The organism is Marinobacter daqiaonensis, from assembly GCF_900115285.1.
Lineage (GTDB): Bacteria > Pseudomonadota > Gammaproteobacteria > Pseudomonadales > Oleiphilaceae > Marinobacter > Marinobacter daqiaonensis.
The window spans coordinates 115344-171468 of sequence record NZ_FOYW01000002.1 but is presented as its reverse complement, the minus strand read 5'-3'; the positions used below and the strand labels follow the sequence as shown (position 1 = coordinate 171468).

Sequence of the window (56125 nt, the reverse complement as noted above, 5' to 3'; positions counted from 1 at the left end):
GTCAAGGACGCGAGCTCGGACCACCTGTCCCGGGAGGAGCTCCGGACCCTGGTAAACGAGTCCGGCGCGCTGATCCCTTCCAAGCACAAGGACATGCTTGTCAGCATTCTCGACCTCGAAAAGGTGACCGTGAATGACATCATCGTTCCCCGCAACGAGATCGTCGGCGTCGACCTGGAAGATGACATGGAAACCATCCTGCGCCAGTTGCGAACCAGCCAGCATACCCGCCTGCCGATCTACAAGGGGGACATCAACAACATTCAGGGCGTACTCCATCTTCGCAACATCTCCCGCCTGCTGATGCAGGACGACATCAACAAGGCCATGTTGATGCAGCTTTCCCGGGAACCCTATTTCATTCCCGAAAGCACGCCCCTGAACACACAACTGATCAACTTCCAGAAGGCCAAGCGCCGTTTCGGCATTGTGGTGGACGAGTATGGCGATGTGCTTGGTATCGCCACCCTGGAAGATATCCTTGAAGAGATTGTCGGCGACTTCACCACCGATTATTCGGAAACCAGTCCCGACATCATCCCCCAGGATGACGGCACCTTTATCATCGATGGCACCGCCGCCGTCCGCACCATCAACAAGAACCTGGGCTGGAGGCTGCCGACAGACGGCCCAAAGACCCTCAACGGGCTGATCACGGAAACCCTGGAAACCATCCCCGAGACCAACGTCTGCCTGGTCATTGCGGGCCACCGGACCGAGGTCCTGCAGATCAAGGACAACGTCGTCAAGGCGGCTATCGTGCATGCCATCCCCCGGAAAAAGTCTTTCATCCGCAAGAGATAATCTTGTCAACCCCCACTTATGCGATTCAGCTCTAAACAGTTTCTTTTAGAAAGATCATGATTTAACCAATTTCTTGACCGGACCGACTCCTCTCACCAAGACTGTGAGGGTGCGACATAAGTACGCATCCAATAAAAATAAAAGGAGAAGGTCCATGAGCCTTTCACACACAGTTGGCCTGTTTACCCACCCCGATGAGGAGTGGGAGTCCATTCGCAACGAGTCCGAATCGGTAACGAAACTGTATTTCGGACATATTCTCCTGCTGGCACTGATTCCGGCGGTCGCCGGTTTCTACGGGACCACCCAGGTAGGCTGGCAGATTGGTGGCGATGGCCAGGTAATACGGCTGACCACCAGCAGTGCGCTTCAGCTAAGCGTCCTGTTCTATGCGGCCATGCTGGCCGGCATCTTCATCATCGGTAAATTCATTGATTTCTTCGCCGCCACTTACGACGTAAAGGATACTACGCCCCGGGGGGTCACCCTGGCTGCCTACACTGCAACGCCGATCTTTCTGCTTGGGGTGATTGCGGTGTACCCGAACATATGGGTGAATATGCTGGTGGGTCTTGTGGCAATCGCCTACGCGGTCTATCTGCTCTACGAAGGACTGCCGATCCTTATGAAAATCCCCGAAGAGCGCGGCTTCATGTTCGCCTCGTCGGTACTGACCGTGGGCCTTGTCATGTTCGTGGCCTTGCTTGCCATCACCGTGGTGATCTGGAGCATGGGCGTCGGGCCGGTTTATGTTGGCTAGTTGCAGCCCGGTAGAAGAGCACCCGCAGGCCGGCCCGATCAGGGCCGGCCTGCCTGTTAGAGGGCCCCTGAAAACGAACCGGACCCGCCGTGGCCTGGCATGGCCATGCGTTAACAATAATTAATCGTGTAACCTCGCTCCGTTTTGCGATAGATTACCCAGATAACGATCCAGTCAAGAATAAGCTCGGTAACGTATCCGGTTGAGGCGTATCAGGAGTCGGCCATGAACAGACAGTCCGGCATACATTACCTGCATGAATCTGCAGGGTCGCCGGTTTCCGTTCCTCCGGAAGTATCCCGGATCCGGGACACCGTGGTTGCCGGTCTCAGCGACTTGCTCCAGGGCGCATTCGATGCCGTGGACGATTCGCTCTTCGAGCTGGCCAATAACGCCCGCAGCAACAACGAGCAGAACCGTTATTTCGAGGCCATGCGGGAAATCCGCATCAAACGCAAAGGCGTCGAGAAACGGTTTCAGAGCAGTGTCTCCTCCCTCTTCGACCGGCCGCCACTGGCTGATCCGGACCAGCAATCCCAGGATCAGCAGGCCAGCCAGGCCAGGCCCTCTGCCGACAGCCTGTCCCTGGTCCACGACGATGAGCTTGAGGAGCAGGTGGCACTTAACGCCATGATCTCCAAGGCCCGGGCCTATTTCCAGGGCCCACTGCTGCAGCTTCAGACCCGCTTCACCACAATTTACCCGAACTCCAGCGAAGAGCGTCCGGTCAATCCAATGTTGCCGGACTACATCTGCCGGGCATTCGCCGAGGCCGCTGGCACCTTCGAGATTCAGATTCGCGAACGCCTGATCGTGCTCAAGCAGTTCGACCGCTACGTGGTCTCGAACCTTGGCATGCTCATGGACGAGGCCAACCGGATTCTGGTTCAGGCAGGCATCGTTCCCAATTTCCATTACCAGGGCAAGGTAACGCCGGACCAGAAGATCGACCGGCAAGGCACCCCGGCGGCTGACCAAAACAAGGCCCATGACAGGGCCGCGGAAGCCCCGGGCAACTATCAGGTACGTGAGGACGATGCCCTGTTCCAGCAGATCCGCAATCTGCTGGCGGAACAGCGGGGGCACCGAAGCTACAGCGCCAGCCACTATACCGGCCAGGGCAGTAATACAACCGAGATCCATATCGTTGGCGGGGCCGAACTTCTCCAGATGCTGTCACAGGTATCTGCCAACACCGCTCAACGATCCGCGCCCCAGGGCAACCTGAGTGCAGGTGAGCCGGTTACCGTGGACCTGCGGGATCTGGTGGAGCACATTCTTGAAAGTCAGCGGCAAGAAGACGGCAAGCAACCGGCGCTCCAGGAAATGGACGAGGATCTTATCAACCTCGTGTCCATGCTTTTTGAGTTCATCCTGGACGATTACAACCTTTCCGCTCCTATCCAGGTGCTGATCAGCCGCCTTCAGATTCCGATTCTGAAAGTGGTTATAAAGGACAAGTCGTTCTTCAGTCGAGCCAATCACCCTGCCCGCAAGCTGCTGAACTCCCTCGCCCGGGCAGGTATCGGCTGGAGCAGCGCAGACGAGAAGTCCCGGGACAAGCTTTACGAACAGATTCACAACATTGTTGCGCGCATACTGGATGAGTTTGACGGCGATGTCCGCCTGTTCGAGGAACTGGGGGAGGAATTCGATCAGTTCCTGGCCAGGGAAAATCGCAAGGCGTCCCTGGTGGAGCAGCGTACCCGTGAGTCGGAGCGGGGGCGGATCAAGTCCCAGAAGGCCCAGGAAACCGTGGACCAGCTGCTCAAGGAGAAGCTCTCGCGGCGCCCGGTTCCGCCTGCCGTTCACGACATCCTGATCAATGGCTGGAGCCGGGTCATGTTCCTGGCCTATCTTCGCAACGACGTTGAGCATCGCTGGGAACAGTCGGCGCGGGTCGTCGATGACCTTATCTGGTGCCTGCACCCCCACCTGGATGATGAGGAGAGGGATCAGTGGGTCCGGGTTGTACCCCGTTTGCTTAAGGCCCTGCGAGCCGGACTTGAGGAGGTCTCCTACAACTCGTCCCGGCTCGACGAGATGATGGCTCAGCTCAAGCACGAACTGACAGAAGCCTTCCGCAACCTGGCGCTGATCGAAGCCCGGGAACCCGGTGACGTCGAGCCTGAAGAACCTGAAGCCGAAGCAGCGCTGGATACCGAGGAACCGCTGGACGCGGGCATCGCCGAGTTTCTGCCTGCTGTCGACGCTATCGCGGTCGGTCAGTGGGTGGAGTTCCACCTGGTCAACGGCTCAAGCTTCCGGTGCAAGCTGTCCGCCGTCATTGACGAGGCAGACAGTTTTGTCTTCGTCAACCGGATGGGACTCAAGGTCATCGAGAAGACCCGTGTGGATCTGGCTCATGAGATGGGACGCGGCCGGCTGACGGTTCTGGAGCAGGGAGCCCTCATTGACCGGGCGCTGGACGCAGTGGTGGGTAGTCTTCGCAAGCAGGCCTGACAACGGACTACTGCCCGTCGCCCAATCAAAAAAGCGCCCGTAGGCGCTTTTTTAATACGCATTGGACATTCAGGCTTCCTGCCGGTTGGCAGCACCCTTGACCATCTCGGCCAGTTCGCCGCTTTCCGAAAGCTCAAGCACGATGTCACAACCACCCACCAACTCACCGTTGATGTACAACTGGGGATAGGTCGGCCAGTTGGAGTACGTCTTCAGTGCCTCACGCAATTCCTGGTTATCCAGGATGTTCACGAAGGCAAACCGCTCACCACAGCCCATCAGCGCCTGGACAGTGCGGGAGGAAAAGCCGCACTGGGGCGCCTGGGGCGTGCCCTTCATATAGATGATGACCGGGTTTTCTTCCAGCTGGCTTTTGATCTGATCGTTGATATCCACAATGTCACCTCGCGCAAACAGATTGAAACTGACCGCCATTGTACACGCAAGGAACAATTCCGACCAATACACTCGGGTATAAAACCCGGATGGCGGGACCAGCGGCACGATTGTCATGCCGCGGGATACCCGATAGACTTAATCCTTTTCGCCCTCCCCGGGCGCCCATTTTGGCCATGCAGCCGGTGCGAGAACCGCATTCCGGGCGGTTTCCTATTTGCTGACAGCCACTGGATGACGATGAGCGAAGCCATGGCAGTAAGACACTTTCTGACCCTGAACGACCTGACCATCGAAGAACTGACGGCACTTCTGGACCATGCGAGCTTCCTCCGCAAGGACTGGCGCGCCGGCAACCTGCGCAACAGTCTGGAAAATCGCGTGCTGTCCATGATTTTCGAGAAGTCGTCCACCCGCACCCGGGTATCCTTCGAGGCTGGTATGGCTCAGCTGGGGGGCAGCGCCATGTTCCTTTCCCCCCGCGATACCCAGTTGGGTCGCGGCGAGCCCATCGAAGACTCCGCGCGGGTCATATCCAGCATGGTGGACGCGGTCATGATCCGCACCTTTGCCCATGATACCGTCGAACGATTCGCCAGCGTGTCCCGGGTACCCGTGATCAATGCACTGACCGACGACTTCCACCCCTGCCAGTTGCTGGCGGACATGCAGACCTATCGGGAGCACCGGGGCGACATTGCCGGCGCGACCGTGGCGTGGGTAGGCGACGGCAACAACATGTGCAACTCCTACATCAATGCGGCGCGGATGTTCGGATTCCGTCTCCACGTCGCCTGCCCGGAGGGCTATGCCCCGGACGCCACCCTGCTGGCGGAAAACCAGGATTGTGTAGAAGTCTTCTCTGAGCCTGAAGAGGCCGTCAGGAACGCCCAGCTTCTGGTAACCGACGTCTGGGCATCCATGGGACAGGAAGATGAGGAGGCCGCCCGCCGTAAGGTCTTCGCGCCCTATCAGGTCAGCCCCCGACTGATGGAACTTGCCGCACCTGATGCCCTGTTCATGCATTGTCTGCCGGCCCACCGGGGAGAGGAAGTTTCCGAGGACATGCTGGAGCACCCGGGTTCCGTGGTCTGGAGCGAGGCTGAAAACCGCCTTCACGCCCAGAAGGCCCTCCTTGAATTCCTGATTCTGGGCAGGCTGGAGCACTGACGGGCCCGGCCATCCGAGGCCGCCCCCGCGAGAACCGGACTGGAGTGGTCAATCCCGGCTTAGGCCTATTGGCGGCGCGGCCATACCAGGCTGAAGCGGGCACCACCCAGGTTAGCGCTGCGGCCAACGAAGGACTGGCCGCCATGCCAGTAGAGAATCCGTCGAACGATTGAGAGACCCAGACCATAACCGCCAGAGTGACGGGTGCGGCTGTCGTCGAGTCGGGCAAACGCACTGAAGACTTTCTCCCAGTCCTGCTCCGGTACGCCCGGCCCGTCATCTTCCACATCAATCCGGCAGTTGTCTTCGTCCAGCAGGCAACGCACCTCAACCCGCTCCCGGGCATAGCGGCAGGCGTTGCCTACCAGGTTCTGGATCGCCCGGTGCAGGTATCTCGGCTCGATGTCACTTTCACTGAAATGCTCGGACTCCTCCGGGATCACGGCGTTGATTTCGACGTCCGGATGGGTCACCTGCTGCTCCTCAACCACCTGGCGGACAATGTCGGTCACACTTCCGGGACGCAGACTGAATACCGGGCCGCCCTGCTCAAGTCGGGCATAGGTGAGGATTTCATCGATCAGCTCGTCCAGTTCCTGAATGTCATTGTCGATGCCATCAAGCTGCCGCTGCAGCGCCGCCTTGTCCCTGGCGGTCTCGATCATCTGCACGCCGAAACGGATCCGGGCCACGGGCGTTCTGAGCTCATGGGAAACCGCGTGTATCATTTCCCGCTGCACTTCAACCAGGCGTTGGATCTGCTCCGCCATGCCGTTAAAGGATTCAGCCAGACGGGAGACAAGGTTGCCCCGGCCCGGCTCGACCCGGGCATCGAGATCACCCCGGGCAATCCGCACCGCCATGGACTCCACCGTCCTCAGGTTGCGGTCAAGGTCACGGGCCAGCAGCTGCACCGCGACCAACAGTACCAGCACAGCCAGGCCGGCCAGGAGGAGCAGCACCGGCCAGGAAAGCGCCCGAAAGCCCGGCGGCATGTCCAGCCGCATTAATGTGCCGTCCTCCAGGCGCAGCAACACCCGCTGTTGCTGCTGCCCCCCATAGAGCGCCAGATTCCGTTCCCAGGCCCGCTCCAGGACCTCCGCTGAGGGTAACTGACCGTTCTCAGAGATGGGCTTCAGGCCAACACCCAGGGCCTCGGCCAGTAACGCCGATGCTTCCGCGCGGTGCTCGGCAGGGCTCTGGTTCAGGTGCCAGAGCGCTGTCAGGGCGGTTGCTTCCGACAGGTCCTGGTAAAGGTTCCGAAATCGAAGGGAAACCACACGGCCGGTGTCCGTTGCCGCCATGGCCTGTTGACCCAGGCTGTCGTGGATGACCAGCGTCTGGCCATAGTGCAGCCTTTCTCGCTGGATCGCATTCAGCCCCAGATCGGACGGGAAGTTTGAGGAGAAGTCATACAGCTGGGGGAGCCAGTGGTAACGTTGTCCGGGAGAGGGGCTGCGGGCGATCCAGTTTAACAGCGGCGTGCTGAGCCGCTCCTGCCAGGCCTCGTGCCGGACCGAGTTGAGGCCCCAGCCGATGCCCCCCCACAACAATGCAATGAGTACAGCGATGCTGCCGAGGCGGACGAACAACTTGACGGAAAAGGTCACGGGCATGGATACGCCTGGCTCTGGCGGTGCAGCCGGATGACCGCACCACCCGGGTCTTCATTCAGGCTTCCTTGACGAACAGGTAGCCTTTGCTGCGAACGGTCTTGATTCGCCGTGGATGTACCGGATCGTCGCCGATCTTCGGCCGGATCCTGGATACCCTGACATCAATGGAACGATCCTGGCCATCGTATTCGATTCCACGCAGGGCCGTGAAGATCTCTTCGCGGCTCAGTACCCGGCCGGCACTTCTGGCCAAGAGCCAGAGCAGATCGAACTCGGCACTGGTAAGGTCTATGCTTTCGTCGTTCAGCCAGGCCTCACGCATGGAACGGTCCACCACGAGATCATTGAACTGCAGGCGCACCGGTTCTTCGTCGGACTTGCCGCCCCGGCCGGTCTCTTCACCGGCGGCTGAACCGCCGGCCCTGCGCAGAAGTGCCCGGATCCTGGCAAGCAGCACTCTGGGCTTGACGGGCTTACCAACATAATCGTCAGCCCCCATTTCGAGACCGAGGACCTGGTCCAGATCCTCGCTGCGGGCAGTCAGCATGATGATAGGCCCCTGATAGAAGGGCCGGACCCGCCGGCAGATGGAAAGTCCGTCTTCCCCCGGCAGCATCAGGTCGAGGACCACCAGATCCGGGTTTTCATTACGTATACGCTCCACCGCGTTACCGCCGTGGCTCTCATGACTAACCACCAGACCATTACTCTCCAGGTATTCCCGGGTCAGGTCTGCCAAACGTTCGTCATCCTCCACGATGAGGATACGCCAACCTTCGTTTGTCTGTTCCACGCCGTCCATCTCTTCTTGTGTTGTTATCCGTTACGGGCGCCATTGACTTGATGCCACCCTGCGCACCTGAACATATCGCTCCCGGCCGGCACCGCCGGTTTTCACCGGTATCCTGCAAACTCAGGAGCTTACCCCGTTTCTCTAGGCTCAATTATACATACTGGCTGAACAATTACATTGGCACAACACAATGCTACTCACTGTCACAAAAGATAGCAGTTTATGGAAGTGTCGCCACAGCGCCTGGTGTCCCGTCTGGTTAATTCCCGGATTCCCTGCCTGGCGCTGGCAACCTGGCCAACTGAGTACCGGATTGATCGCGTCATCGGCTGCGCCAGTATCGGAATGTCGGACGGCGGCCTCCGTGCCTGGCGTATTGCCCACCACCTCCAGGACCGGTATCTTTGCGCTGACAGCGACCGGGTCTGGCCGCGCCGTTCCCTGCCCCATCTGACCCAGCCGGTCCCGGACCGGCCGGTAGAGATCCCGGCGCTGATTCGCGCCTACATGCGATTGGGGGCAAGGGTCTGCGGCGAACCCTGCTGGGATCCGGAGTGTCGTTGCGCCGAGTTACTGGTGCAGCTGGAAGGCACCACCTCCGCTGGTCTCACCGTCCTGCCCTTCTTCCCGAGGCTGATCGGGGCGGCGGGTTCGGCCGGCGTACCGATTGTTCCGGTCAGTCTCGCCTATCTGAGAGGTAGTGACCCGTGCCACATCTCACCGTTCATTGGTGACGATGAGTTTCACCATCACCTGTTTCGCCTGCTGGCCGCGCCGGCGCCGGAAGTCCGTGTCACCTGGCACGAAGCGGTGACACCCGGGCCAGGGGAAAGCGCCCGCGAGCTGAGCAACCGCGTGCGCGACGTCATCGTCGAGGGTCTTCGCCGGAGCCATCAGAGCGCCGGGGTGAGCGGTTGTCCGGCGGCCACCTCGTCGTCGGTCGCCTCCCGGGCATCAATGATTTCAAGATCGAAATAGAGGGTGAAGCCGGCCAGCGGATGATTCGCGTCCACCCGCACCAGGTTGCCATCCATCCCTACCACCTTGACCACCTGAGCCTCATCGCCGGTATTGGTCTGGAAGGTCATGCCGACCTGGAGGTTTTCCACGCCTTCAAAGGCCGAGCGGGGCACCTTGCGCACCAGCTCCGGCTGATGTTCGCCATAGGCGAGGGCCGCCGGTATCGTCACTTCCAGGCAATCTCCCGGTGAGCGACCGCTGACGGCTTTCTGGATGCCCTCGATGACGCCCGTCGAGCCCTCCAGGAAGTGCAGGGGTTCCCCGCCTTCCGAGGTGTCCACCACCTCGCCCTGGGGGTTTTTCAGCCGGTAGTGAACGGTGTAGATCATGGGTCTTCGCATCAGTCACTCTTCTCATTGGAATCATCGAGGACGCCGGCGTCCGCCAGCGCCACGGCCAGCAGACGTCTGTCGAGCATGGCACCGAAACCACCGCCGGAGGTCAGCCCCATACGCTCCATGTAAGGGTCGAGCTCCGGCCCTTTCGTGTCTGCTCTGACTGCCCTGGCAAAGGTGCGCAGCTTACCACGAGTGGACGCCGTCGCCGACTTCAGGCCCTGAAGTGCCCTGCCCAGAACCAGTTCCTCGTCGGTAAAATCGCAACCGAAGGGAAAAGCAGGGAAGGCGTCACCTCCGCCGATGGATTCAAGGGCGCGCCGGAGCTGGTCCGGCGTGTTCTCCTGCCAGGAGGAAGGTAAAGAGAAATCCTTTCTGACTTTCCCGGCCTTCTGGGCCTGTTTCAGGAGCGACGGCTGAAAACGGGCGTCGGCAATGTGAATCATGGCCAGATAGACTTCTTCGTCCGGCTTGCCCCTGAGGTCGGCAATGCCATATTCGGTGATCACAATATCCCGAAGGTGTCGCGGAATGGTGCAGTGGCCATAGCTGAATACGATGTTGGATACGGTCTCGCCATGCTTCTCCCGGGTACTGCGCAGCGTGATAATCGACCGGGCATTGGCCAGGGCGTGGGCCATGGCGACAAAGTTGTATTGGCCACCGACTCCGCTGATTACCCGGCCATCCTCCAGACCGTCGGAGATTGCGGCACCGGACAGCGTGTGCATCATCGCTGAGTTGATGAAACGGGCATCCTGTCGCTGGGCTGCCTTGAGACGCTGGCTGCCGAAACGGTGGTCGTACAGGTCATTGATGAAATTCACGCTGGTCATGGAAATCCGGCTGCGTTCCTGCTCACTGAGCCCCCGCAGCTTCTGATAGAAGTCCCTTGGCCCCAGGAAAAACCCGCCGTGCATGACCACACCGGCGGCTGATACTGCCTCACCCCGGTTGGACCGTTCCTGATCCTCCAGATCGTCGTAGACCTTGCGCTTCAGGATGCCGGCTTCCATCAGGTACAGGAATCCGTCAACCATCATCTCGCTGCAGCCGTAAAGCCCCTCCCGGAACGGCCCCCGGTCGCCCTCCGTGGTCACGAACGGGAAACGGGTCGCAACCCGCAGTTTGTCGTAAAGGGCCTGCCACTGGTCGTTGTGCTGGTGCCTGAGGATTGTGCTGTGAACCACCGCAGCTCCGAGTGAGCCAATACCCACCTGAAGCGTGCCACCATCCCGCAGCAGGGTGCTGGCGTAGAACCCGATCATATGATCCGCCGGGCTGATCGAGGACTGGGGCACCGGAAACAGGGGGTAGTCGGTTTGTGGCTGCTCGAGCAGCAGGTCGAAGGCCGGGGCCCCTATGGCCGCATCGTGCCCGAACCAGGGCAGCGAGCCGTTCAGCTCACCCACCACCGCCACCTTGCGGCCTGCCTCCTGCTGTCGCCGGAGTTCAGGCAACAGGTCGAGGGTCAGGTCCGGGTTGCAGCTGAGGCTGAGATCTCCGCCGGCTTCGGCGGGCGGCGCCACCATCTGGAAAACCACGTTGATGCCCTGGGCGAGCAGGTCACGGACAGCGTGGGTGTAATTGGTGCAGACGTAATGGCGTTGCTGCTCCTCATTTCCTATGAAATCACCCGCCTTGAAGAAGAATTCCGAAACCCGCACATTTGCCGGCAGACGTTGGTCGAGCACATCCCGGGCGTAGGCCAGCTCCGGCACATCGCCGTAAAGCCGCCGAACGAAGGGTTCGAGAAAACGCTTTTCCAGGGAAGAGCTGCCTTTCGGAGCCAGCAGAGAGATGGCGGTAACGATGTGGAGATCAATGGAGGGATCCTGCCTGGCTCGCTCATAGAGCGCATTTGCCAGCCTGACCGGTTTACCGAGCCCCAGGGGCAGACCCAGCACGATCTTTTTCCCAACCTTCTGGATGACCGCTTCAACGCAGGCTTCGGGCGTGTCTTTTCTCAAGCTGTCCGGTGCGTATGACATGATTGTCCTTGCCCTCCCTCGGAATGATTCACCAGCGTGATCATCCCATGGCAGTCGGGGCCTGACAAATGCGGACGCCGATTGAAGGCGGATGAGTTTTCAGGTTGGGGGGAGGAATCAGAACTTCCACTGCAGATTGAGCGCTGCGCCATCGTTGATCAGGGCAATGGAGTGCTCGGCATGAACCGACTCCGAGGCGTAGTGCCGGCCTGAACGACCTGGCTCGCCGGACAGCCGCCAACTCAGAAACATCGATCCCAGGTCCATCAGGGCATCCTGACCGTCATAGACAAAATCACCGGACATCCGGTCCTGAATTTCAGCGGAACTGCCCTGATAGATCTGATTGGGGAGGGCCTCCCGTTCGCCGGCCTCTGCACGGACGACGAAGGCCAACGTATTCAGGACAAGCAGTGCGATAAAGAGGCGAATGATCATGGGGTTCCAGCCAGTAAGTGAGCGCGGCGAATGGTAATAACCTTCATGACTCAAGTCTAATGGTTTACTGACGTAACTCTGTGATTTTCAGCACAGTGAACCGGGGGATTTGGCAGTGTTTTGTGACGCTTTGTAACAGGAGGTGTCGCGTCCCCGTTCAGGCTTTCTTCCGGCGGGGGATGGGGCAGCAGCAGTGGCAAAGAGTCTCCGCTTCTGTGAAGCGGAGACCGGCGGCAACCTCAGGGGCAGGGGTAGGTGAATTCCTGATGGAGCTCTTCCAGAGCCCGGCGCAATTCATCGCTGAGGATGATCTCATGGGAGTCAATGTTCTCCTTCAGCTGGTCCATGGTTGTCGCGCCAATGATGTTGCTGGTGACGAAGCTGCGACTGTTGACCCAGGCCAGGGCAAGCTGGGCAGGGGTCAGCCCGTGCTCACGGGCGAGATCGCAATAGGCGGCGGTCGCTCGCTCTGCCCGCTCACCCAGATACCGGACGAACCGCTCGAACAGCGTTATCCGGGCATTATCCGGACGCCGGCCGCCCAGGTACTTGCCCGTCAGCATGCCGAAGGCAAGGGGCGAATAGGCCAGCAGCCCCACATCCTCCCGATGGGCGACCTCCGCCAGTGCCAGTTCAAAGGTGCGGTTCAGGAGGTTGTAGGGATTCTGGATACTGACCGGACGGGCCCAGCCTTTCTGCTCGGCCAGTTGAACGTACTTCATGGTGCCCCAGGCGGTCTCGTTGGAAAGTCCCACATGACGGATCTTGCCCTCTTTGACCAGTTCGTCCAGGGCGCCCAGGGTTTCCTCGATAGGGGTGAACTCCTCGGGCTCCTTGTGGCGGTAGGCGAGCTTTCCAAAGAAGTTGGCGTTCCGGTCCGGCCAGTGCACCTGATAGAGATCAATGTAATCTGTCTGCAGGCGTTTCAGGCTGCTCTCGCAGGCGGCACGAATATGGTCGCGGGAGAGCCGCGGCCCGTTGCGCAGATAGGTCAGCCCATTACCCGGCCCGGCCACCTTCGAGGCGATCACCAGATCATCGCGCCGACCGCGCCTTGCCAGCCAGTTGCCCAGGTACTGTTCGGTCAGGCCCTGGGTTTCCGCTCTGGGCGGCACCGGATACATTTCGGCGGTATCAATGAAGTTGATGCCTTGGCCCACCGCATAATCCAGTTGCTCGAAGGCTTCCTGTTCGGTGTTCTGCTCCCCCCAGGTCATTGTTCCCAGGCATATCATGCTGACGTCCAGACCCGAGCGGCCCAATTTTCGCTTTTCCATTCTTCCTCCGGTCAATGTGCAGGTTACAGCGGTTGTTCCGAACGCAGGCCTGAAGCCCCGCCAGGGGCGCCCCGCGGATTCAACGCAATGTCATGGTGCTGACGCTTCGCTGTCATGTTTTCTTTCCATAGTGGGTATAACGCAATGCCCCAACCGCCGGCACTGTTGTTGAAAGTCAAAGAGGTTACCCGCAACCGCCTGAATCATCCAGCAGGGTTCCCCAATGAGTACAGCCAGTGGTAAGCGCCAGCAAGGTCGTCATATCGCCATTGTTTCCGAAACCTTTGCACCGGAAATCAACGGTGTTGCCAACACCCTGACGCACCTGTGCCAGGGCCTGATGGCGGCTGGCCACCGGGTCCAGGTCGTGCGGCCGCGGCAGAGGGACGAAGGGAACCAGGCCTGCTCCGGTTCCTCCCTTTGTCAGGAGGTTTTCACGGTGGGGGGCATCCCCCTCCCGGGATACAGGGCTCTGCAGTTCGGTGTCAGCCGCAGTGCCCCTCTGCGCAGGCTCTGGCAGCAAAGCCGGCCAGACACGGTCTATGTAGCCACGCCGGGGCCCCTGGGAATAGCCGCAGTCAACGCCGCCCGGAAACTGGGGATCACGGTCTGTTCCGGATTTCACACCAACTTCCACCGTTATTGCCGCCACTACCACGCAGGATTCCTCGAACCGGCACTACGCCTTTACAGCCGCTGGTTCCACAATCGTACGGACCTCACCCTGGCGCCCACCCGGCAGATGGGCGCCAGGCTACAGGGCATGGGCATCCACCCGGTCGCTCCCTGGAGCCGCGGCGTGGACTGCCAGCGATTCAGCCCTCAGCGACGGGACGAGCTGCTCCGGGAACGCTGGGGACTGAAGCCCCAGGACCGGGCAGTGCTCTACGTGGGTCGGCTTGCCCCTGAAAAGAATCTGCAGCTGGCGGTTTCCTGCTTCGAGCGCATCCAGGCCCTGCATCCCCGCGCCCGATTCATTCTGGTGGGTGAGGGACCGCTGAGAGCAAAGCTGGAACAGCGGCATCCGGAATTCATTTTCTGCGGTGTACAGAAAGGGGACGCTCTGGCCAGGCACTACGCCTCCGGGGACCTGTTCCTGTTTCCCAGCAAGACCGACACCTTTGGCAATGTCGTCACTGAAGCCATGGCAAGTGGCCTTGCGGTTGTTGCCTTTGATGACGCCGCCGCAAGCGAGCATATCCGACACCAGGAGAACGGCATGATGGCAGCGCTGGTGGACGATGACGCCTTTGTGGAGCACGCCCTGACCCTGGCCCAGCAAAATACCCTGCTGGGCAATATCCGCAGCCAGGCCCGCCTGGACGCCCTGGACCTGGACTGGACCAGCCAGGTGGAACAGTTCGAACAGCTTACCCTCAATTCCGACAGGAGAGCCCGCTATCATGCCATCACCCCGGGCATCACGCTTCTTTGAGCAGGTAGACCAGGCGGAGTTTGCCTTCTGCCGCTCCATTAACCGCAGCCTCCGGTTTCGCCCGGTGCTGATGTGGTTCCAGGTGATAAGCCGGCTGGGCGATGGCTGGCTCTGGTACGGACTGATTCTGGCACTGCCGCTGCTCTATCCCCGGGAAGGCCTCGCCGTGGCCCTGCTGATGACCGCCGCCGGGTTAAGCTGCACGCTGACCTACAAGCTGCTCAAGCGCTTTCTGGTGCGGGAGCGGCCATTCATCTCCTTTCCCACCATCCATTGTGGCACACAGCCGCTGGACCGCTACAGTTTCCCCTCGGGCCACACCCTCCATGCGGTCTGTTTTACCACGGTTCTTGCCATGTCCCTCCCGGCAATCGCGCTCCTGGTGCTGCCATTCACCCTGATGGTGGCGGCGTCTCGGGTGGTGCTCGGTCTGCACTACCCGAGTGATGTGTTCGCGGGCGCGGTCATTGGCTTTGTGATCGGGTTACTCACCATGACCGGGGGTGCGGAACCGCTGCTGGCGATGTTCGCAGAACCTGGCTGAGGCGCTCTACTCGAAAAGCCTAAGCTGGGTGACCGGCGCGGTATCGTCCCGGAACCGCACCCCGACCCCCAGCAGACGGACCGGCCGCTCTTCGTCCGTTACCAGTTCGTCCAGCAATGGCAGAAATTCATCCATTACCGGCAATGCTCCCGAGCCCGGCTCCCGGACCCGCTCCAGGGTGTGGGTGGAAAAATCGCTGTAACGGATCTTGATAACCAGCTTGTGCAGGGGTTTGCTGCCGCTCTTGCGCTCGAGGCGCCGGTGCAGGTCATCCACCAGCCCCTGCATCACCTGCAGGCATGCGTCCTTGCCAGGCAGGTCCCGGGCAAAGGTGCGCTCCACACTCACCGACTTGGCGATGCGGGTCACCACCACCTCACGCTCATCGTGGCCATGGGCCATTTCCCACAGCCGCAGGCCCTGCTTGCCAAAGACCCTGGCCAGTTCAGGCTGTCCGACACCCTGCAGATCCTGGCAGGTGCGGATTCCCATATCGTGAAGCTTGCCGGCTGTCACCCTGCCCACGCCAAACAGTTTCTCCACCGGCAACGCCGCAACAAACCCGGCAATCTGCTCCGGCGTGATCACGAACAGGCCGTCCGGCTTGTTCCAGTCGCTGGCGATCTTGGCCAGAAACTTGTTTGGCGCCACTCCGGCCGAGACCGTGATACCGATTCGCTCATGAACCTGCTCGCGGATGTGGCGGGCGATCAGGGTGGCACTTCCCTGAAAGGCCTCCACTTCACTCACATCGAGAAAAGCCTCGTCCAGGGACAGGGGTTCGACCAGTTCGGTTATCTCGCGGAAAATGGCCATCACCTGGCGGGACACATCACGATATTTCGCCATGTCGAGGGGCACCATTACCAGGTCGGGGCACAGCCGGCGGGCCTCTCCGCCCGGCATGGCGGACCGGACGCCGAAAGCCCGCGCCCGGTAGTTACAGGTGGTGACCACGCCGCGACCGCCCTGCCCGCCCACGGCAATGGGGACCTCCCGCAGGGACGGGTCGTCACGCATTTCCACGGCGGCGTAAAAACAGTCGCAGTCGATGTGGATGATCTTGCGCTGCGTCATGTCTTGCATCTGTATAAACGTACAGCCTTGTATCTTATGGTATCTTGCCGAGAATGTCAGACATTCAGGGAACAGGAACTCACTAACATGAACGATCAACTCTCGGGTCAGACCCGGACCGAAATCGAGGCGGCCGCCTTTCGCCGCCTGGTCAATCATCTGCGGGAGCACCCGGAGGTGCAGAACCTGGACCTGATGAACCTGGCCGGGTTCTGCCGCAACTGCCTGTCAAAGTGGGTCCGGACCGAGGCCGCCGAGCGTGGTATCGAACTGTCGGATCCCGAAGCCCGTGAGCACATTTACGGCATGGCCTATGATGACTGGAAGGCAAAGTACCAGAAAGGTCCCAAGCAGCCCCACACGGGAGAACATGACGGATGAATCTGAACGAAGCCCTGAGGATCCATCTGGCTTCCCTGGATGCGGGTCACTCCGATTTTGAGGACACGCTCACTTTGCTGGAGCGCTACTTCGACTATCTTCCCGCCGGTTTCCATAATGGCCCGCTCTACAACAGGCCGGGCGAGAACGAAGGCTCCTGCAGGATTTTCGCCCTGGGCCAGTTCGGCAATCTCGGTGAAGCCCAGACCCTGTCCCTGTTCGGCCGCCACTACAGGTCCGTGCTGGACGATCCGGCCGGCAGCAACCATGGCAACATCCGCCAGTTCATGACCACCGGCTGGTCCGGTATCCGCTTCGAGGGACCGGTCCTGAGACCGGCCGTCGACAAGAACCCCTCAACCCAGGAAATCCAGGAATGACCGATGCCCCGCAGGCCGCAGAAAGGCCGGCATTTCAGCTCAAGAGTACCACTGTTTCCCTGACCGCCCTCGAGCTGGCCTACTTCGATACCGACTCCTTTGAAGCCACCCTGCGGGACAAGATCCGTCAGGCTCCCGGTTTTTTCCGCGATATCCCCATTATCGTCAGCCTGGACCACTTCGAGGGACCGACCGGCGAGCTGGACTTTTTCAAGCTGCTGGGCATCTGCCGCCGGCATAATATTCACGTGGTCGGGGTACGGGGCGGTAACGACGATCAGCGCCGACTGGCTCGCAACGCGGCTCTGGCGGTGCTGCCGGGAAGCGGTCGCGGTGACCGTGAAGCCACAGCTCCGGAGCAGGCACCCGAAGCGGAGCCGGCACTGGAGCCGGTGGGGGCCCGTCCGGTCTCTGCCAACCCCGCGGCGGCACGGGTTGTCACTCAGCCGGTGCGCTCCGGCCAGCAGGTTTATGCCCCTGAAGGGGATTTAATCGTTCTGGCTTCAGTGCAGGCTGGCGCAGAGGTGCTGGCGGCAGGTAACATTCACGTCTACGGTCCGCTTCGCGGCAGGGCCCTGGCCGGTGTCAACGGGCTGGAGGAAGCACGGGTATTCTGCCAGTCTCTGGAGGCGGAGCTTGTATCCATTGCCGGCCATTATAAAATTTCGGAAGATCTGCAGGCGACCGGCTGGAAAGCCCCGGTGCAGATCCAGCTCAGGGACGACCTGCTGGTGGTGACACCGCTGGACCGTGCCTGAAACCCCCGCAAATCCAACATCAGCAGACAGGATCGCAACCTTGGCTAGAATCATTGTAGTCACATCAGGCAAGGGCGGGGTGGGCAAAACCACCACCAGCGCCTCTATCAGCACGGGCCTCGCCCGTCGCGGCCACAAGACGGTGGTTATCGATTTCGACGTGGGCCTGCGCAATCTCGATCTGATCATGAACTGTGAACGGCGGGTGGTGTACGATTTCGTCAACGTCATCCAGGGCGAGGCGTCACTCAACCAGGCACTGATCCGGGACAAGCGGGTCGAGACCCTTTACATCCTACCCGCCTCCCAGACCCGGGAGAAAGAGGCCCTGACCAAGGAGGGCGTGGAAAAGGTCATCAACCAGCTGTCCGAGACCTTTGACTACATCGTCTGCGACTCCCCCGCCGGCATCGAGCATGGCGCCCTGATGGCCCTTTACTACGCCGACGAGGCCATCGTGGTCACAAACCCGGAGGTGTCATCCGTTCGGGACTCCGACCGTATCCTGGGCATCCTGCAGAGCAAGTCCCGACGCGCGGAGATGAACCAGGACCCGGTCAGGGAGCATCTGCTGCTTACCCGCTACAACCCGAGCCGCGTTGAAAAAGGCGAGATGCTGTCGGTGGCGGACGTGGAGGAGATCCTGGCGATCCCCCTTCTGGGTGTGATTCCCGAGTCCCAGGTGGTACTCAATGCCTCGAACCAGGGCACGCCAGTGATTCTTGAAGAACAAACCGACGCCGGTCAGGCTTACGACGACGCCGTGGCACGGCTTCTGGGCGAGGAGCGGGAGCACCGCTTCATGGATTCCCAGAAGAAAGGCTTCTTCGCTCGGATGTTCAAGGGGTAAACAGGATGAGCTTCCTCGACTACTTCCGGTCCCGCAAGACCGGATCTGCCAGCGTTGCCAAAGAGCGGCTGCAGATCATTGTGGCCCACGAAAGGGGCAAGCGGGACCAGCCGGATTACCTGCCTCAGTTACAGCAGGAACTGCTTGCAGTAATTCGCAAATACGTCCAGATTGATGACGACATGGTTCAGGTGGAAGTGGACCGAAATGAAGACTGTTCGGTGCTGGAGTTGAACGTCACCCTGCCTGAACGCCGATAAACCGCAATCAGGCCCGGTCAGTCACTTACCGGGCCGACGGACGCCGGCGCCCCGCCGGCGCCTCTCATGGAATGGGGGCTCAACATGAACGTTCTGGCCCGTGACATCATGACCCCGAGCGTAAAGGCCGTATCGGCGTCCTGGACCATGGATCACCTCGCCCGTTTTCTTACCGAGAATGAGATCACCGGCAGCCCGGTGGTTGATGACAACAACGACATCGTCGGCATCGTCACCCTCAAGGACATCGCCGAATTCCGCTGGTCCTCTGACCGGAAACCCAAAGCCTGGGCAAGACTGGGGCCCGAGGAACAACGGGAGGCGAGACGATTGCGCCTGGCCTTCCTTGAGGAAATGACCCGTTTACCGGTTGAAGTTCGCGATATCATGACGCCGCAGGTTTTCTCGGTTGACGAATCCACACCGGTGAGAGACATTGCGGATATCATGATGGGAGAGCATCTGCACCGGATCTTCGTTAAAAACGATCAGAAAATAACCGGCATCATAACCACTTACGACATGCTCAAACTGATCTCCGACAAATCCCTGACCCGTCGTTGCGCCGCCAGCGACTGACCTCAGGGGTTTGAACGCCTGCCAGAGAGGTATTGCGCCCTATGCCCAGAGCACCGCAAGCTCGCCGAAAAATGTATGTTCTTGACACCAACGTCCTGATTCACGATCCCAACGCCCTCCTCAATTTCGAAGAACACGATGTCATCATTCCGATGACGGTCCTTGAAGAGCTCGACAGCCTCAAGTCCGGAAAACAGGCGGTGGCGGCGGACTGCCGTCAGGCGATTCGCAATATCGACAAGGTGCTGGGCGATGCCAGCCCCAAGATCATCGAAAAAGGCGTCCCGATCGTGCGGGCCAAGAAGGCGGAGCCGCTGGGCACACTATCCATCCTGATGAGTACCGGTCATGCCGGCGCTGACTCACTGCCGGAACACCTGAACGACAACAAGATAATCAACACCCTGGCGGAGCTGCAGTCGAGATACAAGTCACGGGATATCATCCTGGTGACCAAGGACATCAACATGAGGTTGAAGGCCCGGGGCTTCGGGGTCGAGGCCCAGGACTATCACAATGACCAGTTGCTGGACGACATCGACCTTCTGCCCAAGGGCTACCACGAGTTCCCCAACTCCTTCTGGGACAAGATCCAGAAGGTGGAAACCGTGCAGCGGGAAGCCATCACCGAGCATATCCTCAAGCGGGAAGGCGAGCTGACCAGGCTCCACATCAATGAGTTTGTGCTGGACCAGCAGGGCTTTATAGGCAAGGTGGTCGACATTGACGAGGATCGCCTGGTACTACAGGACCTGCACCGGCAGGACCTTCTGGACGAGGAAGTGTGGGGACTGGTTCCCCGGGACATATACCAGGCCATCGCACTGCACCTGCTGCTGGACCCCGAGGTTCACTTGGTCAACCTGACCGGCTCCGCCGGTTCCGGCAAGACCATTCTGGCGCTGGCCGCCTGTATCGAGATGACGGTGGCCAGCAAGATGTACAAGCGCATCATCGCCACCCGCTCCACTCAGGGGCTGGATGAGGACATCGGTTTCCTGCCCGGCACCGAGGCTGAGAAAATGGAGCCCTGGCTCGGCGCCATCGTGGATAACCTCGAGGCACTCCACGAAGACGATGAGAACATGACCGCGAGCGTGGACTACATCCTCAGCAAGGTGCCACTGCACTTCAAATCCATGAATTACATCCGCGGACGCAGTTTCCAGCACAGTCTGATCATCATCGACGAGAGCCAGAACCTGACCCCCCACCAGATCAAGACCATCATCACCCGTGCGGGCAACGGCTCCAAGGTGATCTGCCTGGGTAACCTGGCCCAGATCGACACCCCTTATCTCAGCGGCCTAAGCTCCGGCCTGACCTACATGACGGAGCGTTTCAAGGGCTTCCGTCATGGCGGCCATATCCACCTTCAGGGTGTGCCCAGATCCGTCCTCGCGGAGTACGCCGAAGCCAATCTCTGATGGAGCCCGGCTTCAGCGGACTTCAAAACCGCTGAAGCCTCCCGTAGCGGGCCTGGACTCGCTTCGCACCGTGGCAACCTCCGCCGCGGGAGACCCCTGCCAGCACCAGTCCTCGAACTGCTCGAGCTCGTCTTCGGAGCCCTCGGCAACGATTTCCACCCGCCCGTCCGGAAGGTTACGGGCGTAGCCCTGGAGGTTCAGCTCATTCGCTTTCTCCTGGGTGCAGGCCCGGAACGACACACCCTGAACATGGCCTTCCACCAACAAATACCGTTGCTGACTCATCACATCACCTCTCCAGATATTCCACTTTGCCACGGGCAAGCCTGACCTGCCCCTGGCGCTCCATTTCCTTCAACAGACGGCTGATCACCTCACGGGCGGTGCCCAGCTCTACGGCCAGCGCCTGGTGGGTGACAGCAGCCGGCCGACCCACCGCATGGGCGCGCAACCAGCCCGTCAGGCGCTGATCCATCCTTCCGAAGGCGACCTCCTCGACCAGAAGCATCAGATCATCAAGACGTCGACCGTAGGACGCCATTACCCGCTGCCGGAACTCCCCCGATTGCGCCATCAGTTGATCAAAGACCACGCTGGGCAGTAACAGGGCCTCAGTCGGTTCTTCCACATGAGCCTCTGCCCGATAACCGCGGCCCGCCATCAGACATCCTATTGACAGTGTACATAGATCATCGGCCCCCATGCGATAAAGTACGATACCGTGCCCGGACGCACCCAGCATCTGCACCCGCACCGAGCCTGACAGAACCATTGGCAGGCCGCGACAGCCATCCCCCGCCCGGAACACCATGTCGCCCGGATTCAAACGCACCCTTTGGGCCGAAGCCATCGCCTCTTCGCGAAGGTGGGCCGGAAGACACTGGATCAGAGCATGCTCATCCGCCACGAAACGCCCTCACTCTGAAAATGAATATTCATATAACCAATGTGACTTTATCACTGAGCCTCTGCTGTCGTCAGGGTAAATTGGTCTGTGACCATAGCCACTGAACAGAAGGAGACACAGACATGACCAAGAACATGGGAACCGCCGACCGCGCCATCCGTGCCGTTATCGGCCTCATCCTGCTGAGCCTAGTATTCATGGGGCCGCAAACACCTTGGGGCTGGATTGGCCTGATACCGCTGGTGACAGCCGCCATCGGCCTGTGCCCGCTGTATTCCCTGATCGGCATCAGGACCTGCCCCGCCGGCCGGAAATAGTCACCGGTCCGGACCACTGCCACCGTGGCGTCGGGCAACATCCGGCGTCGCGGCTTGCCCAACCGACCTCCAGCCGCGATGCTCTGCCTATATCTCTCGACGAACAGGCATCATTGACGTTATTCCCTTATTCGCCTACTTTTCGATAGTCTACTAACAACATCGCGGTGCCCCTCCCATGACCCAAGATACCCGTCCGCCGCTGCCGCTGATGGTTGCCACCGGCATGATGTGCACCATTACCCTCGTGGTGTTTGCCAGGCTGGCCTATGGCCTTGTGCTTCCGGGCATGCGTGACGGAATGGGCCTCAGTTATGCCCAGGCGGCCAACCTGGGCACGGTGACCGCCCTGGGCTATCTGACCCTGCTGATGGTGGCCGGGGTTTTTGCCTCTCGCTACGGGGGAAAGCAGGCCATCTTCCTGGGGCTCTGCTTCGCCGCCTTTGGATTCACCGGGCTGGCGCTGTCCGACAACTACTGGCTCAGTATGATGATGATGGCCATGCTGGGGTTCGGCACCGCATTCGGTTACACGCCGCTGATCTCGCTGCTGGGCAGCTGGTACCCTGAAAAGCGGGGAGCGGTGATCGGGTTCGCCAATGGTGGCGTGGGGCTGGGCCTGTTTATCGCAGGCGCACTGGTCCCCTGGCTCACTACCCGCTTCCCCGAGGAGGGATGGCGGCTGGTGTGGGGTGTCTTCGCCATCGCCGCCCTTACCGTGGCGCTGGTGGTGGCGGCATTCCTGAGAAATCCGCCCCGGGGTGGGGGCAGTGGAAGTCCCTCAGAGCCGGTCCCGGCGGCCCGCTCCGGTGTCTATCGCAATGCCCACGTCATTAACGTGGGACTGATCTACGGAGTGGTCGGAACGACCTACATCGTCCAGACCATCTTCATGTTCAGCTATGCCCTGGAGTCCGGCGTACCCACCCTGACCGCCGGACGCCTGGCGGCCGGCATGGGCCTGCTGGGAATGATTGCCGGACCGTTCTGGGGCTGGATATCCGACCGCCTGGGACGCTCAAATGCCCTGGTGCTCTGCATGACCTTCTGTTCCGGCGCCATGGCCCTGCCGGTGATCTCCCCTACTCTGCCGGCATTCGCGGCACACTACATCATCATGGGTCTTTGCGTCTCGGGACTGTTTACCTCGGTACTGGCCGCCTCCACCGAAACCGTACACCCCCGCCTGGCGCCCATCGCGGTAAGTTATGTCACTCTTTTCTTTGCCATCGGACAGCTGATCGGCCCGGCCGCGGCGGGGCTGGTCATCGAATGGACAGGAGGCTTCCAGGTGGTATTTGCCATCACCTCCTCCATCATGGCGTTTGGTGTTCTGCTGTGCTGGTACAGCCGTAAAAGCCAACAACGGATGCTGGCCGGCTCCGGACGGGGTGGGTCGCGAAATACTACGCTGGCGCCTGCGGCAAAAGCCCCGGGAGAGTGAGGGGGAACCGGTGCCCGGGTTTGCGTCCGCCGGCGAGAGAAACCCCGGACCGGTTGAAATACCAGTCTGAGGCTTCATCGTAGTAGATGATTATCCTGTTAATTTTTGGACGGAGGGCTCCAGATGGCCGACGCCAGTAAGGGTTCAGAGCATAACCCGGACCAGAAATCCCCGGAACCGGAAAAAGACCGCAAAGAACCGACTGACCCCATGGGCCAGCTGGGCGAACGCGGAAACCGGCCATCGCCCCGGATGCCACCCTTCCTGAACTACCTGGTCATCGCCCTGATCATTTTCTATGGTATTCAGCTGTTCTCCGGCCCGGGAATGGAGGAACTGGATTTCACCGAATTCAAGCAAAGGGTCGAGGCCGGCGAAGTTGCCAGTGTCACCATCGAAGGCCACACCATCACCGGAACATTTGCCTCAAAAGAAGCGGGTGATGCGGGAGAACTGGCTGAACAGCCCCGGGACCGGTTTCAGACCCAGGTGCCTGAAGTAGGAGATCCCCAGGTGGTGGAGCTCCTTGAACAGAACAACGTCACCATCGAGGCGGAGCCGTCCGAACCCCAGTGGTGGTCACGCCTCTTGGTGGGTCTTCTCCCCTGGCTGCTGATCGCGGCGCTGATCTTCTACTTCTGGAGACGAATGCAGGGGCAGATGGGAGGTGGCCAGCAGGGCGGCCTGTTCAGTTTTGGCAAGTCCAGGGCCCGTCGTTACAGTCGTGACGATCCACAGAAGAGCTTCGACGACGTGGCCGGATCGGAAGGCGCCAAACGCGATCTGACGGAAATTGTCGAATACCTGAAGGACCCCACCTACTACCAGAAACTGGGTGCGAAACTGCCCCGGGGCGTATTGATGGTCGGTCCTCCGGGTACCGGAAAGACCCTGATGGCCAGAGCCGTGGCTGGCGAGGCCGATGTGCCTTTCTTCTCCATTTCCGGGTCCGAGTTTATCGAGATGTTTGTGGGCGTGGGGGCGTCCCGGGTCCGCAACATGTTCGAGGAAGCCCGCAAGGAATCACCCTCCATCATCTTCATCGATGAGCTGGACGCCATCGGTCGCGCCCGCGGCGCCGGTGTCGGCGGTGGCCACGACGAACGGGAACAGACCCTGAATCAGATACTGTCGGAGATGGACGGCTTCTCTCCCCACGAGACCGTGGTGGTGATCGCCGCCACCAACCGCCCGGACGTGCTGGACCCGGCTCTCCTCCGCCCGGGTCGGTTCGACCGTAAGGTAACCCTGGACCGTCCTCACCGGGAGGCCCGCAAAGAGATACTGAAAATTCACACCAAACCCCTGCCCCTGGACGAGGATGTCTCGCTGGATGCCATCGCACGCCGGACCGTCGGCTTCTCCGGTGCGGATCTCGAGAACCTGGCCAATGAGGCCGCTCTGTTCGCCGGGCGGGACGGAAGCAATACGGTTGCCATGGGGCACTTTGATAAGGCCAGGGACAAGCTGCTGATGGGGGCAGAACGTGAACAGACCATCAACGACAAGGAAAAAGAGCTCATTGCCTACCACGAGTCGGGCCATGCGCTGACCGCCCTGCTGTTCGCCAACGCCGACCCGCTGGAAAAGGTCACCATCATACCCCGCGGCCAGGCGCTCGGGGCCACCGAACAGGCGCCGGACGAAGACCGCCTGAACATGACCGCCAGCTATGCCCGCGACCGTATCGCGGTCATGCTCGGGGGCCGCGTCTCGGAGCAGGTGATATTCGGGGAGGTCAGCAGCGGTGCACAGCAGGATATCGAGCAGGCAACCAAACTCGCCCGCCGCATGGTTTCACAGTGGGGCATGAGCGATGCCATCGGCCCTGTTTCGGTAAGCGCCAGCCAGGAGGAAGTGTTCTTGGGCCAGGACATCTCCAAGGAGCGGGAATTCAGTGATGCCACCGCCGAGAAAATCGACGAGGAAGTGCGCAAGCTGATCACGCAGATTGAATCGGACGTGAAGCAGAAACTGGAAGAAAACCGCAAGCGCCTGGAAACCCTGGCTGAACACCTTCTGGAAGAGGAAACCCTGGAAGCGGATCGGATCAGCGAGCTGCTCGACCTGCCGGCCGGGTCAGAACACAACGACGGTCGGGAAGAAACGGATCGCAAGCAACGGGGCGGGGATCCCGGCAAGTCCGATCAGGAAGATCAGTCGTCCGGTGAGGAAGGCATGAATGAGGACCAGGACGACACAAGTGAGAAAGTGGAAAAGGGGTAGAGTCCCTGACTGAGGCAAGCCCATCCAGGAGCCCCTGAATACTGCTACCTGAGGGTATTCAGGGGCCGGGATTGACCGCCTGATCAGCCTGAGTCCTCGTTCTCCCATGCATCGTTCAGCAGGGAACGGACTTCATCGTCGCTGGTCTGGCCAAAGCTCTGGTACCACTGGCCAATGGAGGAAAAATTCTCCGGCGTGGAGAGGCAGATGACTTCATCGGCTTCCCGGGAAAACCTGTCGATGGTTTCCTTCGGCCCTACGGGCACGCCCACCACCACGCGTTTTGCACCTTGCTTCCTGCAGGCCTGCATGGCCGCGCGCATGGTGGCGCCGGTGGCAATGCCATCATCCACCAGGACCACGGTCCGCCCTTCGATTTCCGGCAAGGGCCGGTCCCCGCGATAGGTGGTCTCGCGCCGCTCCAGTTCCGCCTGCTCTTTGTCCGCCACCCGTTCGATCTGATCGTCCGAGACCGGGATACGTCGAAGGGCGTCATCATTCATGATCCGCACACCACCGCTGGCTATCGCACCCATGGCGAATTCCTCATGACCAGGAAAACCCAGCTTGCGAACCACCATCAGATCCAGCGGTGCTTTCAGGTGCCTCGCGACCGGCGCGGCCACCGGAACCCCGCCCCTGGGCAACGCCAGTACCAGCACATCACCGTCGTCACGATATCGACCGAAAGCCTTTGCCAGGTGTTCTCCTGCAGTCGTGCGGTCCTTGATCGGCAGTTCCATGGTCACCTCCTGAATATTTTATGGCTTCATTGGTGTACCTGCGGCTTCCTCCGGACATATCAATGGGGATCAATCAGTTTCCCTGTCGCCGGCGGCGGAGCGGGCGTGATACCTTACCCTGACCGGTTCCGACAGTTTCTCAGGATGTTTTGGCGTGACACTGGCGAAACACTCGTAGATGCGCTCCAGATCCGCTTCCAGATCTTCCGTGGGCTCCAGGATAAGTGGAAACCGGAGCTCCTTGTGGCGATAGTCAATCACGGTGACCACAATGGGCACGCCTGTCCGAAGGGCAATGTGATGAAAGCCGGTTTTCCATCTGGCGGCGCCGCTACGGGTTCCCTCCGGAGTGACCGCCAGAATCAGACGGTCACTTTCCATCATCTCGCGGGCGGCCTGGCCCACCACGCCTCCGGGTTTGCTGCGATCCACCGGCACACCACCGAGCCGCCTCAACAGCCAGCCCAGCGGTCCCCTGAAAAGATTGTGCTTGATCAGAAAACGGGCTTCCACACCCAGTGCGACGGCCGCGGTGAGACCGATCACCCCGTCCCAGTTCGAGGTATGGGGACCACCCACCACCACGGACTTGTCCACATCCGGAAACGGCGGGACCCGCCAGCCAGCCAGGTTGATTAGCGCCATGGCAATTCGCTGGGCGAGGGTCCGGGTCTGCGGTTTCGCTTTGTTCTGTCTGCCCAAGATACGGCCTCCTCAGTGGCAAGGTGGCCATTGTAATGGAACCGGGGCCTCACTCAAGCTGGTGTCCAGAGTTACCGCGACCAGTTTGACCCCTCCTTACCACTACCATAGTCTGGTAAGACAGCACGCGCGAGAAGGACTCCGTGATGACCCAAGAGCATCCCCAGACCGCCCGCATCGGTTTTCTCTACCCGGGGCATGCCGCCGAGGACGACTATCGCCGCCTGGGCCGCCATGTGCTGCCACCGGCCGATGTGCACCTGATTCATACCGATTTCCTCGAGGATGCCCACACGGTGCCCGCCCTCGCGGAAATGGGCAGTGAGCCCCGCCTTGCGGCTGGCGCCCGGGAACTGGCAGATCACGGAGTGGAGTCGGTCCTCTGGGCTTCGACCAGTGCCAGTTTCGTACTTGGCCTGGAGGGCATTCGACGGCAGATTGATGCCCTGGAAAAAGCGCTTTGCGTTCCCGCCTCAACCACTGCCATGGCATTTGCCAGGGCCGTTACCCTGATCAACGCCCGCCGGGTCGCCATCGCGGCAACCTATCCCGAGGATGTGGCCAGCCTTTTCAGGGTCTTTCTCGAGCACTTTGACATAGAAGTGGTTCACATGACCGGTCAGGGAATCACCACCGCGGCAGAGGCGGGGACTCTGGGGCGTGACGACGTGCTTGGCATGGCCCGGGACAATAATCATCCCGACGCCGAAGCCCTGCTGATCCCCGATACCGCACTGCACTCCGCAGCCTGGCTGATGGAGCTGGAGCACACGGTGGGCAAACCGGTCCTGACCGCCAACCAGGTGAGTTTCTGGGAGGCTCTCCGGCTGTGTGGAAAACTCCGCCCGCAAAAGGGACTCGGCACCCTGTTTGAACTCACGCCCTGGATCTGACACCAGTGTCCCGTCTCTTACCACCGCCCCTGCAGGGTCGCGATAATCCGGCGCTCACCGCCGCGGTTACGGTGTTCACACAGGTAAATACCCTGCCAGGTGCCCAGGGCCAGATGGCCGCCACTGACCGGAATGGTCAGGCTGGGTCCGATCAGAATGCTCTTGATGTGGGCCGGCATGTCGTCCGGCCCCTCCAGTGTGTGTTCAAAGTGAGGCGCATTTTCCGGCACCATCACGTTCAGGTGACGCTCGACATCGCCCCGCACGTCCGGATCCGCATTCTCGTTGATGGCAAGCGATGCTGAGGTATGCTGGATGAACAGGTGCAACAGCCCCACCTGGCAGTTGCGCAGGTCAGGGCCGCTGGACAATACCTCGTTGGTAATCAGGTGAACACCTCGTGGGTATTGCGGTAACTCCACTGTGGTCTGGTCCCAGATCATGCCTGGTTTCCCCCTGATGGTTTTCGAGTGTGAAGCGGAATTCGCAACCGCTATTCTCGGTGCCTGCCCCGCCATCCATACTTCGGGTACTCGTTCCCTTTTCCTACCTGGGGTCATTGTCCCAGGGATGCACCGGGAGCACCGCCTCGGTGACTTCCGGGTCCAGCGAGGAACGGAAGTAATCCATGGCTTTTTCCGCCTCGCCCAGTTCGTCAAAACGGGCAACGTGGTAAATGGCCTCGCCCTCGTTTACCAGGGGCAGATTGTTCACGCAGATCACGATACCGGAAATCGGCGAAGTCACGCTGACTTCGGTTTCACCGAAAGGATCCGCCACCATCGCCAGGCGCTGGCCCTTGCGCACTTTCTGGCCAAGCCGGGCCACCGGCCGCATGATGCCGTCGATATCAGCCCGTACCCAGGTGGACGTGGCTGCCGTCTCGGAACGCTTGCGAGGACTTTTCGGACCTTTCTTCGCCGGGATCATGTCGAGGGAACGCATCACCCGGACAACGCCTTTTACCCCGCTGGCGATAACCACTTCGTCAAATCTCAGGGCCTCACCTCCCTCGAAGGTAATAACCGGAATATCCAGGGAGTCGGCGTATTCCCGCAGGCTGCCCTCCCTCAGGCTGGCATTGAGAATGATCGGCGCGCCGAAGGCTTCCGCCATGCGCGCCGTCTCAGGGTTCTTGAGCTCGGCCCGGATCTGGGGCAGATTGAAACGGTGTACGGCGCCGGTATGCAGGTCGATGATGTGGGTGACCTTCTCCATGATCTGGGTCCGCAGAAGATAGGCGATACGGCCACCCAGCGAACCACTCTCGGAGCCGGGGAAACACCGGTTCAGATCGCGCCGGTCAGGCAGGTAGCGGGTGCGCTGGACAAAGCCAAAAATATTGACGATGGGAACCGCCACCAGGGTGCCCCGCAAATGCCGCAGTGCCGAATTCTTCAGCACACGACGGACGATTTCCACACCGTTGATTTCATCCCCGTGGATGGCTCCGCAGACCATCATGACAGGTCCATCACGACGGCCGTGCACCACTTCGACCGGAATGTTCAGGGGCGTATGGGTATACAGCTTCGCCACCGGCACCTCAATGGTCTGCCGGGTGCCTGCCTTGATTTCAGTATCCGCGATAACGAAGGGAGCACGAGCCACTAACCTCTTCCTTTTGTCTTGGTTTTCCAGGGTTGCTGATTGCGTTCGGTCCAGCTGATGATCATTCCCGCCACGTTCTTGCCGGTAGCATTTTCGATACCTTCCAGACCGGGAGACGAGTTGACTTCCATGACCAGCGGCCCACGGCTGGAGCGCAGCAGATCAACGCCGGCCACATTGAGCCCCATGGACTTGGCCGCCGTAATGGCGGTGCGGCGCTCTTCCGGAGTAATCCGGATCAGTGATGCGGTACCGCCACGGTGCAGGTTGGAACGAAACTCTCCTTCCGCGCCCTGGCGCTTCATGGCGGCAATCACCTTGTCGCCAATAACGAAGCAGCGGATGTCGGCGCCACCGGCTTCCTTGATGAACTCCTGCACCAGAATGTCCGCCTTGAGGCCCATAAAGGCTTCAATGACGCTTTCCGCCGCCTTGCGGGTCTCCGCAAGCACCACGCCGATGCCCTGGGTGCCCTGCAACAACTTGATCACCACCGGAGCGCCGCCCACCATCTTCAGCAGCTCCGGCACGTTGTCCGGCTTGTTGGCAAAACCGGTTACAGGCATGCCAACCCCCTTACGGGCCAGCAGCTGCAGCGAGCGTAACTTATCCCGGGAGCGGGTAATGGCCACGGATTCGTTCACCGGGAATACACCCATCATTTCGAACTGACGCAGTACCGCCGTGCCGTAAAAAGTCACCGAGGCGCCGATCCGGGGGATCACTACATCGAAGTCTTCCAGGATTTCTTCGTGGTAGTGGATCTGGGGCTTGGCGGACGTGATGTTCATGGAACAGTGCAGCGCGTCAACCACCCGCACCTCATGGCCCCGGTTGATACCCTCTTCCACCAGGCGACGAGTCGAATACAGGTGCCTGTTACGGGAGAGAATCGCTATCTTCATTCTTCAGTCCTTAGTGCCGGATCTCCGGCCAGGTAGGAGGCTTCAGGTAATACGGTGCAACGTCCGGCCATGGCCGTGCGTCCAAGTAGCATGCGAAACCGCATGGTGTCGCGATTCGTCAGTGTCATCTCGATGGGCCAGATCTGGTCGCCCACCATCACCCGGGTCTCAATCACCAGTCGCAATTCCTTGTGGCCACCGGAATCCGTTACCGAGCGTTCGTCGATCACAGCGGCATCGCATTCCGCCACTTCCTGAAGGTCGTTCTGTTTCGGATGTACCCAGAACTTCACTCTCCTTTGTCCGTCCACGGTATAGGGCTCGGTTCGGAAGGTGTGCAGACAGGAAGTGCGGGCGCCGGTATCCACTTTAGCCTTGAGCAGAGGGATGTCCAGATCCGGCAGTGCGAGCCATTCTCTCCAGCCGAGAGCGACTCGTTCCGCCACACCTTCACCAGGCGCCTGTTTGGTTGGAACGTTTCCGGGCATGCTTTGGCTCCTTGTCGGACGATTCGGGCTGCGCCAACGCGTAAAAACAGGGCGCATTAGAGGGGGCAATGCCAATGCGCTCAATACGCATAATTGCCAACGAAGATTCTTATTGCCGATATACACTTACTATAATCCAGGCTGGCAGCACCAGCGAATATAAGCAGCGACGCTAACAAACCCATTTAGAATTAACACTTGTCCCGGGGCCTTTTCATGACCCAACTGGTATGGTTTCGCAATGATCTGCGTACCGCCGATAATCCTGCACTCGCCGCCGCCTGCAAACAGAAGGAGCCGGTCCAGGCCGTTTTCCTGATAACACCGGACCAGTGGTCGGAACACGACTGGTCACCGGCAAAGGTGCAGCTCATCCTGGACCATCTGGATGACCTTGGACAACAGCTGGCGGACCTTGGCATTGTGCTGCACATTCTTCAATGCGGCGACTTTACCGCCAGTGAGGACAAAATTGCTTCCCATTGTCAGGACCATGGCATCGCTCATGTGCACTTCAATGAAGAATACGGCGTCAACGAGCGCCGTCGCGACCGGCGTATCCGCGAACAGCTTGGCCGGGCCGACATCCGGGTCAGCAAGTACCGGGACCAGACCGTCGCGCCGGTCGGCACCATACTCACCGGCAGGAACGAACCCTATTCCGTGTTTACGCCATTCGCCCGCAACTGGCGGCAATGGATCGACGAAACATCCCCAACCCTCTTCCCGGTTCCGGAGCCGAACGGCGAAGCGTTCGCCTGGAAAAAACACGGTCTGAGTGCCACGGATCTCGGTTTCGACACACCGCCCCCGCTGCTGGTGCCACCCAGTGAGCAGGCGGCCCATGACCAACTGGAGCGCTTCCTTGATGAGCGGTGCGGTGACTACAGCAGCCTGCGGGACTTTCCCGCGGTGGACGGCACCAGCCAGCTGTCCCCTTACCTTGCCATTGGCGTGCTGTCGGGCCGCCAGTGTCTGATCGCGGCCAGACAGGCTCAGGGCCAGGGTGGCAATCAGGAGGGGTTCAGCACCTGGGTCACCGAAATCGCCTGGCGGGACTTCTATATCAATATCCTTTACCACTACCCCAGGGTATCCATGCACAGGGCGTTCAAGGAGGACACCGAGGCGTTGGACTGGAACCCGCCCGGAGAGCATTTCGAGGCCTGGAAGGAGGGCCGTACCGGCATTCCCATTGTCGATGCAGCCATGCGCCAGCTGCGGGAAACGGGCTGGATGCACAACCGCCTGCGAATGGTCACCGCCATGTTCCTCAGCAAGAACCTGTTCATTGACTGGCGCCACGGCGAGGCCTGGTTCATGGGCAACCTGGTGGACGGCTTCCTTGCCTCGAATAACGGGGGCTGGCAGTGGAGCGCTTCCACCGGCACCGACTCGGCACCCTACTTCCGGGTCTTCAACCCGGCGACCCAGAGTGAGCGGTTCGACCCAAAGGGAGAGTTCATCCGCCGCTGGGTGCCAGAGCTGGAGAAGCTGGACAACAAGCGGATTCACAACCCTGGAGCAGGTGGCGAGATTCCCAAGGGCTACCCTCGGCCCATCGTGGATCTCAAGGAGAGCCGGAAGGAGGCTATTGCAAGGTTTCAAGCCCTGAAAAAGTGAGAATAAATCTCAAAGCGAATAGCACCCAAGATCGAAGCACGTAAGGTGAGGCCCTTTTCCGGGACCTTCAAAAACAGGGACGTTTTTGAAGAGCCTCCATGGATGGATTTACGGCGTGTCCCGGAAAAGGGCATCGCCTTGCGGGCCCAGGCACGGATTTACAGTCCTCCAGGACTGATGCCCAGAGGGATTGGCACCTGAAGCGATACCTTTTTCCAGGACACGCCCCGCAAGTACGTCCATGTAGGGCTCGACGAGCGCCATCCCTGGCGCTCGACGGTCCTGGAAAAAGGTCTCACTCCATGCGCTTTCTAACATTGGTGCTATTCGCAGGAAGAAAAAACCTCTGTTCCAGAACGCCCTTGAGGAGAACTGACAACGCATAATCTAACCGCATACCTGACAATCCGGATCCCGCGCCAGCTTCATTTCCCGCCACTCCATCTGCCAGGCATCCAGAATCAGCAGGCGACCCACCAGGGGCCGGCCCTTGCCGGAAATTACCTTGATGGCCTCCATGGCCTGAGTAGTGCCTATCATGCCCACCAACGGGCCGATCACGCCAGCCTCCGAACAGGTCAGGTCTTCATTGCCCTGCTCCGGGTAAAGACAGTGGTAACAGGGACTGGCCTCGTTCCGGGAATCGAACACCGACACCTGCCCTTCCCCACGAATGGCAGCACCGGACACCAGCGGTATTCTCGCGCTGACGCAGGCCCGGTTGAGGGCGAAGCGGGTATTGAAGTTGTCGGTGCAGTCCAGGACCAGGTCCACGTCGGAAACCGCCTCCGCCAGCGCCTCGCCTTCCAGTCTTTGCTCTCTGAAGGTGACCGAGATGTCCGGGTTAATCGCGCGAACACGATCCGTCAGGGCCTCGGCCTTGGAATGACCAAGTGCATTATGGTCAAACGCAATCTGGCGCTGAAGGTTTGCCAGCTCCACCTCATCATTGTCCGCCAGAACCAGCCCGCCAACACCAGCCGCGCCCAGGTACAGGGCCACGGGGCAGCCCAGGCCGCCACAACCAACCACCAGCACCCGGGCCTTCTTGAGAGCCAGCTGGCCTTCAACATCAAACCGGGGAAGGAGCAGCTGGCGGCTGTATCGCAGAAGTTCATTGTCGTTAAGCATTTCAAAACCCTTGGTTAGCCACGGAATCCACGGAAGTACACGGAAAATAGAAAGAAATCTGTATCAAGGACACTCACGAACCGGCACGGACGAAATGATTTAATCCTTTAAGAAATCTTCTGTCTTTGTCCGTGCTGTCCGTGACCAGTTCTTTTTTCGTTTTCTTTTTTCCGTGTACTTCCGTGGTTTCCGTGGCAAAAAAATCAGTGCCACCGGCCAAGCGTCAGGCGCTCGTTACCACCATAATCCTTCCGGGTCTCGACATTAGAGTACCCCTCGGACCGGAACAGCAAACGCACCGCCTCGCCCTGATTGTAACCGTGTTCCAGCAGCAGCCAGCCTCCGGGGGTCAGCCAGTGCTGACTTTCCTGAATGAGGTGGCGGAGGGCGTCAAGGCCATCCGGGCCGGATACCAGCGCGGAATCCGGTTCGTGGCGGACATCCCCTTCCTCGAGGTGATGGTCGTTTTCTTCTATATAGGGAGGGTTGGAAACAATCAGATCAAACCGCTGGCGCTCCAGGCTCTCGAACCAGTTGCTCCGGATCACGGTCAGGAGTAATTCACAGCGCTGGGCATTACGGCGGGCCAGGGCGACGGCCTCAAGAATGAGGTCGGTCGCCTGGACCTGCCATCCGGGGCGTTCGCTGAGCAGAGCCAGGGCAATGGCGCCCGTGCCCGTGCCCAGATCGATAACCCTGGCCCGCTCCGGCATGGGTAGCGAGAGTGCGGTTTCCACCAGGCATTCGGTATCCGGTCGGGGAATCAGGGTGTCGGGGGTGACCTCCAGGGACAGCGTCCAGAAATCCTGGTGGCCGAGAATATGGGCCACTGGCTCTCCACTGCCGCGTCGCTCCACCAGTTGCCGGTACCGGGTCACTTGGGCGGGTTCCAGCACGGCCTCGGGAAAGGCCCGGAACCGGGTGCGGGACCAGCCAGTGACCTCCGTCAGGAGTATCTCGGCATCCAGCCGCGGGGATTCACCGCCAATGCGTGCACCGGCTTCCGCCAGCGCTTGCTCACAGGTAAGTGGCTGCTCACTCATCCGATAGGCTGGCCAGCAGGTCGGCCTGGTGTTCCTGTTGGAGCGGAACGATCACGGCGTCCAGATCCCCGGTAATCACCTCATCCAGCTTGTACAGTGTCAGGTTGATGCGATGGTCGGTCACCCGCCCCTGGGGGAAATTGTAGGTGCGGATACGCTCGGATCTATCGCCACTTCCCACCAGGCTCTTGCGGGCTGCCGCCTGGGACTGGGCCTGCTTCTCCGCCTCCATGTTCTTCAGTCGCGACTGCAGGAAACTCATGGCCTTGGCCCGGTTCTTGTGCTGGGAACGCTCTTCCTGGCATTCCACCACAATGCCGCTGGGGATGTGAGTGATACGGATGGCGGAGTCCGTCTTGTTGACGTGCTGACCTCCGGCACCGGAAGCGCGGAAGGTATCCACCCGCAAGTCAGCCTTGCTGATCTCGATGGCTTCGGCCTCATCCGCCTCAGGCATCACGGCCACGGTACAGGCAGAGGTATGGATGCGGCCCTGGGACTCGGTTTCCGGGACCCGCTGGACCCGGTGGGCGCCGGATTCGAACTTGAGGGCGCCGTAGACATTCTCACCGCTCAGGCGGCTGATAACCTCCTTGAAACCACCGTGTTCACCCTCGCTCGCACTGATCACCTCCACCTGCCAGCGGCGTGTCTCGGCGTAGCGGGTGTACATGCGAAAAAGATCGCCAGCAAACAGGGCGGCCTCGTCACCACCGGTGCCGGCCCGGATTTCCAGGAACACGTTCTTGCTGTCATCAGGGTCCTTTGGCAGCATCAGGCGCTGCAATTCCTCGTCAAGCTCCTCCTGCTTCCGGCGGGCAATCTCCAGCTCCTCTTCCGCCATCTCCCGCATGTCGGCATCCCCTTCCCGGGCCAACTGCCGCGCGGTTTCCATATCGTCCAGGGTCTGGCGCCAGGCCTGGAAACAACGAACGATGGGCTCGATCTCGGCAAACTCCTTGGACAGCTCGCGAAATTTTTTCTGGTCCGCAATCACGCCCTGGTCACTCAGCAATGCGCTGACTTCCTCGAAGCGGTCAACCAGCTGCTCGAGGCGGGCCTGAATGGATGCTTTCATAGTTTTTCCAGTGTGATGGGTGTGTCCTGGGGGTCGAGGGCTTCGAGCTGATGCAGCTCCCGCAGCCACTGCGCCACTTCCGGACGGCCCTCGGCGGAGGCCTTGCGAACCTGTACCGAGGGTTCATGCAGTAATTTGTTGGTCAGGCCCCGGGCGAGGCTGCGCAACACGGTTTCCGGATCATTACCGCTGTTCAGAGCCCGCATTGCCCTCGCCACTTCCACATCCCGCAGGGTTTCTGCCCGCTGGCGGAACTGCTTGAGGGTGGACACCGCGTCCAGGGCGCGGATCTGGCCCAGAAAGTCCTGGGTGCCCGCAATGATCAGGTTTTCCGCTTCACGTGCGGCCCCCTCCCGGGAGCGGAGGTTCTCTTCGATGACATGCCGCAGGTCATCCACGGTATACAGGTAGACGTCGTCCAGTTTCGACACTTCCGGCTCGATATCCCGGGGGACGGCAATGTCCACCATGAAGTAGGGACGATGTTTGCGTTTCTTCAGGGCCCGCTCCACGGCGCCCTTGCCCAGTATGGGCAGCGGGCTGGCCGTGGAGGAGATAACGATGTCCACATCCGCCAGATAGTCGGGAATCTCCGAAAGGACGATGCCCCGGCCACCGTGGGTTTCCGCCAGGGCCTGGGCACGTTCGACGGTGCGATTGGCCACCACGAAATCCTTCACTCCCGCATCGGCCAGATGCCGGGCCACCAGTTCTATGGTCTTGCCGGCGCCGATCAGCAGGGCCCGGTTACGGGAAAGATCCGAAAAAATATGGTGGGCCATGTTGACCGCGGCGTAGGCTACCGATACCGGGTTCTCCCCAATGGCGGTTTCAGTACGGACCCGCTTGGCCACAGAGAAAGTATGTTCGAACAGCCGCGACAGAAACGAACCGCTGGAGCCATGTTCCCGCGCCAGAGAGTAGGCATCCTTGAGCTGACCGAATATCTGGGGCTCACCCAGCACCATGGAGTCGAGCCCGGCCGCTACCCGCATCATGTGTCGTACCGCTTCACTGTCCCGGTAGACGTAGATGGAGTTCTCCAGGTCCGCTGGCGCCACCTGATGAAAACCCGCCAGCCAGCGCAGAACCGCGGGGGCACAGTCATCGTCCCCGGCAAGGTACAGCTCGGTACGATTACAGGTGGAGAGGATCGCAGCCTCACTGGTGCCCGTCGCCATCCGCAGCTCACGAAAGGCGTCAGGCATCCGCTCCGGCGTGAAAGCGACCCGCTCGCGGATCTCCAGCGGCGCCGTGCGGTGGTTAATACCCAGTGTGATCAATGCCATAGTTTACGAGTTGACTCCGGCGCCCGATACCGCGAACAGGATTTGACGAATATTTAATCCGCTATTTTAGCGGCGCAGCCCGGCAACTACCACCCGCCACATCAGGTATTCCCTCAGGAATTACCGAGTATTCATTCACATGGCGCATCGACGGGGGGCGGGATCACTTGGGCAGCGCCCACGGCTTATGCCATCATAGAGCCACCATCGGCACAGGCATCGTGTCCTTGCCCTCTACGTCAGGAAGTCCAATGCCAAGAAAAGCCCTGTTTCTCGCCATCGGCCTGCTCGCATTCACTGGCTGCGCCAGCCTCAGCCAGAACGAGGTGGAAACCACCAGGCCCGCCAGTGATGAGCCCTCCGTCGACAAGGTCACTCCGGTCGCCAGCGAACCACCGCCAACGGAATCCTTCCGGCCCGAAGAGCTTTACCTGCTTCTGGTCGGCGAGATCGCGGCCCAGCGTGGCCAGTATGACGTTACTCTTGGCAACTATGTCGAAGCGGCGAAACAGACACGGGATCCCGGTGTGATTCGCCGCGCCCTGTTGATAGCCGAATCCCTGAACAGCGAGAGCGCACTGCGCACCCTGACCCAGACCTGGATTGATGTCGCGCCGGACAGTCAGGCGGCTCACCGTGCATCAGCAATCCAGTCCCTGCGGGACGGCCGGCTGGAAGATACCCTCCGCCACCTGGAAGAAATCGTTCGCCTGGGCGGTGATGCCGACTTCGACAGCCTGGCCGCCATGGGCTCGCGCCTTCCCATGGAGCAGCAACAGGAACTGTTACGTCTGTTCGAGGAGCTGCAGGCGCGTTATCCGGACAATCCGGAAATCCGCTACAGCCACGCCCTCCTCCAGCACATAACCGGCCAGCCCCAGAAGGCCCTTGATACCCTCGAACCCTTGCTGGATCAGGAGCGGGACTTCCAGCCCGCGCTGGTGCTGTACGGGGAGCTGCTGCACGAAACCGGCCGCACTGACAAGGCATTACGCCACCTGCAGACCAGCTCCCGGCGCTACCCGGAGAACCAGCAACTGGGCATCCTCTATGCCCGCATGCTGGTGAGCGAGAACGAGTTCCGGGCAGCCCAGGACGAGTTTTCCCGCCTGGTGGAGCGCTTCCCCAATAACCACGGCCTCCGGCTTTCCTGGGCACTGGTGGCCCTGGAAAATGACGAACTGGAACTCGCCAGGACCCAGCTCCGTCAGCTCGCCGAACAGGGTCAGCACAGTAACCAGGCCCTCTACTACCTTGGTCAGATCGCTGAACAGGAGGGAGATACCGACCGGGCCATCACCCTGTATGAACAGGTCACCGGGGGCAGCCACTACTTCACGGCGCTGTCCCGTGCGGCGCAATTACGGGCCGACACAGGCGACTCGATGTCGGCTGTCGAGCACCTTCGCGCCATTCGCCAGGAGAGCCCGGAAGACGCCGCAAGCCTGTGGCTGATCGAGGTCAATCTGCTGCAGGAGGAGGGTCTTTACGATCTCGCCCTGGAGTCTGCCAACCAGGCCCTGGCGGAACATCCCGGCAATCAGAGTCTGCTGTACGCCCGCGCCATGATTCACGAACGGCTGGGCAGCATTGACCAGGCCGAAGCCGACCTTCGAGCCATGATCGAGAAGCAGCCAGAAGATCCGACGGCCCTTAATGCCCTGGGGTATATCCTCACCGTGAACACCGACCGGCTGGAGGAAGCCCGGCAATACATAGAGGAAGCCCTGGCCATGGACCCGGACAGCCCGGCCATCCTCGACAGCATGGGCTGGGTCCTCTACAGGCAGGGCGACGCAGAAGGAGCCCTGGATTACCTGCGCCGTGCCTATGAGATTTACCCGGACCCGGAAATCGCCGCTCACTACGGTGAGGTACTCTGGTCCCTCGGCCAGGAATCCCAGGCCCGGGTGGTCTGGAGGCGGGCCCTGGATGACGATCCGGACCACGAACTGCTGCTGGAAACCCTCGACCGGCTGGGTGTCGACGACCTGTGAGACACTTTTCCCGAGGCCTGAAGCATTCCACTGCGACCCTGATCGTGGCGCTGCTGATGAGCGCCTGCGCCAGCATCCAGCAGGAGCCGCTCCCGGAGGGCCTGACCGAGCAGCCCCCCGCTGACTGGGCAGAGCGACAGGCACGTCTGCAGGCATTCGATCAGTGGCGACTCACGGGCAAACTGGCCGTCCGGCAGCCCGGTGAAAACGCCTCTGCCGTCATCAACCGCTGGACCCAGTCCAACGAGCACTACGAGCTGGCCCTGTCCTCTGCGTTTCTGGGCATGGGCAGCACCCGCCTGGAAGGCTCTCCGGGATACATCCGTCTGGAAACACCGGATGGCGAAAGCTATGCATCGAGCGACCCCCAGGGCCTGATCTACGCCGCCACGGGCTGGGAGCTGCCCATCGACGCCCTGATGTGGTGGATAAAAGGCCTACCGGCACCGGAAGGCGACTTTCGCCTCGCCTTCGACCAGGCCGGCAAGCTTGCACAGGTCCGTCAGCTCGGCTGGACCATCCGCTATGAACGCTGGCGCGACTTCGTCGATGAGCGACCGGAACTACCGGCACGCCTGACCGCCCGTAAGGGCGAAAAACTGGTACGCCTTATTGTCACCTCATGGACCAGGACCGACGATCAGACACCATGACTGCCGCCACTTTTACCCTGCCCTCACCTGCGAAACTCAATCTCTTTCTTCACATAACCGGCCGGCGATCCGATGGCTACCACGAACTCCAGACCCTGTTTCAGTTTCTGGACTACGGCGATTCACTGACATTTCAGGGCCGCCAGGACGACCGGATCGTACTGACGCCCGCTCTTGCGGACGTCCCTGAGGACCAGAACCTGGCTGTACGGGCGGCCGAGCTACTCAGACGCACCGCCGGCATCCACCGCGGCGTCAGCCTGACGCTGGACAAGCGCCTGCCCATGGGAGGCGGTCTTGGGGGTGGAAGCTCCAACGCGGCCACGACCCTGCTGGGTCTGAACCATCTCTGGAAGACGGGCCTGGACGTGAACGAACTTGCGGAGCTGGGCCTCGCCCTGGGTGCAGATGTTCCCGTGTTTGTGCGCGGGCACGCGGCTTTTGGTGAGGGTGTGGGAGAGAAACTGACCCCCGCGAATCCTCCGGAGGACTGGTTTGTTGTACTAAAACCGGAGGTTGAGATCAGCACCGCTGAAATTTTTTCTCAGCCAGGGTTGACAAGAAACACCCCCCGAATCACAATAGCGCCCGCTTTTGAGGGAGACGCCTCAGGGTACCGAAACGATTGTGAGGATGTAGTTAAGCAACTGTATCCAGAGGTAAAAACCAGCCTGGACTGGCTGAGCACATTCGGACCCGCAAGATTAACCGGAACCGGGGCTTGCATCTTTGGACGTTTCCCCACAGAAGCGGAAGCCCGACGCGTTTGGGCAAGTAAACCCTCCGGCATCAACGGGTTCGTAGCTAAAGGGGTGAACCTTTCACCTCTGAACAAAAAGCTGACAGAGCTGGAATGATGCCGAAAGAGCAGCACGATAATGGGGTGTCGCCAAGTGGTAAGGCAACGGGTTTTGATCCCGTCATGCGCAGGTTCGAATCCTGCCACCCCAGCCACCTTTCTTCCTCTTCCTCTGAATCCAAAGCCGATATAGAGAAGGATACCGTCGTGTCCAAGTTGATGATTTTTGCTGGCAATGCCAACCCGGATCTCGCCAAGTCCATTGCCCAGAAACTTCATATCCCAATGGGACAGGCAACCGTAGGCCGCTTCAGTGACGGTGAGACAACCGTCGAGATCAACGAGAACGTTCGCGGTCACGACGTCTTTATTATCCAGCCCACCTGCTACCCCACCAACGATAACCTGATGGAACTGATTGTGATGGCCGATGCCCTGCGCCGGGCTTCCGCCACGCGAATCACCGCCGTAATCCCCTACTACGGATACGCGCGCCAGGATCGCCGGGTACGCTCCACACGGGTGGCCATCAGTGCCAAGGTGGTGGCTGACATGATTTCCTCTATCGGCGTCGACCGGGTACTGACAGTCGATCTTCATGCCGACCAGATTCAGGGATTCTTCGATATCCCGGTGGACAACATCTACGCCACACCGGTGATGCTGGAAGACATCGAGAAGCAGCGCTTCGAGAATTTCGTTGTCGTGTCCCCCGATGTCGGCGGCGTGGTTCGCGCCCGGGCGGTCGCCAAGCGCCTGGACGACGCGGACCTGGCCATCATCGACAAGCGTCGCCCCAAGGCCAATGTTTCCCAGGTCATGCACATCATCGGCGATGTCAAAGACAAGACCTGTATCCTGGTGGACGACATCGTGGATACAGCCGGCACCCTCTGCAAGGCGGCGAACGCCCTTAAAGAGCACGGCGCCGCCCGCGTGGTCGCCTACATCACCCACCCGGTACTCTCTGGCCCGGCCATTGACAACATCAATGCGTCACAACTGGATGAACTGGTGGTGTGCGACACCATTCCGCTGGGTGACAAGGCCAGGAATTGTGATAGAATCCGCCCCCTCGGAATGGCCAGCCTGTTGGCCGAATCGATTCGTCGCGTCAGCAACGAAGAGTCCATCAGCGCCATGTTCGAGAACGTCTGAGCAGCGTTTATCCGCTCAGACCCGAACGCATTCTGACGTATCCGGAACTGGAGCCCTGTCTCAACGGGGCTCCAGTTCTGCTTTAAGCGCCGGCACCAAGCCGGCATTCTGAACCATCATCGCCGCCAGCCTGGTCGCGGGCCCGGCAGATGATCAACGAGGTACATATCATGTCTCAGGAATTTGTCATTGAAGCATTTCCTCGTGGCGATCAGGGGAAGGGTGCGAGCCGCCGCCTGCGTCGCGAGGAGCGTAAGATTCCGGCCATCATCTATGGTGGCAACAAGGAAGCAACGCCCATCTCGATCTGGCACAACGAGCTCAAGAAGGCACTGGAGAACGAAGCATTCTTCTCCCACATCCTGACCATTGAGCTCGACGGCAAGAAAGAAAGCGTGATCCTGAAGGATCTGCAGCGTCACCCGTACAAGCTGCTCCTGACCCACGCCGACTTCCTTCGTGTCGACAAGGACCACGAGATCCACGTCAACGTCCCGCTGCACTTCCTCAACGAGGACAAGGCACCGGTGGTCAAGCTGCAGGGTGGCGTCATCTCCCACCAGCTGACCGAAGTGGAAGTCATCTGTCTGCCCCAGGACCTGCCCGAGTTCATCGAAATCGATGTCATGGACCTCCAGCTGGACGACGTACTGCACCTGAGCGACCTGAAGTTGCCGAAAGGCGTTCGCTCCGCTGCCCTGCAGCATGGTGAAGATCACGACCAGGCAGTTGTTTCCGTGCACCTGCCCCGTGGCGCCAAGGCTGACGAAGAAGAAGGCGGTGAGGAAGAAGGCGAAGAGAAGGAGTAATTTCCCTCCAGGGAGCTGGCAGTTATGGCACAGGATATCGTCATGGTGGTGGGTCTCGGGAATCCCGGACCCGACTACGAGAATACCCGTCATAACGCCGGCGCCCTCTTCGTCGAGGCGCTGGCCCGCGATGCGGGCCAGTCGCTCCGCCCCGAAAGGAAGTACCACGGCCTCTACGCCCGCATCCAGTGGCAGGGTCTTGACCTGCATCTGCTTAACCCCACCACCTTCATGAATCGCAGCGGTCTTGCCATAAAGGCGCTCGCGGATTTCTTCAAAATCACACCCCAGCAGATCCTCATTGCCCACGACGAACTGGACCTCCCCTCCGGTACCGCCAAGCTCAAGAAAGGCGGCGGACATGGTGGCCATAATGGCCTCCGGGACACCATTGCCCATCTTGGCACCAATGACTTCCAGCGCCTGCGCATCGGCATCGGCCACCCCGGCGACAGCCGCCAGGTCACCGGCTATGTCCTGGGCAGACTGGGCAAACGGGAGACCGAGGAACTCAACGCTGTTACCGATGAAATCCTGCGCGTCCTGCCGGATGCGGCCACCGGCAAGCTGTCAGCTGCGATGAACCGGCTGCACAGTTTCAAGCCCACGGCCTGAGCCCCGGACAGCCGCGCGGTGAGCGCGACAAGCCCTTATTCGCACGGCCAGCCATACACCGGTATAATTCGCCCAAATTTTTCCAGGGAACCCTGATCCGGTCCTTCCATTGTGATCCGGATCCGTTCGGCGGCTCCCCCATACCAACAGAGGCATTCCATGGGATTTAACTGCGGCATTGTCGGCCTACCCAACGTCGGCAAATCCACCCTGTTCAACGCACTCACCAAAGCGGAAATCGGCGCCGAGAACTTCCCGTTCTGTACCATCGAACCCAACGCCGGGGTCGTGCCCATGCCCGACCCGCGCCTGAACAAGCTGGCCGAGATTGTAAAGCCCCAGAAGGTGATCCCCACCACCATGGAATTCGTGGATATCGCGGGCCTGGTGGAAGGCGCCTCCAAGGGTGAAGGGCTTGGCAACCAGTTCCTGGCCAACATCCGTCAGACAGAAGCCATCGCCCACGTGGTCCGGTGTTTTGAAGACGAAAACGTCATTCACGTGGCCAACAAGATCGATCCGGCCTCCGACATCGAGATCATCAATACCGAGCTGGCACTGGCGGACCTGGACACCGTGGAAAAGGCCATCAAAAGGGTGCAGAGGGTTGCCAAGGGCGGCGACAAGCATGCCAAGGCACAGCTGGAGATGTTTGAACAGCTGCTGCCGGTGCTGAACGAAGGCAAGCCGGTGCGCAGTATGAATCTCGATAATGACCAGATGGCCCTGGTCCGTGAGCTCTGCCTGCTGACGGTCAAGCCCACCATGTTCATCGCCAACGTCAGTGAGGATGGCTTCGAGAACAACCCGCACCTGGACAAGGTGAAGGAAATCGCAGCCCAGGAAAATGCCGTCGTGGTACCGATCTGCAACAAGATTGAGGCCGAAATTGCGGAACTGGAAGACGACGAGAAATCCATGTTCCTGGACGAGATGGGCATGGAAGAGCCGGGGTTGGACCGGGTCATCCGAGCCGGCTACCGCCTGCTGGGCCTGCAGACCTACTTCACCGCCGGTGAAAAAGAGGTTCGTGCCTGGACCGTCCGTATTGGCGCCACCGCACCCCAGGCCGCCGGTGTGATCCACACTGATTTCGAACGGGGCTTTATCCGTGCCGAGGTGGTCAGTTACGAAGACTTCGTCAGGTACAACGGCGAACAGGGTGCCAAGGACGCCGGTAAATGGCGGCTGGAAGGCAAGGACTACATCGTTCAGGACGGTGACGTCATCCACTTCCGGTTCAACGTGTAATTTTTAACAGAAATTGGACCGCAAGCCTTGACAGAAAGAGCCTGAATACTGAAAATACGCGCCTCGTTTGGGATGCAAACCCGACCGAAATGGCAAGGTAGCTCAGTTGGTTAGAGCACAGCACTCATAATGCTGGGGTCGGCGGTTCGACTCCGCCCCTTGCTACCAGTATTCAAAAAGCCCGGCTCGCAAGAGTCGGGCTTTTTTAATACCCGAAAGCCGGAGCTGAATTAATAACTCTGACTCGATCGGGCTTTCAGTCAGTCGCCCCAGAAGTTCCACCAGGCCCGGGACTTTTCCTGTTTCTGGGCCTGGCCCTGTTCGCTTCCCTTGGAGGCCGGATCCGCCTTCCGGTTTTCGTTCATGCGGTTCGAATTCTCTTCCTGGGAGCTGGCACGCTCGGCCTGCTCCTGCTCGCGGGCACGCTCAGCCTCTTCCTCTCGCTGCTCACGACCACGTTCAGCCTCCTCTTCCCCACGTTCCCGGGCCCGCTCCTGCTCCTCTTCCCTGCGCTCCCTTGCCCGCTCCTGCTCTTCATCGGCGCGCTCCCGTGCGTCTTCGGGAGAACCACGCATCTGATCGCCTTTCTCGCGGCCTTTTTCCTTGGCCTCGTCGGACCTGCCCTTGCCCTGGTTGATCTTTCGCTCGGTCTGTTGGGGGTTATTGTCGGCCCCGTACCCGGATTGGGCACTTGCCAGGTCTGGCGCCAGGGTTCCGGTAAGCAAAATGCCCGAGCTGATTACAGCGGAACGAAGTAATGTCGTTTTCATTGAGGGCTTCCTTGTTCAGTTGAGTGAACTTTTCATCAAATCATAGAGTTCTTGTTAACAGCACAACGCCCGAAACTGTTCGACGGTTCCCTGGCCTGTGGCATACTCGTCATGCTGAAACCCGATAACGAAAAATCCACCAGCAAGGAACCCAGCGATGAAACCGGAAACCCTAGCCCTGCACGCCGGCTTTAGTGGCGACCCAACCACCCATGCGGCGACCACCCCCATCTACCAGACCACCTCCTACACCTTTGACGATACCCAGCATGGGGCGGACCTGTTTGACCTTAAAGTCCAGGGCAACATCTATACCCGCATCATGAACCCCACCAATGCGGTACTGGAAGAGCGCATGGCACAACTGGAAGGGGGCGTTGGCGCGCTGGCGGTGGCTTCCGGCATGGCTGCGATCACCTATGCCCTGCAGACCATCTGCACAGTGGGCAACAACATCGTCAGTACAAGCCAGTTGTACGGGGGCACCTATAACCTGTTTGCCCATTCGCTGCCAAATCAGGGTATCGAGTGCCGGATGGTGGCCCACGATGATTACGACAACGTGGTCGCGGCTATCGACGAGAACACCCGCGCCCTGTTCTGCGAGTCCATTGGCAACCCCGCAGGCAATGTGGTGGACATCCAGACCTGGGCAAAAATCGCACATGACCATGGCATTCCGCTGATCGTGGACAATACCGTGGCCACCCCGTTCCTGTGCCGTCCGTTCGAACATGGCGCGGATATCGTGGTGCACTCGCTGACCAAGTACATTGGCGGCCATGGCACCACCGTGGCGGGCGTTGTGGTGGATTCCGGCAAGTTTGACTGGAAGGCCAGTGCCGACAAGTTCCCCATGCTCAACAAGCCGGATCCCTCCTACCACGGCGTTGTGTACACCGAGGCCCTGGGCGAGGCCGCCTTCATCGGCCGCTGCCGGGTGGTACCGCTGCGGAATACCGGCAGTGCCCTGTCCCCGTTCAACGCCTTCCTGATCATGCAGGGGCTGGAAACCCTGGCCCTGCGGATGGAGCGCCACTGCGAAAATGCTGAAAAGGTCGCCACCTACCTGGAAGCCCACCCCAACGTGGAGTGGGTGAACTATGCCGCCCTCCCAGGGAGCCCCTACAAGGCCACCTGTGACAAGATCTGTGGCGGCAAGGCTTCCGGCATCCTGAGCTTTGGTATCAAGGGTGGACGTGACGCCGGTGCGAAGTTCATCGATGCACTGCAGTTGATCTACCGTCTGGTGAACATCGGTGACGCCAAGTCCCTGGCCTGCCACCCCGCCACCACCACCCACCGCCAACTGAATCCGGAAGAACTCAGAAGCGCCGGTGTGAGCGAGGATCTGGTCCGCCTGTCGATCGGTATCGAGCATGTGGATGACATCATTGCCGACATTGACCAGGCCCTGAAGGCTGCGGGCCAGTAGCCAACCGATAAAAAAGGGGGAAGCATGGCTTCCCCCTTTTTTATCCCTACTTTCCAGGCTTATGGGAATCAGCTCTCCCGGGCTTCCTTCCAGGTCTTGAGCAGCTCATCATAGGGGATGGTCTCCCCCTGGGGTTTCTCGTTGTCCAGCTTCGGCTTCGGCGCCCCCGGCTGATCAAGCCAGTATTGGGCATCCCTTGGCTCATTCAGTCTCGGCCCACAGGTTTCCATGACCTTCGCCCGCTCCAGGCGCATCATGATGTTGTCCTGGGCTTCGGCGAGTCCGTCCAGGGCTTTCTGGGGGGTCGCTTCGCCACTGGCGGCCTGGGAGATGTACTGCCACCAGAGCTGGGCCAGTTTCGGGTAGTCCGGTACGTTGGTACCGGTTGGAGTCCACTGAACCCGGGCAGGGCTGCGGTAGAACTCCACCAGACCACCCAGCCGCGGGGCCGCTTCAGTCATGGCATCGGAGTTGATGTCGGACTCACGAATCGGCGTCAGGCCAACGAGGGTCTTCTGCAGCGACACTGTCTTGGCGACAGTAAACTGGGCGTAAAGCCAGGCGGCCAGGCGACGCTCTTCAGGCGTTGAGTCGAAGAACGTCCACGAGCCCACGTCCTGGTACCCAAGCTTCATACCTTCCTCCCAGTAGGGGCCGTGGGGCGAAGGCGCCATCCGCCACTTCGGGGTGCCGTCCTCATTTACCACGGGCAGACCCTCCTCCACCATGCTGGCGGTGAAAGCGGTATACCAGAAGATCTGCTGGGCGATATTGCCCTGGGCGGGCACCGGACCGGCTTCGGAGAAGGTCATGCCCTGGGCCTCGGGGGGCGCATATTTTTTCATCCAGTCCAGATATTTCGTGGTGGCATAGACCGCGGCCGGCCCGTTCACCGCACCGCCACGGGTTACGCTGGAGCCCACGGGATGGCATTCATCCACCCGGATGCCCCACTCATCCACCGGCAGGCCGTTGGGCAGGCCCTTGTCTCCCGCTCCGGCCATGGAGAACCAGGCATCGGTGAAGCGCCAGCCCAGGGACGGATCCTTCTTGCCATAATCCATATGGCCATAGACCCGCTCACCATCGATTTCCTTCACATGCTCTGTGAAGAACTCGGCAATATCCTCGTAAGCGGACCAGTTGACGGGAACGCCCAGATCATAGCCGTAAATGTCACGGAACTGCTTCTTCAGGTCATCCCGCTCGAACCAGTCAGCCCGGAACCAGTAAAGGTTGGCGAACTGCTGGGTGGGCAGCTGGTAGAGCTTGCCGTCCGGTGCGGTGGTGAAGTCCAGGCCGATAAAGTCATCCAGATCAAGAGTCGGCAGGGTCAGGTCCTTTGCCTCGTTCTCCATCATGTCGGAGATGGGCACCACCTTGCCATAGCGCCAGTGCGTGCCGATCAGATCGGAGTCATTGATATAGCCGTCATAGATGTTCCGGCCCGACTGCATCTGGGTCTGGAGCTTCTCGATGACATCCCCTTCCTGAATCAGGGTGTGGGTCAGGTTAATGCCGGTGATCTCCCTGAAAGCCTTGGCCAGTTCACTGGCCTCGTATTCGTGGGTGGCGATGGTCTCTGACACCACATTGATGTCCATACCCCGGAACTTTTCCGCAGCCTCAGCGAACCACAGCATTTCCTCAAGGCGCTGCTGCTCGTCCAGGGTGGAAGTGGAGAAGTGCTTGGCCCATTTACGGGCTGCATCCTCATACTGATCGGCGCTGGCCAGGCCACTGAAGCCGGCTCCCGCCAGAGTTACGGCGACTCCCAGAAGCAGAGCTCTGGGGTATTTCTTGTTGTTGAACATATCCAACCTCGTTTGCTCGTGTAAGAGTCGAGTCTTGGGAAGCGCCTTCAGACACGTCCCAACTGCAGACCGACCGGGTCCATTGCTCGCGGCGACATGACAGTTCGCCCTCTCCTGCTCTTACATTCGGGGCACAGGGGCCCCTGAATCCGTTTGGGTCGTGATCGCTATAGGCAGTCCTCCCTGTTCTTTCCCTGTCATCAATTGCCGGCGCCCGGGAACTATCCCCAGCGCAGCAGAATCAGCAGCCATAACACCGACACTGCCAGAGCGATCCACAGCGAGACCTCACTCACCGCCAGGAAGGCCAGATGAATGTAGGCCGCCGACAGCAGACCGATGAACAGCCGGTCCCCCCGGGTCGTGGCGATGGGCAGAAAACCCTTCCGCTCGGTGCAGGGAGAGACAATCTCCCATACGGTCATTGCCATCAGTATCGCGACGATGCTCGCGAAGAAGATCGCAACGGGAGGTGTCCAGTTCATCCAGTCCAGCATGGCCGCCTCCTACACCCGACCAAGGGCAAAGCCCCGGGCGACATGATTTCGAACGAACCACACCACCAGCACCCCGGGCAGAATGGTGAGTACACCTGCCGCCGCCAGCACGCCCCAGTCGATACCACTGGCACCGATGGTTCGGGTCATGATGGCGGCAATGGGCTGGGCGTCCACCGAGGTAAGCGTGCGGGCCAGCAGCAACTCGACCCAGGAAAACATGAATATGAAGAAAGCGGTCACCCCGATGCCGGAACCGATCATTGGCATGAAGATCTTGACGAAGAAACGGGGGAAGGAGTAACCATCGATGTAAGCCATTTCGTCGTATTCCCTGGGGACGCCGGACATGAACCCCTCCAGGATCCAGACCGCCAGCGGCACATTGAACAGGCAGTGGGCCAGAGCGACCGCAATGTGGGTATCGAACAGGCCAATGGAGGAATAGAGCTGGAAGAACGGCAACAGGAAGACCGCTGGTGGCGCCATTCGGTTGCTCAGCAGCCAGAAGAACAGGTGCTTGTCACCCAGGAAGCGGTAGCGACTGAAGGCATAGGCCGCCGGTAGAGCCACTGTCAGGGTGATGGCCATGTTCATCAGCACGTAGATCATCGAGTTGATGTAACCGGAATACCAGCTGGGGTCTGTGAAGATCACAACGTAGTTGTCGAGTGTAAACTCCCGTGGCCAGAGCGTAAGGCCGCTGAGAATCTCACGATTGGTCTTGAACGACATGTTCACGAGCCAGTAGATCGGCGTCAGCAACAGCACAATGAAAATGGTGATGCCAATGCCCCGGGATCGGGATTCCTTTCTCATAAATCTCTCCTCAGCGATCCCTGTCCATATGGGTGATGGCGGTGAAGAACAGCCAGGACACCAGCAGCACGATCAGGAAGTACACCAGTGAGAACGCCGCCGCACGCCCAAGATCGAACTGACCCACCGCCAGGGTGGTCAGAGTCTGGCTCAGGAAAGTGGTGGAGCTGCCCGGACCACCCCCGGTGAGCACGAAAGGTTCGGTGTAGATCATGAAGCTGTCCATGAAGCGGAGCAGAACCGCGATGACCAGCACGTTGCGCAGACGGGGCAACTGGATGTAGCGGAAAACTGCCCAGCGGGACGCGCGATCAATCTCGGCGGCCTGATAGAAGGCATCGGGAATCGCCCGCAGGCCGGAATAGCACAGCAGCGCAACCAGGGGCGTCCAGTGCCACACATCCATCAGCAGCACCGTGAGCCAGGCATCCATCGGGTTACCGGTGTAGTTGTAGTCCAGTCCAAGCTCGTTGAGTCCCCAGCCGAACAGGCCGATGTCGCCGCGGGCAAAAATCTGCCAGATGGTGCCAACAACGTTCCAGGGAATCAGCAACGGTATTGCCAGCAGAATCAGGCACAGCGAAGCCTTCACACCGGAACGGGGCATCATCAGGGCCACGCCGATGCCAAGGGGAATCTCGATGGCGAGGACAGCGGCCGAAAAGCCGAACTGCCGCAGTAGCGATTCCTGCAGCCGCTCATCCCGCAGCACGTCCCGGAACCACTCGGTGCCCACGAAATAGGCATTGCCGGGCCCGAAAATGTCCTGAACCGAATAGTTCACCACGGTCATCAGCGGCACCAGCGCGGAAAGTGCCACCAGCAGTAGGACCGGCAGCACCAGCCACCAGGCACGGTTGTCGGGAACCTTTCTCATGCTGATCCCTCCTGAATCAGGTAGTCATCCACATAGACCTTCAGCCAGCCGGCCGGAAAACGCAGGTGAACCATGTCCCCGGCCGACACCCTGGCATCCTCGCTCAGGCGGGCCTTGAGGATCTGGCCGTCCAGGTTCACGGAAAGAATCTGATAGGTCCCCAGGTCTTCCACATCCATTGCCCGGGCCGGATAGGTATCACTGTCCGCCTCCGCAAGCTGGAGGAATTCCGGGCGGATGCCCACCTTGATGTTGGTGGATCCGGCCTCCCCCAGCCGTTCGTTGAGCGTCGGACTGAGAGGAAAGGTGGTATCACCGAAACGGACGCCACCATCGCAGCGCTCCACCGCAATGAGATTCATGCCGGGACTGCCGATGAAAAAGCCCACAAAGGTGTGGTTGGGATTCTCGAACAGTTCGGTCGGGGTGCCGAACTGCACAATCCGACCCTCGTACATCACCGCGATCTTGTCCGCGAAGGTGGAGGCTTCCAGCTGGTCGTGGGTGACGTAAATCATGGTGATATCGAACTGCTCGTGGATTTCCTTGAGCTTGCGACGCAGCTTCCATTTCAGCTGCGGGTCAATCACCGTGAGCGGCTCGTCAAACAGGATAGCGGAGACGTCCTCCCGCACCAGGCCGCGCCCCATGGAAACCTTCTGTTTCTCGTCGGCGGTCAGGTTGCGGGCCTTGCGATTGAGCAAATTCTCAAGCTCCAGTACACCCGCGATTTCCTCTACCCTGGCCTGAATGCGCGCCTTGCCGACCCGGCTGTTTCTCAGCGGGAAGGCCAGGTTATCGAACACGGTCATGGAGTCGTACACGACCGGGAACTGAAACACCTGGGCGATGTTGCGGTCCCGTGGCGACAGTTCATTCACCCGTTCGCCATCGAACAGCACATCCCCTTCCGAAGGCTGGAGCAGACCGGAGATGATGTTCAGCATGGTGCTCTTGCCACACCCCGACGGCCCCAGCAGGGCATAGGCGCCACCCTTATGCCAGACGTGATCCAGCTGTCGAATGGCGTAGTCGTCGGCCCCCTTGGGCTGACGCTCGTAGCTGTGAGCGAGGCTTCGGAGGCGTATCTCAGCCATTAAGCCCCCCTGTGTCCGCTGGCGTATGGACCAGTTGCTGGTCGGTACCGAACACAAACAACCGGTTCATCGGAAGATAGACCCGTATCTTCTCGCCGGGCCGATGCTGGTGAACTCCGGGCTCTTCCAGAACCAGATCAAACTGGCCGGTCCCCACATGCAGGAAAGTGGCGGATCCGCTGATCTCACCCAGTTCCACCGTCACCGGGATTTCCAGATCGTCCTCCCCGGCGGGCCGCAGGCTGGCATGGCTGGGGCGAATGCCGAAGATATAGTCACCCGGGGAAAGCCCTTTCAGCTCCCGGGTCAGGGCATGGTCAGCCACCTGGTCAAAGCTCAGCCCGGTCTCGGAGACACGTCCGGGCAACAGGTTCATGGGGGGCTCGCTGAAAAGCTCGGCCGCCAGGGTATCCACTGGCCGACGATAGACCTCTGATACCGGACCGGTCTGCACCACCCGGCCCTCGTGGAGAAGCGTTGTGGTGCCTCCCAGCGCTAGGGCCTCGTTCGCCTCGCTGGTGGCGTAGATGGCGATGCACTGGCGCTCACGAAACAGGTGGCGCAGCTCAGAGCGCAACTCTTCCCGCAGTTTGTAGTCCAGGTTTACCAGGGGTTCGTCGAACAGGATCAGAGTAGCGTCCTTTACCAGGGCCCTGGCCATGGCGGTGCGCTGCTGCTGACCTCCCGACAATTCCAGGGGATAACGGCCCAGCAGTCCCTCAATTCGGAGCATTGCCGCCGTCTCCCGCACCCGACGCTCGATCTCCCCTTCCTTCAGGCGGGCCAGTCGAAGGGGTGAGGCGATGTTTTCATAGACCGAAAGATTGGGATAATTGATGAACTGCTGGTAGATCATCGAAATATTGCGTTTCCTGACGCTCTGGCCAGTCACATCGTCACCGTTGTACAGCAGGCGACCGGTGTCGGGCCTGTCCAGGCCGGCCATGAGTCGCATCAGGGACGTCTTGCCCGCCAGGGTTCTTCCGAGCAACACATTGAACGAGCCGGCCTCAAAGGTAAGGTTCGCATCACGGATGTAATCCACCCCGTCCACGGCACGGGAGATATTCTCCAGCTGCAGTGACATCCAGTTTCCTTCTTGTTCTTATGGCGGTAGGGGCGACCTCGCCCCAGGTCCTTTTACACTTGTCCACTTGCACTTATACAGCCTTCCGGGTCAGGGATCCGGGCTTGCCCGACACTGCCTCCGAACCCGACGCATGTTTGCGAAGGCTCTATTGTTTCTAGTACAGGCCTGTCATGTTCGCAAACAATCACAAAAGTTTTTTTGGCTCGATAACGAAAATATATCGAACAACCTTAGATAATCTCCTTGGTTTTCAATGTTTCAGCTATACTCTCGCCCAACCCGTCCGTTTTCGATCACGAACAAACCGGAGCAGCCGATGCCGCAACGCCGCAGGCAGGACCAGATCATGGACCTGATTCAGGAACAGGGTTTTGTCACCACCGAACAACTGGTTGAACAGTTCCGGGTGACGCCCCAGACCATACGCCGTGACCTGAACGAACTGGCCGGCCGGAATCGTGTGCGGCGTCACCATGGCGGTGCCGGCATCGATTCCAGTACCGTAAACACCGCCTACCAGGCCCGCAAAATCATGGAACTGGAGGCCAAGGAGCGCATCGCAAAAGCCCTCGTGGAGCGCATCCCTGACAATGCGTCACTGTTCATCAATATTGGCACCACCACCGAGACCATCGCCCGGGCGTTGCTGGAGCGCAGCGGCCTCAAGGTGGTGACCAATAATCTCCATGTGGCATCCATCCTCTCCGCGAGAGAGGATTTCACCATCATTATCGCCGGGGGCGAGGTCCGCAATCGTGATGGCGGGATCGTGGGCGAGGCCACCCGCGACTTCATCAACCAGTTCCGCATGGACTTCGGCATCATCGGAATCAGCGGCATCGACAACGACGGCTCATTGCTGGATTTCGACTATCGGGAAGTACGGGTCGCCCAGGCCATTATCGGCAATTCGGACCAGGTAATGCTGGCGGCGGACCATACCAAATTCGGCCGCAATGCCATGGTACGACTGGGCAACATCACCCAGGCCAATCACGTGTTCACGGACCAGGCTCCGCCGGAGGAGATCCGCCAGTTACTGACGGACAACAACGTGGCCCTGCATGTGGTCTGACAACCGGGCCAGAAACATGGCTTTCGTTTTTTTTCCTTTTTTCCTTTACGAATAGACCGACTTTTCTCATACTGCTGATCACCGACCCCGTTCCGGAAGGGTGAATGCCTCACCCCCGCTTTCCAGAGGAGACAGCAGCCATGACCCGCCAGAAGGATTTCGACGTCGTTGTGATCGGTGGCGGCGTCAACGGCACCGGCATAGCCATGGACGCCGCGGGTCGTGGCCTCAGCGTGCTGCTGTGCGAAATGAACGATCTGGCCTCGGCCACTTCCAGCAGCAGCAGCAAGCTGATTCATGGTGGCCTTCGCTACCTGGAACATTATGAATTCCGACTGGTACGGGAAGCCCTGGCAGAACGCGAGGCGCTGCTGGCCAACGCTCCGCACATCATGTGGCCCATGCGATTCCGGCTGCCCCACCAGCCCCACTTGCGCCCGGCCTGGATGATCCGCACCGGCCTGTTCCTCTATGACCACCTCGCCAAGCGGGAACGGTTGCCCGGCTCCCGGGCCATCCAGTTCACCAGCGATGATCCGCTGAAGCCCGGAATCACCCGCGGTTTCGAATATTCCGATGGCTGGGTGGACGATGCCCGTCTGGTGGTGCTCACTGCCCGCAAGGCCCGCGATCTGGGGGCGGAGGTGTACCCCCGGACCCGCTGTACTTACGCCGAGAGGGTGCAGGAGCACTGGCAGATCACCCTGCAGGACACCCGGACCGGTCAAACCCGCCAGGTTCGCTGCAACACCCTGGTCAATGCCACGGGACCGTGGGTGAGCAGCCTGTTCGACACCACGCTTACCCTGCAGGCGCCCCACAGCATCCGCATGGTAAAAGGCAGCCACATTGTGGTCCCCCGGCTGAATCGCGACACGGAGGCCTATATCCTTCAGAACGAGGATGAGCGCATCGTCTTCGTTATCCCCTACGAAGACCACTTTTCCCTGGTCGGCACAACCGATGTGGATTACAAGGGCAATCCCTCCGAGGCCAGGATCTCGGACGAGGAAACCCACTACCTGCTCGACATCGTTAACGACTACTTCAAGCGCCAGTTGTCAGCGGAGGACGTTGTCTGGTCCTATTCCGGTGTGCGGCCGTTGATGGAGGACGAGGAGGAAAGCGCCCAGAAAGCCTCCCGCGACTACGCCTTCGAGGTGGACGCACCCAGGGGCCAGGCGCCTCTTCTGTCCGTGTTCGGTGGCAAGCTCACCACCTACCGGAAGCTGGCGGAGGTCGCCACCAACAAGCTCTGCCAGTTCTTCCCGGAAGCGGGCAAGCCCTGGACCCGCACCGCAGTTTTGCCCGGGGGCGACTTCGACAGCCAGACTGTCCTCCAGTCAGAGCTGATGGCCCGTTATCCCTGGCTGCCGGACCTGCTTTCGTCACGACTGGTCCGTTGTTACGGCACCGACAGTTTTCACCTGCTGGGAGGCAGCCAGGGCATTGGCGACCTGGGCCTTCATTTTTTGGGCACCCTTTATGAACGGGAAGTACAGTACCTGGTCAATCAGGAGTGGGCCATGACCGTCGAAGACATACTCTGGCGCCGGACCAAGCAGGGACTTTACGCCAGCCCGCAACAAGTGGAAGGGCTGGCCACCTGGCTCGACGAGCAGACGGAGCCCCGCGTTCAGTCGCCAGTCTAGGCCGCTTCAGGAGACGGCCGCGGTAGTTCTCCGGGGACGGGGATTTCCCCTATTTCCCTTGTAACAACCGCGCCGTGGCCTTACCCTTGAACGAACATTATTCCTTTCCAACAGGGACCCCCGGTTGCCATGAGCGACAGCGCCAAGCCCCGCGTTACCAGCGGCTCGAAGTTTCGCAATGAACACGGATTCTCCGCGATCAAGGACGGCGTCAAGAAATCCGCCAATGCCGATACCCCGGTTCAGCGCAAGCCCAAATGGCTGCGGGCCCGCATGCCCGGGGGTGAGAGGTTCGAGGCGGTCAAGCGCAACGTCAACGAACACCGGCTGAGCACGGTCTGCCAGGAATCCCACTGTCCGAACATTGGCGAATGCTGGAACAACGGCACGGCCACCATCATGGTGATGGGATCGGTGTGCACCCGGGCCTGTAAGTTCTGTGCCGTGGACACCGGCAACCCAAAGGGCTGGCTGGATCAGGAGGAGCCGGAGAACACCGCCAAGTCCGTGGAGCTGATGGGACTGCGGTACATTGTACTGACCTCCGTCGACCGTGATGATCT

Annotated in this window: 57 protein-coding genes and 2 tRNA genes (2 of these 59 only partly in view); 32 read left to right on the top strand and 27 right to left on the bottom strand. The window is 60.2% G+C overall.

Annotated features, from left to right (window positions below; all coding sequences use genetic code 11):
- The 3 genes from BM346_RS13550 to BM346_RS13540 all read left to right on the top strand — a co-directional run.
- On the top strand, positions 1-804 hold the 3' portion of the coding sequence (locus tag BM346_RS13550) for an HlyC/CorC family transporter (RefSeq protein ID WP_092014149.1). It extends 480 nt beyond the left edge of the window; the window shows 804 of its 1284 coding nt (coding positions 481-1284); its start codon lies off the left edge, out of view; it ends in the stop codon at positions 802-804.
- A 154-nt stretch (positions 805-958) separates the two neighbouring features.
- Positions 959-1564, top strand: a complete 606-nt coding sequence (locus BM346_RS13545) for a Yip1 family protein (protein ID WP_092014146.1) — start codon at positions 959-961, stop codon at positions 1562-1564.
- Between the two features lie 225 nt (positions 1565-1789).
- Positions 1790-4027, top strand: coding sequence for a DUF1631 domain-containing protein (locus tag BM346_RS13540; RefSeq protein WP_092014143.1), 2238 nt, complete (start codon positions 1790-1792; stop codon positions 4025-4027).
- Between the two features lie 69 nt (positions 4028-4096).
- On the opposite strand, the gene grxD is transcribed toward BM346_RS13540, so the two are convergent.
- Positions 4097-4423, bottom strand: coding sequence for a Grx4 family monothiol glutaredoxin (gene grxD, locus BM346_RS13535; RefSeq protein ID WP_092015016.1), 327 nt, complete (start codon positions 4421-4423; stop codon positions 4097-4099).
- 252 nt (positions 4424-4675) lie between these two features.
- On the opposite strand from grxD, the gene argF reads away from it, so the two are divergent.
- The gene (gene argF / locus BM346_RS13530; protein ID WP_092015014.1) at positions 4676-5593 is read left to right on the top strand and encodes an ornithine carbamoyltransferase; all 918 of its coding nucleotides are present in this window, start codon (positions 4676-4678) and stop codon (positions 5591-5593) included.
- Positions 5594-5658: 65 nt separating this feature from the next.
- Here the strand turns inward: argF and BM346_RS13525 are convergent, their stop codons facing one another.
- Positions 5659-7209, bottom strand: a complete 1551-nt coding sequence (locus BM346_RS13525) for an ATP-binding protein (protein ID WP_092014141.1) — start codon at positions 7207-7209, stop codon at positions 5659-5661.
- Positions 7210-7264: 55 nt separating this feature from the next.
- On the bottom strand, positions 7265-8011 hold the full coding sequence (locus tag BM346_RS13520; protein WP_092014138.1) for a response regulator: 747 nt from the start codon (positions 8009-8011) through the stop codon (positions 7265-7267).
- Between the two features lie 213 nt (positions 8012-8224).
- Here BM346_RS13520 and BM346_RS18115 point away from each other — a divergent pair, with 213 nt between their 5' ends.
- Entirely contained in the window at positions 8225-8980 is a 756-nt protein-coding gene (locus BM346_RS18115) for a lysophospholipid acyltransferase family protein (RefSeq protein ID WP_174805182.1), read from the top strand.
- On the opposite strand, the gene BM346_RS13510 is transcribed toward BM346_RS18115, so the two are convergent.
- From BM346_RS13510 to BM346_RS13495, 4 genes are all read right to left on the bottom strand, one after another.
- Positions 8896-9363 (bottom strand): FKBP-type peptidyl-prolyl cis-trans isomerase, encoded by a 468-nt coding sequence (locus BM346_RS13510; protein ID WP_092014135.1) that lies wholly within the window; start codon positions 9361-9363, stop codon positions 8896-8898. The genes BM346_RS18115 and BM346_RS13510 overlap by 85 nt on opposite strands.
- Positions 9363-11348, bottom strand: coding sequence for an acetyl-CoA hydrolase/transferase C-terminal domain-containing protein (locus BM346_RS13505; protein ID WP_092014133.1), 1986 nt, complete (start codon positions 11346-11348; stop codon positions 9363-9365). The genes BM346_RS13510 and BM346_RS13505 overlap by 1 nt, the downstream gene beginning before the upstream one ends.
- Before the next feature lie 117 nt (positions 11349-11465).
- Entirely contained in the window at positions 11466-11786 is a 321-nt protein-coding gene (locus BM346_RS13500) for a hypothetical protein (RefSeq protein WP_092014130.1), read from the bottom strand.
- Positions 11787-12025: 239 nt separating this feature from the next.
- The gene (locus tag BM346_RS13495) at positions 12026-13063 is read right to left on the bottom strand and encodes an NADP(H)-dependent aldo-keto reductase (RefSeq protein WP_092014127.1); all 1038 of its coding nucleotides are present in this window, start codon (positions 13061-13063) and stop codon (positions 12026-12028) included.
- Positions 13064-13286: 223 nt separating this feature from the next.
- Between BM346_RS13495 and BM346_RS13490 the strand changes: the two genes are divergently transcribed.
- Together BM346_RS13490 and BM346_RS13485 are read left to right on the top strand one after the other, a co-directional pair.
- Entirely contained in the window at positions 13287-14498 is a 1212-nt protein-coding gene (locus tag BM346_RS13490; protein ID WP_092014124.1) for a glycosyltransferase family 4 protein, read from the top strand.
- Positions 14467-15042 carry a phosphatase PAP2 family protein gene (locus tag BM346_RS13485; protein WP_174805183.1) on the top strand — a complete coding sequence of 192 codons (576 nt, stop codon included), beginning with the start codon at positions 14467-14469 and terminating at the stop codon, positions 15040-15042. The genes BM346_RS13490 and BM346_RS13485 overlap by 32 nt, the downstream gene beginning before the upstream one ends.
- 6 nt (positions 15043-15048) lie before the next feature.
- On the opposite strand, the gene dinB is transcribed toward BM346_RS13485, so the two are convergent.
- Positions 15049-16119, bottom strand: a complete 1071-nt coding sequence (gene dinB / locus BM346_RS13480) for a DNA polymerase IV (protein WP_092014119.1) — start codon at positions 16117-16119, stop codon at positions 15049-15051.
- A gap of 87 nt (positions 16120-16206) precedes the next feature.
- Here dinB and BM346_RS13475 point away from each other — a divergent pair, with 87 nt between their 5' ends.
- The 7 genes from BM346_RS13475 (at position 16207) to BM346_RS13445 (ending at position 20754) form a co-directional block, all read left to right on the top strand.
- On the top strand, positions 16207-16500 hold the full coding sequence (locus BM346_RS13475) for a DUF1244 domain-containing protein (RefSeq protein WP_092014116.1): 294 nt from the start codon (positions 16207-16209) through the stop codon (positions 16498-16500).
- Positions 16497-16880, top strand: a complete 384-nt coding sequence (locus BM346_RS13470) for a HopJ type III effector protein (protein WP_092014113.1) — start codon at positions 16497-16499, stop codon at positions 16878-16880. Before BM346_RS13475 ends, BM346_RS13470 begins: the two co-directional genes overlap by 4 nt.
- Positions 16877-17638, top strand: coding sequence for a septum site-determining protein MinC (minC, locus tag BM346_RS13465; protein ID WP_092014110.1), 762 nt, complete (start codon positions 16877-16879; stop codon positions 17636-17638). Before BM346_RS13470 ends, minC begins: the two co-directional genes overlap by 4 nt.
- A gap of 40 nt (positions 17639-17678) precedes the next feature.
- Entirely contained in the window at positions 17679-18488 is an 810-nt protein-coding gene (gene minD, locus BM346_RS13460) for a septum site-determining protein MinD (protein WP_092014107.1), read from the top strand.
- A 5-nt stretch (positions 18489-18493) separates the two neighbouring features.
- Positions 18494-18748, top strand: a complete 255-nt coding sequence (gene minE / locus BM346_RS13455; RefSeq protein ID WP_092014104.1) for a cell division topological specificity factor MinE — start codon at positions 18494-18496, stop codon at positions 18746-18748.
- 84 nt (positions 18749-18832) lie between these two features.
- Positions 18833-19327: a CBS domain-containing protein gene (locus BM346_RS13450; RefSeq protein WP_092015011.1), complete on the top strand. Its 495-nt coding sequence runs from the start codon at positions 18833-18835 to the stop codon at positions 19325-19327.
- 41 nt (positions 19328-19368) lie between these two features.
- On the top strand, positions 19369-20754 hold the full coding sequence (locus tag BM346_RS13445) for a PhoH family protein (RefSeq protein WP_206675729.1): 1386 nt from the start codon (positions 19369-19371) through the stop codon (positions 20752-20754).
- Positions 20755-20766: 12 nt separating this feature from the next.
- Here the strand turns inward: BM346_RS13445 and BM346_RS13440 are convergent, their stop codons facing one another.
- Positions 20767-21039 carry an acylphosphatase gene (locus tag BM346_RS13440; RefSeq protein WP_092014098.1) on the bottom strand — a complete coding sequence of 91 codons (273 nt, stop codon included), beginning with the start codon at positions 21037-21039 and terminating at the stop codon, positions 20767-20769.
- A 4-nt stretch (positions 21040-21043) separates the two neighbouring features.
- Positions 21044-21661: a Crp/Fnr family transcriptional regulator gene (locus BM346_RS13435; protein WP_227663009.1), complete on the bottom strand. Its 618-nt coding sequence runs from the start codon at positions 21659-21661 to the stop codon at positions 21044-21046.
- A gap of 122 nt (positions 21662-21783) precedes the next feature.
- Here BM346_RS13435 and BM346_RS13430 point away from each other — a divergent pair, with 122 nt between their 5' ends.
- From BM346_RS13430 to ftsH, 3 genes are all read left to right on the top strand, one after another.
- Complete coding sequence (locus tag BM346_RS13430) at positions 21784-21978, top strand: YgaP family membrane protein (protein WP_092014095.1); 195 nt, start codon at positions 21784-21786, stop codon at positions 21976-21978.
- Positions 21979-22156: 178 nt separating this feature from the next.
- Positions 22157-23422 (top strand): MFS transporter, encoded by a 1266-nt coding sequence (locus BM346_RS13425; RefSeq protein ID WP_092014092.1) that lies wholly within the window; start codon positions 22157-22159, stop codon positions 23420-23422.
- Positions 23423-23545: 123 nt separating this feature from the next.
- Positions 23546-25648, top strand: a complete 2103-nt coding sequence (gene ftsH, locus BM346_RS13420) for an ATP-dependent zinc metalloprotease FtsH (protein WP_092014089.1) — start codon at positions 23546-23548, stop codon at positions 25646-25648.
- Positions 25649-25731: 83 nt separating this feature from the next.
- Here the strand turns inward: ftsH and BM346_RS13415 are convergent, their stop codons facing one another.
- A complete protein-coding gene (locus tag BM346_RS13415; protein WP_092014086.1) occupies positions 25732-26391 on the bottom strand; it encodes a phosphoribosyltransferase in 660 nt (219 codons plus the stop codon).
- A gap of 69 nt (positions 26392-26460) precedes the next feature.
- Positions 26461-27093 carry a 1-acyl-sn-glycerol-3-phosphate acyltransferase gene (locus BM346_RS13410; RefSeq protein WP_206675730.1) on the bottom strand — a complete coding sequence of 211 codons (633 nt, stop codon included), beginning with the start codon at positions 27091-27093 and terminating at the stop codon, positions 26461-26463.
- Between the two features lie 146 nt (positions 27094-27239).
- Between BM346_RS13410 and BM346_RS13405 the strand changes: the two genes are divergently transcribed.
- Positions 27240-27986 (top strand): maleate cis-trans isomerase family protein, encoded by a 747-nt coding sequence (locus tag BM346_RS13405; protein ID WP_092014083.1) that lies wholly within the window; start codon positions 27240-27242, stop codon positions 27984-27986.
- Between the two features lie 17 nt (positions 27987-28003).
- Here the strand turns inward: BM346_RS13405 and BM346_RS13400 are convergent, their stop codons facing one another.
- The 4 genes from BM346_RS13400 to BM346_RS13385 all read right to left on the bottom strand — a co-directional run bounded on the left by BM346_RS13400 (position 28004) and on the right by BM346_RS13385 (position 30990).
- Complete coding sequence (locus BM346_RS13400; protein ID WP_092014081.1) at positions 28004-28429, bottom strand: secondary thiamine-phosphate synthase enzyme YjbQ; 426 nt, start codon at positions 28427-28429, stop codon at positions 28004-28006.
- 103 nt (positions 28430-28532) lie between these two features.
- Positions 28533-29597 (bottom strand): succinylglutamate desuccinylase/aspartoacylase family protein, encoded by a 1065-nt coding sequence (locus BM346_RS13395; protein ID WP_092014076.1) that lies wholly within the window; start codon positions 29595-29597, stop codon positions 28533-28535.
- Positions 29597-30502: a 30S ribosomal protein S6--L-glutamate ligase gene (gene rimK, locus BM346_RS13390; RefSeq protein WP_092014073.1), complete on the bottom strand. Its 906-nt coding sequence runs from the start codon at positions 30500-30502 to the stop codon at positions 29597-29599. The genes BM346_RS13395 and rimK overlap by 1 nt, the downstream gene beginning before the upstream one ends.
- Positions 30499-30990: an ATP-dependent zinc protease family protein gene (locus BM346_RS13385; protein WP_092014069.1), complete on the bottom strand. Its 492-nt coding sequence runs from the start codon at positions 30988-30990 to the stop codon at positions 30499-30501. The genes rimK and BM346_RS13385 overlap by 4 nt, the downstream gene beginning before the upstream one ends.
- 216 nt (positions 30991-31206) lie before the next feature.
- Here BM346_RS13385 and phrB point away from each other — a divergent pair, with 216 nt between their 5' ends.
- Complete coding sequence (phrB, locus tag BM346_RS13380) at positions 31207-32613, top strand: deoxyribodipyrimidine photo-lyase (RefSeq protein ID WP_092014066.1); 1407 nt, start codon at positions 31207-31209, stop codon at positions 32611-32613.
- Positions 32614-33000: 387 nt separating this feature from the next.
- Here phrB and BM346_RS13375 read toward each other — a convergent pair whose 3' ends face one another.
- The 4 genes from BM346_RS13375 to hemA form a co-directional block, all read right to left on the bottom strand.
- A complete protein-coding gene (locus tag BM346_RS13375; RefSeq protein ID WP_092014063.1) occupies positions 33001-33744 on the bottom strand; it encodes a HesA/MoeB/ThiF family protein in 744 nt (247 codons plus the stop codon).
- Positions 33745-33947: 203 nt separating this feature from the next.
- Entirely contained in the window at positions 33948-34787 is an 840-nt protein-coding gene (gene prmC / locus BM346_RS13370) for a peptide chain release factor N(5)-glutamine methyltransferase (protein ID WP_092014060.1), read from the bottom strand.
- Complete coding sequence (prfA, locus tag BM346_RS13365; protein WP_092014056.1) at positions 34780-35865, bottom strand: peptide chain release factor 1; 1086 nt, start codon at positions 35863-35865, stop codon at positions 34780-34782. Before prfA ends, prmC begins: the two co-directional genes overlap by 8 nt.
- Complete coding sequence (gene hemA, locus BM346_RS13360) at positions 35862-37154, bottom strand: glutamyl-tRNA reductase (protein ID WP_092014053.1); 1293 nt, start codon at positions 37152-37154, stop codon at positions 35862-35864. The genes prfA and hemA overlap by 4 nt, the downstream gene beginning before the upstream one ends.
- 251 nt (positions 37155-37405) lie before the next feature.
- Here hemA and BM346_RS13355 point away from each other — a divergent pair, with 251 nt between their 5' ends.
- The 9 genes from BM346_RS13355 to BM346_RS13315 all read left to right on the top strand — a co-directional run bounded on the left by BM346_RS13355 (position 37406) and on the right by BM346_RS13315 (position 44604).
- A complete protein-coding gene (locus BM346_RS13355) occupies positions 37406-39151 on the top strand; it encodes a tetratricopeptide repeat protein (RefSeq protein WP_092014050.1) in 1746 nt (581 codons plus the stop codon).
- Positions 39148-39804 (top strand): lipoprotein insertase outer membrane protein LolB, encoded by a 657-nt coding sequence (lolB, locus tag BM346_RS13350; protein ID WP_227663010.1) that lies wholly within the window; start codon positions 39148-39150, stop codon positions 39802-39804. Before BM346_RS13355 ends, lolB begins: the two co-directional genes overlap by 4 nt.
- Positions 39801-40661: a 4-(cytidine 5'-diphospho)-2-C-methyl-D-erythritol kinase gene (gene ispE, locus BM346_RS13345; protein WP_092014046.1), complete on the top strand. Its 861-nt coding sequence runs from the start codon at positions 39801-39803 to the stop codon at positions 40659-40661. The genes lolB and ispE overlap by 4 nt, the downstream gene beginning before the upstream one ends.
- A 22-nt stretch (positions 40662-40683) precedes the next feature.
- Positions 40684-40758: transfer RNA gene (locus BM346_RS13340), tRNA-Gln, on the top strand.
- 52 nt (positions 40759-40810) lie between these two features.
- Entirely contained in the window at positions 40811-41761 is a 951-nt protein-coding gene (locus tag BM346_RS13335) for a ribose-phosphate diphosphokinase (RefSeq protein WP_092014043.1), read from the top strand.
- 170 nt (positions 41762-41931) lie between these two features.
- Positions 41932-42570: a 50S ribosomal protein L25/general stress protein Ctc gene (locus BM346_RS13330; RefSeq protein ID WP_092015001.1), complete on the top strand. Its 639-nt coding sequence runs from the start codon at positions 41932-41934 to the stop codon at positions 42568-42570.
- A 24-nt stretch (positions 42571-42594) separates the two neighbouring features.
- The gene (gene pth, locus BM346_RS13325) at positions 42595-43185 is read left to right on the top strand and encodes an aminoacyl-tRNA hydrolase (RefSeq protein ID WP_092014040.1); all 591 of its coding nucleotides are present in this window, start codon (positions 42595-42597) and stop codon (positions 43183-43185) included.
- A 159-nt stretch (positions 43186-43344) separates the two neighbouring features.
- Complete coding sequence (gene ychF / locus BM346_RS13320) at positions 43345-44436, top strand: redox-regulated ATPase YchF (RefSeq protein WP_092014037.1); 1092 nt, start codon at positions 43345-43347, stop codon at positions 44434-44436.
- A gap of 91 nt (positions 44437-44527) precedes the next feature.
- Positions 44528-44604 (top strand) — tRNA-Met (locus BM346_RS13315).
- 92 nt (positions 44605-44696) lie between these two features.
- On the opposite strand, the gene BM346_RS13310 is transcribed toward BM346_RS13315, so the two are convergent.
- Positions 44697-45206, bottom strand: a complete 510-nt coding sequence (locus BM346_RS13310) for a hypothetical protein (RefSeq protein ID WP_092014034.1) — start codon at positions 45204-45206, stop codon at positions 44697-44699.
- A 157-nt stretch (positions 45207-45363) separates the two neighbouring features.
- On the opposite strand from BM346_RS13310, the gene BM346_RS13305 reads away from it, so the two are divergent.
- Positions 45364-46641, top strand: coding sequence for an O-acetylhomoserine aminocarboxypropyltransferase/cysteine synthase family protein (locus BM346_RS13305; protein WP_092014031.1), 1278 nt, complete (start codon positions 45364-45366; stop codon positions 46639-46641).
- A 68-nt stretch (positions 46642-46709) separates the two neighbouring features.
- Here BM346_RS13305 and BM346_RS13300 read toward each other — a convergent pair whose 3' ends face one another.
- From BM346_RS13300 to BM346_RS13275, 6 genes are all read right to left on the bottom strand, one after another.
- Positions 46710-48455, bottom strand: a complete 1746-nt coding sequence (locus tag BM346_RS13300; protein ID WP_092014028.1) for an ABC transporter substrate-binding protein — start codon at positions 48453-48455, stop codon at positions 46710-46712.
- A gap of 221 nt (positions 48456-48676) precedes the next feature.
- On the bottom strand, positions 48677-48952 hold the full coding sequence (locus tag BM346_RS13295; RefSeq protein ID WP_092014025.1) for a DUF2160 domain-containing protein: 276 nt from the start codon (positions 48950-48952) through the stop codon (positions 48677-48679).
- Between the two features lie 9 nt (positions 48953-48961).
- Complete coding sequence (locus BM346_RS13290) at positions 48962-49771, bottom strand: carbohydrate ABC transporter permease (protein ID WP_092014022.1); 810 nt, start codon at positions 49769-49771, stop codon at positions 48962-48964.
- 10 nt (positions 49772-49781) lie between these two features.
- Complete coding sequence (locus tag BM346_RS13285) at positions 49782-50648, bottom strand: carbohydrate ABC transporter permease (RefSeq protein WP_092014019.1); 867 nt, start codon at positions 50646-50648, stop codon at positions 49782-49784.
- Positions 50645-51745 (bottom strand): ABC transporter ATP-binding protein, encoded by a 1101-nt coding sequence (locus BM346_RS13280; protein WP_092014016.1) that lies wholly within the window; start codon positions 51743-51745, stop codon positions 50645-50647. Before BM346_RS13280 ends, BM346_RS13285 begins: the two co-directional genes overlap by 4 nt.
- Positions 51738-52832, bottom strand: coding sequence for an ABC transporter ATP-binding protein (locus tag BM346_RS13275; RefSeq protein WP_092014013.1), 1095 nt, complete (start codon positions 52830-52832; stop codon positions 51738-51740). Before BM346_RS13275 ends, BM346_RS13280 begins: the two co-directional genes overlap by 8 nt.
- Before the next feature lie 319 nt (positions 52833-53151).
- Between BM346_RS13275 and BM346_RS13270 the strand changes: the two genes are divergently transcribed.
- The 3 genes from BM346_RS13270 to lipA form a co-directional block, all read left to right on the top strand.
- Entirely contained in the window at positions 53152-53910 is a 759-nt protein-coding gene (locus BM346_RS13270; protein ID WP_092014010.1) for a DeoR/GlpR family transcriptional regulator, read from the top strand.
- Positions 53911-54050: 140 nt separating this feature from the next.
- Entirely contained in the window at positions 54051-55562 is a 1512-nt protein-coding gene (gene glpD / locus BM346_RS13265) for a glycerol-3-phosphate dehydrogenase (RefSeq protein ID WP_092014005.1), read from the top strand.
- 129 nt (positions 55563-55691) lie between these two features.
- Positions 55692-56125 carry the start of a lipoyl synthase gene (lipA, locus tag BM346_RS13260; protein WP_092014003.1) on the top strand. Its footprint extends 604 nt past the window's final position, so 434 of the gene's 1038 nt are visible here — the first part of the coding sequence; the start codon lies at positions 55692-55694; the stop codon falls past the right edge of the window.

Bases quoted from the DNA above. Each gene is read 5' to 3' on its own strand.
- BM346_RS13545 (WP_092014146.1), top strand. From the start codon at position 959: ATGAGCCTTTCACACACAGTTGGCCTGTTTACCCACCCCGATGAGGAG.
- BM346_RS13540 (WP_092014143.1), top strand. From the start codon at position 1,790: ATGAACAGACAGTCCGGCATACATTACCTGCATGAATCTGCAGGGTCG.
- argF (WP_092015014.1), top strand. From the start codon at position 4,676: ATGGCAGTAAGACACTTTCTGACCCTGAACGACCTGACCATCGAAGAA.
- BM346_RS13525 (WP_092014141.1), bottom strand. From the start codon at position 7,209: ATGCCCGTGACCTTTTCCGTCAAGTTGTTCGTCCGCCTCGGCAGCATC.
- BM346_RS13520 (WP_092014138.1), bottom strand. From the start codon at position 8,011: ATGGACGGCGTGGAACAGACAAACGAAGGTTGGCGTATCCTCATCGTG.
- BM346_RS18115 (WP_174805182.1), top strand. From the start codon at position 8,225: ATGGAAGTGTCGCCACAGCGCCTGGTGTCCCGTCTGGTTAATTCCCGG.
- BM346_RS13510 (WP_092014135.1), bottom strand. From the start codon at position 9,363: ATGCGAAGACCCATGATCTACACCGTTCACTACCGGCTGAAAAACCCC.
- BM346_RS13505 (WP_092014133.1), bottom strand. From the start codon at position 11,348: ATGTCATACGCACCGGACAGCTTGAGAAAAGACACGCCCGAAGCCTGC.
- BM346_RS13500 (WP_092014130.1), bottom strand. From the start codon at position 11,786: ATGATCATTCGCCTCTTTATCGCACTGCTTGTCCTGAATACGTTGGCC.
- BM346_RS13495 (WP_092014127.1), bottom strand. From the start codon at position 13,063: ATGGAAAAGCGAAAATTGGGCCGCTCGGGTCTGGACGTCAGCATGATA.
- BM346_RS13490 (WP_092014124.1), top strand. From the start codon at position 13,287: ATGAGTACAGCCAGTGGTAAGCGCCAGCAAGGTCGTCATATCGCCATT.
- BM346_RS13485 (WP_174805183.1), top strand. From the start codon at position 14,467: ATGCCATCACCCCGGGCATCACGCTTCTTTGAGCAGGTAGACCAGGCG.
- dinB (WP_092014119.1), bottom strand. From the start codon at position 16,119: ATGACGCAGCGCAAGATCATCCACATCGACTGCGACTGTTTTTACGCC.
- BM346_RS13475 (WP_092014116.1), top strand. From the start codon at position 16,207: ATGAACGATCAACTCTCGGGTCAGACCCGGACCGAAATCGAGGCGGCC.
- BM346_RS13470 (WP_092014113.1), top strand. From the start codon at position 16,497: ATGAATCTGAACGAAGCCCTGAGGATCCATCTGGCTTCCCTGGATGCG.
- minC (WP_092014110.1), top strand. From the start codon at position 16,877: ATGACCGATGCCCCGCAGGCCGCAGAAAGGCCGGCATTTCAGCTCAAG.
- minE (WP_092014104.1), top strand. From the start codon at position 18,494: ATGAGCTTCCTCGACTACTTCCGGTCCCGCAAGACCGGATCTGCCAGC.
- BM346_RS13450 (WP_092015011.1), top strand. From the start codon at position 18,833: ATGAACGTTCTGGCCCGTGACATCATGACCCCGAGCGTAAAGGCCGTA.
- BM346_RS13445 (WP_206675729.1), top strand. From the start codon at position 19,369: ATGCCCAGAGCACCGCAAGCTCGCCGAAAAATGTATGTTCTTGACACC.
- BM346_RS13440 (WP_092014098.1), bottom strand. From the start codon at position 21,039: ATGAGTCAGCAACGGTATTTGTTGGTGGAAGGCCATGTTCAGGGTGTG.
- BM346_RS13430 (WP_092014095.1), top strand. From the start codon at position 21,784: ATGACCAAGAACATGGGAACCGCCGACCGCGCCATCCGTGCCGTTATC.
- BM346_RS13425 (WP_092014092.1), top strand. From the start codon at position 22,157: ATGACCCAAGATACCCGTCCGCCGCTGCCGCTGATGGTTGCCACCGGC.
- ftsH (WP_092014089.1), top strand. From the start codon at position 23,546: ATGGCCGACGCCAGTAAGGGTTCAGAGCATAACCCGGACCAGAAATCC.
- BM346_RS13415 (WP_092014086.1), bottom strand. From the start codon at position 26,391: ATGGAACTGCCGATCAAGGACCGCACGACTGCAGGAGAACACCTGGCA.
- BM346_RS13405 (WP_092014083.1), top strand. From the start codon at position 27,240: ATGACCCAAGAGCATCCCCAGACCGCCCGCATCGGTTTTCTCTACCCG.
- BM346_RS13400 (WP_092014081.1), bottom strand. From the start codon at position 28,429: ATGATCTGGGACCAGACCACAGTGGAGTTACCGCAATACCCACGAGGT.
- rimK (WP_092014073.1), bottom strand. From the start codon at position 30,502: ATGAAGATAGCGATTCTCTCCCGTAACAGGCACCTGTATTCGACTCGT.
- BM346_RS13385 (WP_092014069.1), bottom strand. From the start codon at position 30,990: ATGCCCGGAAACGTTCCAACCAAACAGGCGCCTGGTGAAGGTGTGGCG.
- phrB (WP_092014066.1), top strand. From the start codon at position 31,207: ATGACCCAACTGGTATGGTTTCGCAATGATCTGCGTACCGCCGATAAT.
- BM346_RS13375 (WP_092014063.1), bottom strand. From the start codon at position 33,744: ATGCTTAACGACAATGAACTTCTGCGATACAGCCGCCAGCTGCTCCTT.
- prmC (WP_092014060.1), bottom strand. From the start codon at position 34,787: ATGAGTGAGCAGCCACTTACCTGTGAGCAAGCGCTGGCGGAAGCCGGT.
- prfA (WP_092014056.1), bottom strand. From the start codon at position 35,865: ATGAAAGCATCCATTCAGGCCCGCCTCGAGCAGCTGGTTGACCGCTTC.
- hemA (WP_092014053.1), bottom strand. From the start codon at position 37,154: ATGGCATTGATCACACTGGGTATTAACCACCGCACGGCGCCGCTGGAG.
- BM346_RS13355 (WP_092014050.1), top strand. From the start codon at position 37,406: ATGCCAAGAAAAGCCCTGTTTCTCGCCATCGGCCTGCTCGCATTCACT.
- ispE (WP_092014046.1), top strand. From the start codon at position 39,801: ATGACTGCCGCCACTTTTACCCTGCCCTCACCTGCGAAACTCAATCTC.
- BM346_RS13330 (WP_092015001.1), top strand. From the start codon at position 41,932: ATGTCTCAGGAATTTGTCATTGAAGCATTTCCTCGTGGCGATCAGGGG.
- pth (WP_092014040.1), top strand. From the start codon at position 42,595: ATGGCACAGGATATCGTCATGGTGGTGGGTCTCGGGAATCCCGGACCC.
- ychF (WP_092014037.1), top strand. From the start codon at position 43,345: ATGGGATTTAACTGCGGCATTGTCGGCCTACCCAACGTCGGCAAATCC.
- BM346_RS13310 (WP_092014034.1), bottom strand. From the start codon at position 45,206: ATGAAAACGACATTACTTCGTTCCGCTGTAATCAGCTCGGGCATTTTG.
- BM346_RS13305 (WP_092014031.1), top strand. From the start codon at position 45,364: ATGAAACCGGAAACCCTAGCCCTGCACGCCGGCTTTAGTGGCGACCCA.
- BM346_RS13300 (WP_092014028.1), bottom strand. From the start codon at position 48,455: ATGTTCAACAACAAGAAATACCCCAGAGCTCTGCTTCTGGGAGTCGCC.
- BM346_RS13295 (WP_092014025.1), bottom strand. From the start codon at position 48,952: ATGCTGGACTGGATGAACTGGACACCTCCCGTTGCGATCTTCTTCGCG.
- BM346_RS13290 (WP_092014022.1), bottom strand. From the start codon at position 49,771: ATGAGAAAGGAATCCCGATCCCGGGGCATTGGCATCACCATTTTCATT.
- BM346_RS13285 (WP_092014019.1), bottom strand. From the start codon at position 50,648: ATGAGAAAGGTTCCCGACAACCGTGCCTGGTGGCTGGTGCTGCCGGTC.
- BM346_RS13280 (WP_092014016.1), bottom strand. From the start codon at position 51,745: ATGGCTGAGATACGCCTCCGAAGCCTCGCTCACAGCTACGAGCGTCAG.
- BM346_RS13275 (WP_092014013.1), bottom strand. From the start codon at position 52,832: ATGTCACTGCAGCTGGAGAATATCTCCCGTGCCGTGGACGGGGTGGAT.
- BM346_RS13270 (WP_092014010.1), top strand. From the start codon at position 53,152: ATGCCGCAACGCCGCAGGCAGGACCAGATCATGGACCTGATTCAGGAA.
- glpD (WP_092014005.1), top strand. From the start codon at position 54,051: ATGACCCGCCAGAAGGATTTCGACGTCGTTGTGATCGGTGGCGGCGTC.